This window comes from Sphingomonas immobilis, from assembly GCF_030580995.1.
In the GTDB taxonomy this organism is placed as follows: domain Bacteria; phylum Pseudomonadota; class Alphaproteobacteria; order Sphingomonadales; family Sphingomonadaceae; genus Sphingomonas; species Sphingomonas immobilis.
In genome coordinates, this window is the sequence record NZ_JAUQSZ010000009.1 from 1 (window position 1) to 56,251 (window position 56,251).

Consider the following 56,251-nt stretch of genomic DNA (forward strand, 5'->3'; position numbering starts at 1 on the left):
GAGCACCTCCGCGCACGCCGCCGCCGCGCCGGGGCCGGAAGCGCCGGCCCGCGGGGTTGCGTCCTCCCCGCTGGCGCCCTCCGAGGGCGGCGGCGTCACGTGCCGTCCCCCGGCGCATCCCAGCGCCCGAGCAAGGCGATGGCCGCGGCGTGGGGATCGGATGGCGCGGGGGGCGGACCCGGTTCGGCGGGTTCGGGCGCGTCCGGTTCGTCGCCTTCGGGCTGCACGCCATCATCCCGCCAGGCGGGCCAGACCTCGCCCCGCGCTAGCGCCTCCCGTTTCAGGCGCGCGGCGAGCACGTCGAGCTTGTGCTTGAGCGTTTCGCGCAGCGCATCGAGCGACACGGTCGACTGGCACCGCGGGCATATGCCTGCCGGCTTGCGCGCGCGCTTCACCACACGCTCCGGCGCGCGTGAGGACCGACGCCGAGCGCGCGTTCCCAGGCATGGATGTTGGCGAGATGCTCGGACGCGATTTCAGGGATGGTGCCGATGAGGCGGGCGTCGACGAGCGCCTGCCAATTGTCGCGCGCCTCCTGCTCCGGGCCGGTATAGGCGTTGTCGACGATGCCGGTGCGGCGGGAGAGCGGGTGTGGCCGCTCGGGCGTTGGGATGTGGTCTGGCATGACATGCTCCTTTCGTTTATAAGAACGAAAAGGGTACATATGCCAGATCGGGGGCTGTAGGACAGAGCGCTGTGCGAGAGATTAGCGTTGGCTAATCGCGAGCCCGGCAAAGCCGGAGGCGCGCCCGGCCGGCGGCGCTACAGCGCCGTCCGACGACGCGGCTTTGCCGCGGCGGGCTGATGCGGACGGTGCCCGCCGAGAGCGTCAGGGATATTGCTGCCGCGCGTGCAGCACCGCGACCACCTCGATCGCCGCCTCCCCGACGCGGTAGACGAGGATGTAGTTGGGATGGACGATCGCCTCACGCGTGCCGGGCACGCGGCCGGGGCGGTGGATATAGGGGTGATCGGGCAGGCGTTCGGCGGTGTGCTGGATCAGCGCGTTGATGCGCTCCGAGGCCGATACGTTGCGTTCGGCGATATAGTCGAGGATGCCGAGCAAATCCTCCGTCGCCTCATCCGTCCACTCGACGAAAAGCGTCACTTGTTCTTATGCTTGTCGATCACCGCCTGCGCCATCGCCATTGCCCGATCGTGAGGGATACGCGGCTTGGTGGACGCCAGCGATTTCTCGACCTTGGCGCGGAACCACGCATCATACGCCTCGGCTTCCTCGGTCGAGGCGAATTCGGACTCGATTGGGGTGAGCTTGGTCATTGGCGAAGTTCTAACAGCTTTTCCTGCCGGATATAGAGTCCACATTGCGCTCGACGGTATTGATCGCCGTACTTAGTCTATTCCACCCATTCAGTTTGCTTGCTACTTGGCCAATATGGTCAGTTGGGTGTCACCAAAATTTTCAAAAAACCGCGTCAATCGCGCTGGCCGTGCCATCGGCGAGGGAAACCCAACACCAGAAGACATTGAAGTCATGGAAAACTGGCGCGCGTCGCACGCCTACGTTTTGAATACGTTCCAAGCTACTCTTAGGAATAGATCAAGAGAAACAACAGCTGTAGTCGGTACGAGACTGAAACGACGCGCAACTATCGAGAATAAAGTTCGCAGATTTCCAGACATGCAACTAGCTAGGATGCACGACATTGCGGGATGTCGGATTATTTTCGATACAGTTGAGCAACTTTTGGCGTTCAGAAATGATCTTCATCATGCGAGATTCAACCATAGAAGAAGGGGAGCTGACAACGAAGAGCGCTGGAATTACCTTGTTAACCCGAAACCAGATGGCTGTCGCGGTATACACGAAGTCTATGAATATGATGTGAGGTCTGAAGGCGGAAAAACTTGGAACGGGCTAAATGTTGAAATACAATTTCGAACCTTTGCTCAGCACGCCTGGTCAACAGCCGTAGAAGTTGCGGGCCTTCTTACACTCAACAAACCAAAATTTGGTCAGGGTAGTCCTGAACTCATTGAACAATTTCAGCTTGCCAGCGAATTAATCGCGCGATATTTTGAAGGAAGCACATCCTGCTTCCCAAGTCTTTCTATAGCCGAACTAAAAGATCGCTTTAACAAATGCGAGTTCCAGACTCGGATTATTGAATTATTCCGTCGTGTAAATACTAAAGTGGTCGATATTGATTTCCGGAAAAATAATGTTCTCGTTTTCCCTTATGTAAAGGTAGAGGACGAAAATATGAGCGACCTTGAAGTATATTCGTTTGACAATGTTTTTAGGGCAATTGAGCGATACAACGCATTAGAGGAACGCATGTCCAATACGGCCGACGTCGTACTCGTTCGCGCGGATTCTTTTGACAATATGAGGGTAACATTCCGAAATTACTTTGCGGACACAACAGATTTTGTTGATATGGTCAATAAGGCATTGGAAGCATGATATAATCGATCATATGCTTATTTGGGTGCATTGTTTTCCCCAACATCCTTGCAGATACGCCCCGTAAAGTTCGCCGAGACTCACCACCACGCTGTTATCGTCATTCGGCTGCCTCGGCGGCGCGTGTCAAAAGCGGCTTGAGGTATTTCCCGGTGAACGATCGCGGTTCTTTGGCGACCTTTTCCGGGGTGCCCTCAGCGATGATTTCGCCGCCTTTGACACCCCCCTCCGGGCCTAGGTCGATCACCCAGTCCGCCGTTTTGATCACGTCCAGGTTATGCTCAATGACGACGACCGAATTGCCCTGTTCAACCAGCGCGTGGAGCACTTCGAGCAGTTTGCGGACGTCCTCGAAGTGCAGGCCGGTCGTGGGTTCGTCGAGGATGTAGAGCGTCTGGCCGGTCGCGCGGCGGGAGAGTTCCTTCGCCAGTTTCACGCGCTGCGCCTCGCCGCCCGAGAGCGTCGTCGCCTGCTGGCCGACCTTGACGTAGCCGAGGCCGACTTCCGCCAGCATCGCCATCTTGTCGCGGATGGGCGGGACGGCCTTGAAGAATTCGACCGCATCCTCGACCGTCATGTCGAGCACGTCGGCGATGCTGAGACCCTTGAACTTCACCTCCAGCGTCTCGCGATTGTAGCGCGCGCCGTGGCAGACGTCGCACGTGACGTAGACGTCGGGGAGGAAGTGCATCTCGATCTTGAGCAGGCCGTCGCCCTGGCACGCCTCGCAGCGGCCGCCCTTGACGTTGAACGAGAAGCGCCCGGGCTTGTAGCCGCGCGCCTGCGCCTCCGGCAGGCCGGCGAACCAGTCGCGGATCTGGGTGAAGGCGCCGGTGTAGGTGGCGGGGTTGCTGCGCGGGGTGCGGCCGATCGGCGACTGATCGATGTCGATGACCTTGTCGAGATACTGGAGCCCGGTGACCTTCTCGTGCTTGCCGGCCAGCACGCGCGCGCCGTTGAGCGTGCGCGCGGCGGCGGCGTAGAGCGTGTCGATGGTGAAGCTCGACTTGCCCGAGCCCGACACGCCGGTGATGCAGGTGAAGGTGCCGAGCGGGATGCTGGCCGTCACGTTGCGCAGATTGTTGGCGGTGGCGCCGTGGACGGTGAGCTTCTTGCCGTTGCCCTTGCGGCGTTTGGCGGGGACGGGAACCTCGCGGCGGCCCGAGAGGTAATCGGCGGTGATGCTGTTCGGGTTGGCGAGCACCTCCGCGAACGTGCCCTGCGCCACGACGCTGCCGCCGTGGACGCCGGCGCCCGGCCCCATGTCAATGACGTAGTCGGCGGTGCGGATCGCATCCTCGTCATGCTCGACCACCAGCACGGTGTTGCCGAGATCGCGCAAGCGGCGCAGCGTCGCGAGCAGCATGTCGTTGTCGCGCTGGTGGAGGCCGATGCTCGGCTCATCCAAAACGTACAAAACGCCCGACAGTCCCGAACCTATCTGGCTCGCGAGGCGGATGCGCTGGCTCTCGCCGCCCGAGAGCGTGCCCGAGGTGCGATCGAGGTTGAGATAATCGAGCCCGACGTTGTTGAGGAAGCCGAGCCGTTCGAGGATCTCCTTGAGGATGCGTTCGGCGATGGCGCGCTGCTGGTCGGTGAGTTCCTCCGGGATGGCAGTGAACCAGGCGAGCGCGTCGACCACCGACAGGCGCGTGACCGACGAGATGTCGCGCATGCCGATCTTGACGGCCAGCGCCTCGGGCTTGAGGCGTGCGCCGTGGCAGACCTCGCAGGGCGCGCTGCTCTGGTACTTGGAGAGCTCCTCGCGCATCCACGCGCTTTCGGTGGAGAGCATGCGGCGGTTGAGGTTGCCGATGACGCCCTCGAACGGCTTCTTCACGTCGTAGGACTTGCGGCCGTCGACGAAGGTGAGCGTGACGGGCTTGCCGCCGGTGCCGTGGAGGATGACGAGCTTCACCTCGCCGGGCAGGTCCGCCCAGGGCGTGTCGAGGCTGAAGCCGAATTCGCGCGCGAGGCTGCCCAGCACCTGCATGTAATAGGGCGAAGGCGGGTTGGATTTCGCCCAGGGGACGACGGCGCCCTTCTTGATCGAGAGCGCGTGGTTGGGGACGACGAGTTCCTCGTCGAACAGCAGTTTCTCGCCGAGCCCGTCGCAGGCCGGGCACGCGCCCTGCGGGGCGTTGAAGGAGAAGAGGCGCGGCTCGATCTCGGCGATGGTGAAGCCGCTGACCGGGCAGGCGAATTTTTCGGAAAAGACGATGCGGTTGGCGGGGATGCCGGTGCCCTTCATCTTGCCCCCCTCCCGCTCGCGGGAGGGGCTGGGGGAGGGCATGTTGCCTTCCGCCACGAACTCTTGCGGTGCTTCGCGGACAGCCCCTCCCCCGACCCCTCCCGCAAGCGGGAGGGGAGAAACAGTGGCATCGACCAGATCGACGTACGCCAGCCCTTCCGCCAGCTTCAGCGCGGTCTCGAAACTGTCGGCGAGGCGCGTCGCGGCGTCGGGGCCGACGACCATGCGATCGACCACCACCTCGATGTCGTGCTTGAGCTTCTTGTCGAGCGCGGGGGCTTCCTCGATCTCGTGCAGCTCGCCGTCGATGCGGACGCGCGTGAAGCCGGCCTTCTGCCACTCAGCGAGTTCCTTGCGATACTCGCCCTTGCGGCCGCGCACGACGGGGGCGAGCAGGTAGAGCCGCGTGCCCTCGGGCAGCGCCATCACGCGGTCGACCATCTGCGACACGGTCTGCGCGGCGATCGGCAGGCCGGTGGCGGGCGAATAGGGAATGCCGACGCGCGCCCACAGCAGGCGCATGTAATCGTAGATCTCGGTCACGGTCGCGACCGTCGAGCGCGGGTTGCGCGAGGTCGTCTTCTGCTCGATCGAAATGGCGGGCGAGAGACCCTCGATGTGATCGACATCGGGCTTCTGCATCATCTCCAGGAACTGGCGCGCATAGGCCGAGAGGCTCTCGACATAGCGGCGCTGACCCTCGGCATAGATGGTGTCGAACGCGAGGCTCGACTTGCCCGACCCCGACAGCCCGGTGATGACCGTGAGCGTGTCGCGGGGGATATCCACGCTCACGTCCTTGAGGTTGTGCTCGCGCGCGCCGCGCACGCTTATGTGAGTCAGCATTCGGAACACCGATGCTTCTGAATATGAGTCAGCATAGCCGAAGGTTCTATTTCTGTTCCGGGAGGATTGCCAGAGGAAGAAATAGGAAGCGGGCGGGAAAAGCGCCACCCCGACCGATCATCGAACGGAAAGCGGGCGATCGGGCGAGCAACTTCTATATCGACATAGCGTAAGGCCGCCCCTTGCGGGGCGGCCCATGGATCAGCGGCACGAAACCTTATCGCCCGATGTCAGGCGTCCGCGCCGACATAGCGCGACCATTCCTCCTGATACCGCTGCGTAATCATTGCTTGATCCGCCGCCGGTGCCTTTTCCGACAACTCGATGAACCATGTCCCTTCTTCCTGGTACATATGGTGCGCGACCGCGCCGCGGATGTGCTCGAGCTTGTCGTCAAAATCCTGGCTGATCGGATCGAGCTTTTCGAGCATGGCCATCTGCATCTTCACCATAACCTGCTCGTTATACCCCAGCGTGGCATGACCCTTCTCGCCCGCCTCGCCGAGGCCGGGGTAGACCACAGCTTCCTCGGCGATCGCATGACCCGTCAGGATCACGCCAAGATGCTTGAGCGCGGCGGTACGCGAAGCTGCGTCACGCGCGGCCTTGGTCGCGGCGAATGCATCCTCCAGCAGCAGATGATGATCCAGGATCATGGCGAACCAGCCGCCCGGTACCGCAACGGCTTGTGCATTGGCGCGCGCTTCCAGCCGTGCCTCGTTGCTCTCTGGAGGTGTGACGGCGGCGATCACTTGGTCAAGCACGGACATGGAGGTTCTCCTGTTGGTGAAAAAAGCTGTGTTTTTTCAAACAGTAGAACCATCGCTACGCATGCAATGTTCCCGCCGCCAAGGCGTCGCGACGGATATATTTCGCTAACCCTCAGCAAGACCGAGACCCTCGCGACAATCATTCGCGCCAGTGCTTCACCCGCTCCGTGTTGAGTAGAGGTTCATTCAACGACAAGCCCGCAGGCAACGTCCGAACCCGCCTAACCCTTTGCCGCGACCGGCGTCGGGGCGGGCACCGCGCGCGTCGCGCCGGGCACTTCGGGCGTGACCGGCACCAGCTCGTAGACGTCGAGCAGCGCGCCCTTGCCGGCGCGGGCGAGGGTGAGGCGCCAGCGGAAGGCATCGACACGTTCGATCACGCCGGCGAGATCGGCGGCGGCATCGGTGCCGTAGGCGGGCGGCGTGTCGGCGGCGGCGGCGCGCTGCGCGCCGAGGAAGATCAGGCGGTGATCGCCGTCCGGGTGGAGCCAGCCGCCGGGCAGGTTGCTGCCGGTCTGCTTGGTCAGCGCGATGCCCTTGGCGTCGCCCGTCACCACGCAGAAATCGGGCTTGAAGCCGATAAGGCCGCCGCGCGCGTCGAAGCGCAGCAGGCGGCAGCGGTACGGGCCGGGCGGGAGCGCGGGCAGATCCTTTGCCGCCGCCGGATCGAGCAGCGCGCCTTCGGTGGCGAGCGTGGCGCGCGCGCCCTTCTTCAGACCAGCGATGGCATGGGTCCAGACACCGGGCAGCGCGCCGATCCGTGCCAGATCGACATCGGTCGCGACCGCCTTCCACGCGGGGACCGGCGCGACCTCTACGACCGCGCTCGCGGCCGCCGATTTCGGATGACCGCCCCCCGCCGTGCAGGCGGCGAGCGCGGACAAGAGGATAAGCGCAAGCGCCATGCGACGCATGTGGATTCCTTCCCGGTTCTGCGAAACTCCCGGCCGCAGTTCAGGCCTGCCGCCGTTAACGAATTGCTAAGCTCTCATGGTTAAGAAAGGGTTAACGAGAAAGAAACGGCGCGGGAGTTGCGCCCCCTTTCCCAACCTCCGGTGAACGATGCGCCCAGATGCGGTTCCGCGGCGTTGTGCGAGCTTCGGGGATCGTTTCGGCGACCCAAGGAGCACGACGATGGCCAATATGAGAGGATTTTCGCTGACCGCGAGCGCGCTGGCGCTGGCCGTCATGATCGGCGGCTGCGGGCAGCAGGGCACGCAGGACCAGCAAGCGTTGCTGGCGAATAGCACCAGCGCGGCGGCCCTGCCGCCGTTGCCCGATGTGCAGCCGCTGGCGGCAGGCCCGGCGACGCCGGTGCGCTATGCCCCCGGTGCGGCCGCGCTGCCGCGCGTGCGCCCGCTCGGCTACGCCACCGCGCCAGACGACGAGCGCTATGCGTGGATCGACCGCGCCGACCGGATCAGCGACACGATCGGCGACGCGCCGCCCGATTATTACTTCGACTATGACGAGGGGGTCGAGCCGTGGGGCTGGGAGACGGCGGGCGGATACCGCACCTATGCCGAGCCGATCGACGGCGGATATCGCTATTATTACTATGATCCGGGTGCGGATGCGCCGTACCTGGTGCGCGATCCCTCCTATTCCTACGGCTATCGCGATGGGCGGATCGTGACGGTCTACGATCGCGGCGGGCGCGCGTTGTCGGCCTATGAGGCGTCGCGGCGGGCGGACGAGGCCTCGCGCTATTATGCGCGGGCGCGGGCGCTGCGGCAGGCCTCCGATACGCGCGCGCGGCGCGGCGTGGTGGCGGCGCAATGGGCGGCGCGACGCGCGACGGTTGCGGCCGGACGCGCCGAATGGGACCGCGCGCGGGCGGACGATGCCGCGTGGCGCGCCTATCGCAGCCGCAACGAGGGTGCCGTCGACCAGCGGCGCTTCGCCGAGGAGCGTCAGGCGCGGGCGGGTGCGGCGCAGCGCTTCGCGACGTGGCAGGGCGAAGGCTTCCGCGGGCAAGCGCCGCGGCTCTATGCCGAGCGCGCGGCACAGATGCAGGCGCAGCGCCAGCAGCAGGCGGGCCAGCAACAGGCGCAACGCCAGCAAGCCGAGGCCGCGGCGCGCCAACAGGCCGACCGCCAGCGCTTCCAGCAGCAGCAGGCAGCCGGGCGCGATCCGCGCGAGCAGCAGCGCGCGGCAGCGGAGCAGCAGCGCAACCAGCAGATGCAGGCGCAACAGCGCCAACAGGCCGGGTTCGCGGCGCGGCAACAGCAGCAGGCGGCACAACGCCAGCAGGCCGATGCCGCGCGGGCCCGTCCGCCGATCCAGCAGCGGCCACAACAAGCCCCACCGCAGCAAGCGCCACAACGCTTTGCCGAGCGGCAACAGGCGCGCCAACAGGCGCAGCAGGTGGGGCAGCAGCGCGGCGACCAGCGCCGGGCGATGTTCGCGCAGCGCCAGCAACAGCAGGCGGCGCGGATGCAGGCTCAGGCTCAGCGGCCACAAGCTCCACAGCCGCAAGCGCAGCGCCGCTTCGAGGGACCGCGCCCGCAACCGCGTTTCGACGCACCACGGCCGCAGCCCAGGGTCGAAGCGCCGCGTCCCCAACCGAGGATGGAGGCCCCTCGCCCGCAGCCGCGCATGGAAGCGCCGCGCCCGCAGCCGAGGATGGAGGCACCCCGGCCGCAGCCGCGCATGGAGGCCCCACGCCCCCAGCCACAGATGCAGGCCCCCCGCCCGATGCCGCAGCCGCAGGCCCCGCATATCGGTGGCGGGGATCGCGGCGGCGGCGGGCGGCGCGACCGCTAGGACTGCCCCGACTCCGGCATCTCCCGTATTGCCTCCGTGGCGGCGCGGCATAAGGTGGCGGCGTCACTACCGGGGGGAGTTTCACCGATGCGTTCGCTTTTCATCGCCGCCACCGCGCTTGCGTTGGCCGCCGGCCCTGCACAGGCGCAGGAGATCGTCCGCAAGGGTGCGGCCTCCGCCGCGATCTCGACCAGCGTGGCATTGCCGGCGGGATCGACGCTGGTCTATGTCAGCGGCCTCACGCCCGATCCCATCCCCGGCATGGCGGAGAACGATCCGTCGCGCTTCGGCGACACCGAGACGCAGACGCGCTCCGTGCTCAAGAAGATCAACGATGCGCTGGCCGAACACGGCATGGGTCCGGGCGATGTGGTGATGATGCGCGTGCTGCTGGTCGGCGTGCCGGGACCGGGCGGCGGCAAGATGGATTTCGCAGGGATGATGAAGGCCTATCGCCAGGTCTACGGCACGCCGCAGCAGCCGAAAAAGCCCGCGCGGATCACCTCGCAGGTGGTGGCGCTCGCCAATCCGGCTTTCCTCGTCGAGATCGAGGCGACCGCCGCCAAGGCCCCGGCCAGGCCCGCCAGGAAGTAAGTGTGGCGCGCGCGCAACAGCGCGTGACATTTGCGCGAACATTGCAGGGCCGCAACACGGCGGATAAGTCCCTGCGATAGCCATGCGCCATGCAACCCGCCCTTTCCGTGGATCTTGAGACCCGCCTGCTGATCGTCGACGACGATCCCGGCATCCGCGACCTGACCGCGTCGTTCCTGACCGATCACGGCTATATCGTCGACGTCGCCGCCAACGGGCCCGCGATGCGCGCCGCGCTGACGCGGGCGCAATACGATCTCGTCGTGCTCGACGTGATGATGCCGGGCGAGGACGGGCTGACGATCCTGCGCTCGCTCGACCGCGCGACGATGCCCGCCATCATCATCATGTCGGTGATCGGCGAGGAGATCGACCGGATCATCGGGCTGGAGCTGGGCGCGGACGATTACATCGCCAAGCCCGCCTCCCCGCGCGAGCTGCTGGCGCGGATCCGCTCGGTGCTGCGGCGCGGGCGCGGCGTGGCGGCAGTGGCGCCCGCGCGGCCCTCGCTGCGCTTCGCGGGGTGGCGGCTCGACCCGGTCGCGCGCGAGCTGATCGACCCCGAAGAGACCGTCATCAACCTGTCGGACGGCGAGTTCCGGTTGCTGCTCGCGCTGGTCGAGCGGCCGCGGCGGACGCTGACGCGCGACCAGTTGCTCGATCTGTCGCGCGGCGAGAATACCGAGCATTTCGACCGCGCGATCGACGTGCAGGTGAGCCGGCTGCGACGAAAACTGTCGCGCTCGGGCGGCGAGGAGCTGATCCGCACGATCCGCAACGAAGGCTATCTGTTCACCGCCGACGTGACGCGTGGCTGACATGCCCGCCACGGCCGGGGGCCGCTCGATCGCCGTCGCGATCTTCGCGCTCGTCGCGGGCACGGTGCTGCTCGCGACGATCGGATTCTTCGCGATCACCTTCATCGGGCCACCGCCGCGCACCGCGCCCGCGCTGACGTGGCGGGTGGCGGAAGCGCTCAAGACCGGCACTCAGCCGCGCGGGCCGGCCTTTGGCTTCGGGCCGGGTTTCGATGCGGCGGGGAAGCCGGGGGGCCCCCCGCCGTATGCGCGCGCCCCACAGGGGCCGGGGATGCAGGGGCCGGGCCCTAATCCCTGGCGGCGCGCGACGGTGAATTTCGTCATCCTCAATGCCGCGCAGCCGCCCGCGCAGCCCAAGGGCTGGCACGCCGATCCGGCCCGGACGGCGCAGATCGCGAGCGTGCTGGGCGTGCCCGCCGACCGCGTGCGGCTGTGGACCGCCGAGGAGCGCCAGCCCTTCCCGGACGTGATCCTGGGCGCGTTCACCGCCGCCGCGCCAGTGGGCAGCGGGTGGCGGACGGTGAGCGTCGCTCCGGGACCGTGGCTGACCCAGTGGCATCTGGTGACGCTGGCGGCGATGCTCGGCATCCTCGCGCTGCTGGTGACGCCGGCGTGGCTAATCGCGCGCGCCATCTCGCGCCCCTTGCGCAGGCTGGCGGCGGCGGCGAGCGCGGCGCATGCCGGGGCCCCGCTGCCGGCGCTTCCCGCAAGCGGACCGCGCGAGGTGGTCGAGTTGACCGGCGCGGTCGCCTCGATGCACGCGCGTCTGGAGCGCCACGCGGCGGCGCGGACCGAGATGCTGGCGGCGATCGCGCACGATCTCGGCACGCCGCTGTCGCGCCTCGCCTTCCGCGTCGAGAGCCTGCCCGCCGAAGCGCGCGACCGCGCCGCCGAGGATATCGCCGAGATGCGCGGCATGATCGGCGCGGTGTTAAGCCTCGCGCGTGACGAGGCGAAGGAGAAGGCGAGCGCGCGCGTCGATCTCGAAAGCCTGCTCGACGCGCTGGTCGAGGATGCCGCCGCAACCGGCGCGGAAGCCGCGCTGACGCCCGGCGCGCGCGCGATCGTGCGCGGCGACCCCGGCGCTTTGCGGCGGCTGTTCCAGAACCTGATCGACAATGCGCTGCGCTACGGCGGCGAGGCGCGCATCACCTGGTACGTGTCCGGGCGGCTGGTGACGGTGACGATCGACGATGCCGGGCCGGGCATCGACGCCGCGCTCGCCGAGCGCCTGTTCGAGCCGTTCGTGCGCGGCGACCCCTCGCGCAACCGCGAGACGGGCGGCAGCGGGCTCGGCCTGTCGATCGTGCGCTCGATCGCGGTGGCGCACGGCGGCAGCGTGAGCCTCGGCAATCGCACCGACGGGCCCGGCGCGCGCGCGACCGTCACGCTGCCGACGGTGAAATAATCTGAAATAATCGCGCGACACGGCGAAATCCGCGCGCGCGGTTTCGCGGCCATAGCGGCCCTATCGATTTCGAGGGGACGTATATGACGCAGCACCACGGGCACAGTCTGGCCGAAGACCTTCAGGTGATGGAGGCGATGATCGCGCGGCGGCGCGCGCTGAAATGGCTGGCGGGCGCGGGCACCGCCGGCATCATCGCCGGGTGCAGCGGCGGCGGATCGAGCTCCGGCACGACCGTCGTCAGCACCGGCGCCACCGCCACGCCGACGCCGACTGCATCCGCGACGGCGACGCCAACGCCGACCACGACCGCCACCAGCGGCTCCTGCATCGCCGACCCGACCGAGACCGCCGGGCCCTATCCCGGCGACGGCACCAACACCGCGAGCGGATCGACCTCCAACGTGCTGACCGTATCGGGCATCGTGCGCAGCGATATCCGCGCGAGCTTCATCAGCTCGACCAACACGGCGGCAGGCGTGAAGGTGGTCATCACGCTGACCTTGGTGAACGTGAACTCGGCCTGCGCGCCCCTGTCGGGCTATGCGATCTACCTCTGGCATTGCAACGCGGCGGGCAATTACTCGCTCTATACGGCGGCGGCGGAAAGCTATCTGCGCGGGGTGCAGGTGACCGATGCGAACGGGCAGGTGACGTTCACGACGATCTTCCCCGGCTGCTACGACGGGCGCTATCCGCACATGCATTTCGAGGTGTTCTCGTCGCTGTCGAACGCGACGAGCGGGCGCTATTCGGTGCTGACCTCGCAGCTCGCGATGCCGGCGGCGGCGTGCAATGCGGTCTATGCCGACACCACGACCTATGCGGGCAGCGCGACGCGCTACGCGAGCGTATCGACCGGCAGCGACGGCGTGTTCGGCGACAATACGAGCGCGCAGATCGCGGCGATGACGCCTGCCTTCACCGGTAGCGCGAGCGCGGGCTATACGGCGGCGGCGACCATAGGCATCGCGAGATGACCTAAATCCTCCCACTGGCGGGGGAGGATTTAAGGTTTACCGCTCGCCGCGATACGGCAGCGCGATGCCCCAGCGGATCGCCGCCGCGCGGAGAGCGAAGCCGGTGACCGCCGCGATCCCGGCGGCCACGGTCTGCGGAACGCCGCCGGTGACGAGCGCGACGAACAGCCCGGCGGCGACGCCCGCGACCGTCACGTAGAGCTCGGCGCGCAGCAGGATCGACGGCTGCCCGGCCAGCACATCGCGGATGATGCCGCCGACGCAGGCGGTGATGACGCCCATCAGCGCGGCGGGCACGGCGGGGATCTCGAAATCGAGCGCCTTGGCCGCGCCGAACACCGCGTAGGCCGCCAGCCCGACCGCATCGAGCCACGCCAGCGCGCTCCCCTGCCACCAGCGCCCCGGCGTCACCCACACCAGCACCGCCATCACCAGACAGACGAGCGCCACGTAGGGATCATGCATCCAGAACACCGGCGCACCGATCAGCAGATCGCGCACGGAGCCACCGCCGACACCCGTCACCAGCGCGAAGAAGGCGGCGGTGACGACGTCGCCCCGGCGCGTGGCGGCGAGCGCCCCGGTGATCGCGAAGATCGCGATGCCGAGCAGATCGAGCCACGGCAGGATCGAGCCGAACTGCCAGTGGAGGAGGTGGGGGAGATGCGGGAGGTGCGGCATGGGGCTGGGTTTAGCGGAATGGGGGCGGTGTGTCTGGTGTCGGGTGGGACGCCCCCTAATTCGGCATTTCCGGCAATGCGATCTTTTGAAGCTTCCGTTTCATTTCCCACGCTTCTTCCACGGCAAGTTTTCGTGGGACAGAAAAGAGGAGGCTTGTAGACCGTGGATAAGAGCCATCTATCAAAGAAATGCCCCAAATACCGTCGTTTTCCTCGTCTACCGCGACGCAGAGGCACGGATGATAAAACACATCCTCGTATAAATCGCCCGGAACAAAGCTCGCGGCGGACGGGGATGCGGGCAGTTCGGGAGTATCAGCCATGCCGCTTGAGTAAGCAGAAAGTCGCCCTTTCGCCACTAGGCGACATCCGCCATCCCTATCGCAACCGTCACCCCGGCCTTGTGCCGGGGTCCATCGGGCGGCAGGCGATCCGCCTGAGCCTCTTGCCGTAGCGCTCGCGGAACCTTGGACCCCGGCACGAGGCCGGGGTGACGGGAGGAGTGTTAGTGGCGCGCCGCATAAGCGAGGACGGCGCGCACGTCGTCCTCAGTAACGTAGGGAAAGTCGGCGGCGATCTCGCCCGGGGTCGCACCGCCGGCGAGCATTTCCAGCACATCCGTCACGCGCACGCGCGTACCGACGACGGTCGCGCGTCCGCCGCAGATGCCGGGATCGATGGCGATGCGAGGGAAGCCTGTGAGTTGCATCGTGGAAGAATGTCGCAACTCGGAGATTTTCGCAATGTGTAGCCGCCAGCCGCGGGCAAAGCCCGCCCCGTCGGACAGCGCTCCCGCGCCGCCGGCCGGGCAAGCCTGCGCGGCTCGCCGCGCATACACATTTAGCCGCAGGCTAAATGTGTATCGGCTTGCCTCTTACGCCCATAGCCGCCTCTTTAATCGCCTCGCTGTGCGTCGGGTGGGCGTGGCAGGTGTAGGCGATGTCCTCGCTCGTCGCGCCGAATTCCATTGCCTGCGCGGCCTGGGCGATCATCGTACCGGCGACGCTGGCGATCACCCACACGCCGAGCACGCGGTCGCTCTTGGCGTCGGCGATCACCTTCACGAAGCCGTCAGGCTCGTGATTGGTCTTGGCGCGCGAATTGGCGAGCATCGGGAACTTGCCGACCTTGATCTCGCCCTTCTCCTTCGCCGCCTCTTCGGTGAGGCCGACACCGGCGATCTCGGGCCAAGTGTAGACGACCGACGGGATGACGTCGTGGTTCACGATGCCCGTCTGCCCGGCGATGTTCTCGGCGACCGCGATGCCCTCGTCCTCGGCCTTGTGCGCGAGCATCGGGCCGGGGACGACGTCGCCGATCGCCCAGATGTTCGGCACGCTGGTCTTGAAGTCGTGATCGATCTCGATCTGGCCGCGCGCGTTCGGCGCGATGCCGACCTTGTCGAGGCCGAGGCCATCGGTGTTGGGACGGCGGCCGATCGACACGAGCACGGCATCCGCCTCGATCGTCTCGGCCGAACCACCGGCGGCGGGCTCGACGGTGAGCGTCGCCTTGTCGCCCTTGACGATGACGCCCGTCACCTTGGTCGAGAGCTTGAACTCGATGCCCTGCTTCTTGAAGATCTTGTTGGCTTCCTTGCGGACGTCGCCGTCGAAGCCCGGCAGGATCTGGTCGAGGAATTCGACGCACGTCACCTTCGCGCCGAGGCGGCGCCAGACCGAGCCGAGCTCGAGCCCGATCACGCCGCCGCCGATCACGACGAGATGCGCGGGCACCTTCGCCAGTTCGAGCGCGCCAGTCGAATCGACGACGACCTTCTGGTCGATCGTCACGCCCGGCAGCGGCGTGACCGACGAGCCGGTGGCGATGACGATATCCTTGGCGGTGTAGCTCTTGTCGCCGACCGCGACGGTGTTCTTGTCGACGAAGGAGCCGGTGCCCTTGAGCCACTCGATCTTGTTCTTCTTGAACAGGAAGGCGATGCCGCCGGTGAGCTGCTTGACCGCGTCGAGCCGCTGGCCGTGCATCGTCGGCAGATCGAGCTCGGGCGTGACCTTGATGCCCATCTTCGCCATCGCGCCATTGGCGGCGGCGTCGAAATATTCCGACGCGTGCAGCATCGCTTTCGACGGTATGCAGCCGACGTTGAGGCAGGTGCCGCCGAGCGTCTCGCGGCTTTCGACGCAGGCGGTGCGAAGCCCGAGCTGCGCGGCGCGGATCGCGGCCACGTACCCGCCGGGGCCGGAGCCGATCACGATAACGTCGAAGTCGTAGTCTGCCATTTTCTAGCGCCTCGTTAGCTCCCGCGAAGGCGGGAACCCAGTCTGGGTCCCCGCCTTCGTGGGGACACAAGGGATATGTGGTTAGAGGTCGATCAGGATACGAGTCGGATCCTCGATCGCGTTCTTGAGCGCGACCAGGAACGTCACCGCCTCACGGCCGTCGATCAGGCGGTGGTCGTAGCTGAGCGCGAGGTACATCATCGGGCGGATCACGATCTGACCGTCCACCACCACCGCACGGTCCTCGATGCGGTGCAGGCCCAGCACCGCCGACTGCGGCGGGTTGATGATCGGGGTCGACATCAGCGAGCCGAACACGCCGCCGTTGGAGATGGTGAAGGTGCCGCCCTTCATCTCCTCCATCTTCAGCGTGCCGTCCTTGGCGCGCTTGCCGAAATCGCCGATCGTCTTTTCGATCTGCGCGACGGTCATCTTGTCGGCGTCGCGGATGACGGGGACGACGAGGCCGCCCGGGCCCGACACCGCGACCGAGATGTCGGCGTAATCGTGATAGACGATCTCGTCGCCGTCGATGCTGGCGTTGACGCTGGGGATGTCCTTCAGCGCCATGCACGCGGCCTTGGCGAAGAAGCCCATGAAGCCGAGACGGACGCCGTGCTTCTTCTCGAACAGATCCTTGTACTTGGCGCGGGCCTCGATCACCGCCGTCATGTCGACGTCGTTGAAGGTGGTGAGCATCGCCGCGGTGTTCTGCGCATCCTTGAGGCGCTTGGCGATGGTCTGGCGCAGGCGCGTCATGCGGACGCGCTCCTCGGTGCGGCTGGTGGCGGCGGCGACCGACGGGGCGACGGCGGGCGTCTCGCTCGGTGCAGGCGCAGCGGCCGGGGCCGAGGCGGCGGAGAGCACGTCGTCCTTGGTGAGGCGGCCGTCCTTGCCGGTGCCCTTGAGCGTGGAAGGATCGACGCCGGTTTCGAGTACGGCGCGGCGTACCGAGGGCGAGAGGGCTGCGGGCGTGTCGGACGATGCAGCCGGGGCCTGCTGGCCGGCGGTAGCGGCTGGCGCGGACGCGGCGGCGGGTGCGGCCTTGCCGTCGCCCGCATCGATCGTCGCGATCATCGCGCCGACCAGCACGGTGTCGCCGACCTTGACCGCCTGCTGACCCATCACGCCCGCGACCGGCGAGGGCACCTCGACCGAGACCTTGTCGGTCTCGAGGCTGGCGATCGGCTCATCCTGCTTCACGGGATCGCCGGGCTGCTTGAGCCATTCGCCCAGCGTCGCCTCGGTGATCGATTCGCCCAGCACGGGGACTTTGACTTCGGTTGCCATGATCTCGCTTTCTTAAAGTCAGGCGTTGGCCCGGCCGGGCTTCGGGGCCTTGGTGTCGCGGGTGCGGCGGATTTCCTCACGGACGCTGTGGCCGAGCGCGTCGGCGATCAGCGCGCCCTGTTCCGCCTGGTGGCGCTTCATCAGGCCGGTGGCGGGCGATGCGGCGGCGGCACGGCCGGCGTATTTGGCGCGCGCCACCTTGCTGCCGGCGGCGGTCAGGCTTTCCTCGATGAAGGGCTCGACGAACGACCAGTAACCGTTGTTCTTCGGCTCTTCCTGCGCCCACACGACCGTTTCCAGGTTCGTCAGCTTCTCCAGCCGCGCGGTGAGCGGCTCGCCGGGGAAGGGATAGAGCTGCTCGATGCGGACGATCGCGGTGTTCTTGTCGCCGTGCGCGTCGCGCGCCTCGATCAGATCGTACGCAACCTTGCCGGTGCAGAGCACGAGGCGCTTCACGTCTTTGTCGGCCGGAGCCGACGGATCGGAGAGGATGCGCATGAAGTGGCTGTCGCCCTGGAAATCCTTGGCGCTCGACACCGCGAGCTTGTGGCGCAGCAGCGACTTGGGCGTGAAGATGATCAGCGGCTTGCGGAAGCTGCGGTGCATCTGACGGCGCAGCAGGTGGAAGAAGTTCGCCGGAGTCGTGCAATTGGCGACCTGCATATTGTCCTGCGCGCAGAGCTGCAGGAAGCGCTCGGGACGCGCCGAGCTATGCTCCGGCCCCTGCCCTTCGTAGCCGTGCGGCAGCATCATCACGAGACCGTTGGCGCGCAGCCACTTGGCCTCTCCGCTTGCGATGAACTGGTCGATCATGATCTGCGCGCCGTTCATGAAGTCGCCGAACTGCGCCTCCCACAGCACGAGCGTCTTGGGATCGGCGAGCGCATAGCCGTATTCGAAGCCGAGCACGCCGTATTCGCTGAGCGGCGAGTCGAGCACTTCGAAATTGCCATGCTCGATCGTAGAGAGCGGGCGGTATTTGTGTTCGTCGGTCTGGTCGATCCATACCGCATGACGCTGCGAGAAAGTGCCGCGGCCCGAGTCCTGACCGGACAGGCGCACGCCATAGCCTTCCGACAGCAGCGAGCCGAACGCCAGCGCCTCGCCGGTCGCCCAGTCGAAATTGGCGCCCGACTTGAACATCTCGCGCTTGGCATCGAGCACACGGCCGAGCGTCTTGTGGATCGTCAGCCCTTCCGGGATCGTCGTCAGCGTGCGGCCGAGCGAATCGAACAGCTTCTTGTCGATGCCGGTCTCGACGCTGCGGCGCGCGGTCTCGGCGTCGGCGGGGGCATGGAGGCCCGACCAGCGGCCGGCGAACCAGTCGGCGCGGTTGGGCTTGTAGCTCGCGCCCGCTTCGAACTCGCCTTCGAGCAGCGTGGTGAACTGCGTGACATTGTCGTCGATCCAGGCCTGATCGACCACCTTCTGCTCGATCAGGCGCGCCCCGTAGACCTCGCTGACCGGCGGATGCTGGCGGATCCGCTGGTACATCAGCGGCTGGGTGAAGCCCGGCTCGTCGCCCTCGTTATGGCCGAAGCGGCGATAGCACCACATATCGATCACGACGTCGCGGTGGAAGCGCTGGCGGAACTCGATCGCCATCTTGCAGGCGAAGGTGACGGCCTCGGGATCGTCGCCGTTGACGTGGAAGATCGGCGCCTGAACGCCCTTGGCGACATCCGACGGATAGGGCGAGGAGCGCGCGAATTGCGGGCTCGTCGTGAAGCCGATCTGGTTGTTGATGATGAAGTGCAGGCAGCCGCCGGTATTGTAGCCGCGGATGCCCGAGAAGCCGAGGCATTCCCACACGATGCCCTGCCCCGCGAACGCGGCGTCGCCGTGGATCAGCACGGGCAGCGAGGCGGCATGTTCGGTAAGATCGCCCGCGATCGTCTGGATCGCGCGGACCTTGCCGAGCACGACCGGATCCTCCGCCTCGAGATGCGAAGGATTGGCGACCAGCGACATATGGACGTTGATCCCGTCGAACTCGCGGTCGGTCGAGGTGCCGAGATGGTATTTGACGTCGCCCGAACCCGCGACGTCATCGGGATTGTCCGAACCGCCACCGAATTCGTGGAAGATGATGCGGTAGGGCTTCGCCATCACGTTGGTGAGGACGTTGAGGCGGCCGCGATGCGCCATGCCGAACACGATCTCGCGCACGCCCAGCGCACCGCCGTATTTGATGACGCTTTCGAGCGCGGGGATCATCGATTCGCCGCCGTCGAGACCGAAGCGCTTGGTGCCGACGAACTTCTTGCCGCAGAATTTCTCCCACTGCTCGGCCTCGATCACCTTGTTGAGGATCGCCTTCTTGCCGAGCGGGCTGAAGTCGATCGCCTTGTCCTTGCCCTCCATGCGGTCCTGCAGGAAGCGGCGCTCCTCGACATCGGCGATGTGCATATATTCGAGGCCGACATTGCCGCAGTAGTTCGCGCGCAGGATCGCCACGACCTCTTGCACGCTCGCCCATTGCAGGCCGAGCGTACCGCCGAGATAGACCGGACGGTCGAGATCCGCGCCGGAGAAACCGTGATATTCGGGCGTGAGATCCGCCGGCAGATCGCGCTTCATCAGACCGAGCGGATCGATCGACGCGGCGAGGTGGCCGCGCACCCGGTAGGTGCGAATCAAGAGCTGCATGCGGATCGCGTCGGCGGCGGCGCGCGTGACGTCGACCTGCGGCGCGGCCTCGGCGGGGACGGGCGCAGGCTTCGCGCCGCCCTTTGCGGGCTTGGGCGCGGGCTCCATCTGCGTGGGATCAAGCGCGGCGGTCAGATCATCGGTCGAGGTCAGCGGCCAGCTGGCCTGTTCCCAGCTGGGGCCCTGCGGCGCACTGTCGAGGCCTTCGAACAGGCCGCGCCACGCCGGCTCGACGCTGTCGGGCGAGGTCTTGTAGCGCGCGTAGAGCGACTCGATGAAAGCGGGGCTGACCCCACTGGCGATATCGCCGAAATCCTGGCCTTCGAAGCCCATCGGACTGTCCTTCGTCGCCCCGGCGGAGGCCGGGGCCGTTGCGTGTGGCTCGAAACGCCTGCCACGCTCCCCAACGCAGCGGCCCCGGCCTCCGCCGGGGCGACGTCAATTAGCCCTTCAGCACCTCGAGCAGGGTCTCGCCGAGCAGCGAGGGGCTGGCCGAAACCTTGATGCCCGCCGCTTCCATCGCCGCGATCTTGCTCTCGGCGTCGCCCTTGCCGCCCGACACGATCGCGCCGGCATGGCCCATGCGGCGGCCCGGAGGCGCCGTGCGGCCCGCGATGAAGCCGGCCATCGGCTTCTTGCGGCCCTTCTTCGCCTCGTCGATCAGGAACTGCGCGGCCTGCTCCTCGGCGTCGCCGCCGATCTCGCCGATCATGATGATCGACTTGGTAGCGTCGTCGGCCAGGAACAGTTCGAGCACGTCGATGAAGTTCGTGCCGTTGACGGGATCGCCGCCGATGCCGACCGCGGTGGTCTGACCGAGCCCGGCGTTGGTCGTCTGGAACACGGCTTCATAGGTAAGCGTGCCCGAGCGGCTTACAACGCCGACCGACCCTTCCGAGAAGATGTTGCCGGGCATGATGCCGATCTTGCACTGATTCGGCGTCAGCACGCCGGGGCAGTTCGGACCGATGAGGCGCGACTTGGAGCCCGACAGCGCGCGCTTGACCTTGACCATGTCGAGCACTGGAATACCCTCGGTGATGGCGACGATCAGCTCGATCTCGGCATCGATCGCCTCGAGGATCGAATCGGCCGCGAAGGGGGGCGGCACGTACACGACCGACGCGGTCGCGCCGGTGGCGTGCTTGGCTTCCTCCACGGTGTTGAACACCGGCAGGTCGAGGTGCGTGGTGCCGCCCTTGCCCGGCGTCACGCCGCCGACCATCTGCGTGCCGTAGGCGAGCGCGGTCTGCGTATGGAAGCTGCCGGTTTCCCCGGTCATGCCCTGGGTGATGACCTTGGTGTTCTTGTCGACGAGGATGCTCATGCGTCGCTTTCCTTGTGAGAGAGAATGAGCGACGCGGGCCCCGCGCCGCCGACAGTCAGATCAGGCCAGCGAGCCGTCGATCGCCTTGCACGCCACCAGCAGTTCCTTGACCGCATCGACCGAGACGTCGAGGTTCTTCTTGGCCTCGTCGCTGAGCGCGATTTCGACGATCTGCTCGACGCCGCCGGCACCGATCACGACGGGAACACCCACGTAGAGGTTATCGACGCCATACTGGCCGGTGAGGTGAACCGCCGCCGGCAGGACGCGCTTCTCGTCACCGAGATAGGCCTGCGCCATCGCGATCGCGGACGTTGCGGGCGCATAATAGGCCGAGCCGGTCTTGAGCAGCGCGACGATCTCGCCGCCGCCGCCGCGCGTGCGCTGGATGATCGCGTCGATCTTCTCCTGCGTCGAGCGGCCCTGCTTGATGAGATCGGGAACCGGGATGCCCGACACGGTCGAATATTCGATCACCGGCACCATCGTGTCGCCGTGGCCACCGAGCACGAAGCTGGTGACGTCCTTGATCGAGACCTGGAACTCCTCGGCGAGGAAGGCCGAAAAGCGCGACGAATCGAGCACGCCCGCCATGCCGACGACCTTCTGGTGCGGAAGGCCGGAGAATTCGCGCAGCGCCCAGACCATCGCGTCGAGCGGGTTGGTGATGCAGATCACGAAGGCGTCGGGCGCGTTGGCGGCGATGCCCTCGCCAACGGCCTTCATCACCTTGAGGTTGATGCCGAGCAGATCGTCGCGGCTCATGCCCGGCTTGCGGGCGACGCCGGCGGTGACGATGATGACGTCCGCGCCCGCGATGTCGGCGTAATCGTTGGTGCCCTTGACGTCGACGTCGAAGCCCTCGACCGGGGCGCACTGGCGAAGATCGAGCGCCTTGCCCTGCGGCACGCCCTCGACCACGTCGAACAGAACGACGTCGCCGAGCGACTTCAATGCTGCAAGATGGGCGAGCGTGCCGCCAATATTGCCGGCGCCAATGAGCGCGATCTTCTTGCGGGCCATTCTCGTCCTTCCCCGATCGATGGCCGTCCGTGCGCGGCCTGATGCCTAGTAACGCGGCGCGGCTTAGGCGGGTTTTGGCGGCAGGGCAACCACTAAAGGACTACAAATCCACGATCTTATTGCAACTCATTCGCACATGCATTAATCAGGCAGCGAGCGCCTTCGGAGCGCGTCGCGGAAACGCCCATTTTACAGTCCGCAAGCGCAAGGCGGGGCGCTCCACCGCGGCGTACATCGCCGCCGCCACGGCGATGACCGCGGCGTATTTAAGCGCCAGCACGAGCAGCGGCGATCCGATCGCGGGCGCGAGTCCCTCCACCACGCGCGCGACGCTCGCGTGCCAGATGTAGAGCGAATAGGCGATAACGCCGAGCCTGGCGAGGCCGCATGCCGGCCATTCCAGCAACCTCGGGATGCGCGCAGAATAGAGCGCGAGGATCAGCGCCGCCGCGGCCGGATAGGCGATCACGAAGCCGAGACCGGGACGCCAGCCGTCGTCGCCGATCGTCACCAGCACTGCGAAGCCCGCCGCCGCCACGCCGCCGAACAGCCACCGCCGTTCTGTCAGCGCCGCGAACAGTGCTGGCCGGTACAGCCGCACCGCCGCGAGCAGCACGCCCATCGTCAGCGCGTCGATCCGGTACTGCGTCTGCCATTGCAGATGGAGGTGCGTCTCACCCGCGATCAACGCCCCCGTGCGCAGCGCGAGGCAGGCGATCATCACCGCCATCAGCGCGGCGATCACGCGCGTGCCGCCCCGTCGCGCCAGCCAGGGAAGCGCGAACGCTGCGGCGAGGTAGAAATGCTCCTCGACCGCGAGCGACCAGAGGTGACTCGGCGCTGTCGTGCCGTAGTTCTGCAGGTGGAACAGCACCGGCATCACCATCGGCCATGCCTGCGCTCCGCCGATCAGCAGCAAGGCGGCGAGATAGGCGTAAAGCGGCGGCAACAGCCGGAGCGCGCGCCGCGAGAAGAACCGACCGAGCCGCAGCCCCTCCGGCCGCGCGGCCTCCTCCAGCACCATGCCGCCGACGAGGAAGCCGCTGAGCACGAAGAACAGATCGACCCCGCACCAGCCCGCCCGCGCCACCGGGCGCAGCGCGTCGATCGCGGCGACGCCGGTCGCGGCATCGAGGTGGAAGGCGATGACGAGCAGGATCGCGATGCCCCGCACGACATCGAGCGTCTGCCGCCTGTTTCCCTGCCCGCCGGTCATTCCGGCCTCATGCACCGGTGCGGGTTAAGGAGGGTTTTAGGCAGGCGTGAAGCCGAGCGCCGCCGCCCGGCCATGCGTGCGATGGACAGCATCTTTGCTTTATCCTGCGATTTCGCGTATCACCCCGCCTGCTTACGTCGCCTGCGACGGATATCGGGCCGATCTTGGTCCCCCTTTGTCCCTTTCTAGCCTCTCCGAGCCGGTTCGCGCGAATGTTCGTGCGGGCTCGTCTTCTCTATCCGACAAGGGATATCGATATGATCACCGGAACCGTGAAATTCTTCAATGCCGACAAGGGTTATGGCTTCATCGCGCCGGAAAGCGGCGGCGACGACGCCTTCGTCCACATCTCCGCCGTCGAGCGCGCGGGCATGAGCACGCTCGATAAGGATCAGCGCGTCTCCTACGAGCTCGAGAAGGACCAGCGCGGGAAGACCTCCGCGGTCAACCTCCAGAGCGCCTGACCAGATTACGGGCACCCGCGGACTGCGCGGGTGCCCGTTTTCATGCCTGCCAAAGATCGAAGGGAAATATCATGGGCCAGCTTCGCACTGCCAACAATCGCCGTAACCGGGCACTCGTCCGCGCTCTCGCCGCCGCCAAGCCGGTCGCCCCCAAGCCGCCGGTGGCCAAGCCCGCCCAGGCCTGAGGCTCACGCCCCCGCCGAACCGTGCCCCTGCGCAAGGTATTCGTCGGACTGCATTTCCTCCAGCCGGCTGACGGTACGGTCGAATTCGAAACGGCCGTCGCCTTTTTCGTAGAGCTGATCGGGCTCGGCATCGGCCGAGGCGAGCAGCTTGACCTTGTGTTCGTAGAGCGCGTCGATCAGCGACACGAAGCGCGCCGCCTCGTTGCGGTTCTCCGGGCCGAGCCTGGGGATGCCGACGACAAACACCGTGTGGAAATGCCGCGCGATGGCCAGATAGTCGGGCGTGCCGCGCGCCTCCGCGCACAGCCGCTTGAACGAGAACACGCCGACCCCCTTCACGCTCTTGGGCACGTGCAGCGTGCGACCGCCCTCGACCGGCAGTTCCTCGGACGGCACGCGCGCGCGGTCCTCGACCGGGAAGTCGGTGAGGCGGAAGAAATCGCCCGACAGCAATTCGGTCGCCTTGGGGCCGTTGGGCACCAGCCAGGTGTCGATCTTGCCGAGCCGGTCGCGGCGGTAATCCACCGGGCCATCGAGCGTCAGAACGTCGAGTTTCGCTTCGATCAGGTCGATGAAGGGCAGGAAATGCTCGCGGTTGAGCCCGTCCTTGTAGAGATCGCGCGGGCGCCGGTTGGAGGTGGTGACGACCGTCACGCCTTCGCTGAGCAATTGCGTGAACAGCCGCGAGAGGATCATCGCATCCGGGCTGTTGGTCACCATGATCTCGTCGAAGGCGAGCAGCCGCGTCTCCTCGGCGATGGCGCGCGCAGCGGGGACGATCGGGTCGCCGACCTCCTTTTTCCGTTCGGCGGCGATGCGGCGATGCACCTCCAGCATGAATTCGCCGAAGTGGACACGGCGTTTGCGCTCGATCTGCACCGAGGCGAAGAACAGGTCCATCAGCATCGATTTGCCGCGCCCCACCCCGCCCCAGATGTAGAGCCCGCGCGGTAGCTCGGGCTTGCGGCCGAGCAGCTTCCACAGCGTCGATCCGCGCGACGGCACCGCCTCCAGCGCCTTGGCAAGCGCGTTCAAGCGGGCGGCGACATTCGCCTGTTCCGGATCGGGCTTGAGCTCGCCCGCGGCGATGAGCGCGTCGTAGCGAGCGAGAACGCCGGTCATTTGGGCGGCGACGGTTTGCGCAGCGTCGCGATGAAGCTGGCGACCGGCGGCACGCCTTCCTGCACGATCAGCCCGCGCACGAACAGCAGGCGGCCCGTTTCCCGCACCAGTTCGACGCGCGCATCGATCGGGCGATCAAGCGTCGCGCCGCCGGAAAACTGCGTGGTCAGATCGACCGTGACACCGCCGGCCGCACCATTGGCACCCAGCGCGTGCGCGCCGGCAAATACCGCCATGTCGATAAAGGCGAGGATCGTGCCGCCGTGCAGATTGCCGAGGCCGTTGGCCTGCCCGGCGCGCGGCTCCATCCGCACGATCGCCGTTCCACCCTCCACGCACACGAAGAACGGATCGTACTGGGCGTTCAACAGCGTCCGGTCGACGACCGCCCACTGTTTCCAACCGGGCCGGTCGGGATCGTCGGTGTAAGTGACGAGGGAATTGTCCACGCGGGCGATGCCTTACAGGACGCGCTCGGCTTCCATCTTCTTGATCTCGGCGATCGCCTTGGCGGGGTTGAGACCCTTGGGGCAGACGTTCGCGCAGTTCATGATCGTATGGCAGCGATAGAGGCGGAACGGATCCTCGAGCTCGTCGAGCCGCTCGCCGGTCATCTCGTCGCGGCTGTCGGCAAGCCAGCGATAGGCCTGCAACAGGATCGCGGGGCCGAGGAACTTGTCGCTGTTCCACCAATAGCTCGGGCACGAGGTCGAGCAGCAGGCGCACAGGATGCACTCGTACAGGCCGTCGAGCTTCTCGCGGTCCTCGGGCGACTGCAGACGCTCCTTGCCGGGGTTGGGCGTGACGGTCTGCAACCACGGCTTGATCGACGAATATTGCGCGTAGAAGTGCGTGAAATCGGGGACGAGATCCTTGATCACTTCCATGTGCGGCAGCGGCGTGATGCGGATGTCGCCGCGAATGTCCTCGATCGCCGTCGTGCAGGCGAGGCCGTTCTTGCCGTCCATGTTCATCGCGCACGATCCGCAGATGCCCTCGCGGCAGGAGCGACGGAAGGTGAGCGTCGAATCCTGCTCCGACTTCATCTTGATCAGCGCATCGAGCACCATCGGGCCGCACGTGTCGAGATCGATCTCGAACGTGTCGTAATGCGGGTTCTGCCCCGCGTCGGGATCGTAGCGGTAGATCTTGAACTTCTTGACGCGCTTCGCCTCGGCAGCCGCCTTGTGAACTTTGCCGGTGTTCTTGGGCTTGCTGTTCGCGGGGAGGAAGAATTCGGCCATTTCGCGTCGGTATCCCGTGGCTGGCGAGCGGCGAGGCGCTCAGGTCTTGTCCCAGCCGTTACACAAGCCGGGGCCGAGCCGCAAACCTTTGATGTGCATCTGCGAACGAAGCGTTTCGGCGAAGCGCCTTGATCGCCCCGGCTGCGGCCCCATCTGCCCCAGACCAAACAGGAGGCACATTTCCATGACCGGCAGACTCGAAGGCAAGAAGGCGATCGTCACCGGCGGATCGCGCGGCATCGGCGCCGCCATCGCCAAGCGGCTGGCGGCGGAAGGCGCGGATGTCGCCATCACCTATGCCGGCAACGAGGAAGCGTCGAAGCAGACCGTCGCCGCGATCGGCGCGGCCGGGCGCACCGGGTATGCCGTTCAGGCCGATGCCGGCGACGCCGCCGAACAGGCAACCGCGATCGGCGCGGCGATCGACAAGCTCGGCGGCCTCGACATCCTTGTCCACAATGCCGGCGTGTTCGCGATCAACCGCGTCGATCAGGACGATGGCAGTTTCGACCGTTTGTTCGCAGTCAACGTCGCGGGCGTGCAGGCCGGCACCGCGGCCGCCGCGCCGCGCATTGCGGATGGCGGGCGGATCATCATCATCGGCAGCGTCAATGCGCACCATTCGATCGGCCCGGGCCTCGCGCCCTATGGCGCTTCGAAAGCGGCCGTTGCCGGTCTCGCACGCGGCTGGGCGCGCGATCTCGCCGCGCGGGGCATCCTCGTCAACGTCGTCCAGCCCGGCCCGATCGATACCGACATGAACCCGGCGGACGGCGCGATGGCGGTCGGCTTCCAGAAGATGATCCCGCTGGGCCGTTATGGAAAGCCGGATGAGATCGCCGCCCTCGCGGCATTCCTGGCGAGCGACGAATCGTCGTTCATCACCGGCACCACGATCGACATCGACGGCGGCCTGTCGAGCTGACGCGAAAACACCCCGGCGCGAGCCGGGGTGTTTCTCGTCGGACGAATCGCGGTCAGGCGATCTTGCGCCCGCCCCAGTCGAGGCTGCGCGTGAGGTACATCACCGCCGCCAACGCCGCGAATAGCAGCAGCGACCCGATCAGCAGCGAGTATGCTTCGAGGCTGAGCAGCACGTACAACACCCCGTAGAGCGCAGTCAGCAAAGCGGCGATGAAGCCCGCGCGCAGCCGGCTGCCCAGCACCGCCGACGAATAAGCGGTCAGCAGCCCGATGGTCGCCCCCGCCGCGATGACATAGGCGAGCATGAAGCCGACCACTTCGGCGAACGCCAGCAGCATCACGAAGAACAGCACCAGCCCCGCGCCGACCAGCCCGAGCTCGATCGGCGAGACGCGCGCGCCGCCGATCAGATCGAACATCAGGAAGGCCATGAAGGTGAAGCCGATGAACAGGAAACCATATTTCACCGAACGGTTGACCTGATCGTAGACGTCGACCGGCGTGACGAGGTTGACGCGCGCCTGGAATACGCCGGGCATCTCCCCGCCGGTGATCTGCGCGGGCTCGGTATCCCCGGTCGAGACGAGCGCACGGCCGAGCGCGAGGTTGCCGACGCGCCACTCGGCATTGAACCCGTCCTTCCCCTCGGCATGCTTCGCGGGCAGCAGATCACCCTGATAGCTCGGGTTCGGCCAGGCCGAACGCACCTTCCAGGTCGTGTCCCCGCCCTGCGGCGCGAGCGCGAGGCTGCCGTTGCCGCGCACCTGATAATCGTAGGCGACGGTGAACGGCTGCGCCGCGAGCATGCTTGCGTCGAGCGTCGTGTAGAAGCCCGATCCCCCGGTTTCGCGCGGGCCCTTGCCGGGCTGGAGATCGAGCGGCTTGCCGTCGAGCTTCACCGCGGGCGGCGCGCCGAACAGCCCGCGCGCGTCGCTGACGCCGAAGCGCAACTCCGCGCGGTCGAGCGCCAGCGCCTCGCGCGTCACGCCGTAGCGCGACAGGTCGGCGGGCAGGCTGAAGCGTGCGGTGCCGGTGTTGCGCGCCTCGTACACCACGACCTCGTAGATCGAGCGGTGGCGCGTGTCGGGCTTCACCTCCGAGGTGATCTCGGCGGTATCGGGCGTCAGCGACAGCGCGCGCCAGACGGTGCCTGTCTTAGTCACCTGCTTGCCGCCCTCGCTCACCGTCTCGGTCGTCTGCGCGAGATAGGGGATCACGAGCAGCGGCCCCGCCACCACCTGCGGGCCGCCCCAGCCCTCCGCGATCGAACTCTGCGCGGTCTTGGACTGGTTCTGCCGATCGTAGACGAGCAGATAGACGGTGAAGAGCGGCACCGCGAGCATCGCCGCTATGAGCATCGCGAACAGCATCTTGGTGGCGGGGGTACGATCCGCGCGGGGCCCAGGGACGGGCGGCGCGGGATCGTGCGGAATGTCGGACATGACCTTGGCTCCTGTTGCGGAGCCTTTCCCTTATGCAGGCGCGGGGCCATGCGCCAAAGTCGTTATGGTCGGGAAGCCGTGCAGAGGATGTGCAGGCCGCCCGCGCCGCCGCTCAGTGCTGGACGACCTGATCGAGCAGGCTGATCGACGGGCGACCGACAGGCGCGGTCGCCGCCTTGGGCATCCGCGCCTCTAGCGGGGTCAGCCACGCGGCCGCGCGCGACCCGATCACGATCTGCGGGTTGGACGGATCGAGCTTGCCCTTGGCTTCCCAGCCCGCGATCAGCCCCTTCGCCTCGCGCGCGGCGGCCTCCAGCGGCTGGGATTTGCGCAGCGCGGTGTTGATCAGCGCATCGCCGAAGAAGGTCCAGTCGCCGTCGGAGAAGCAGCCGAAGCTCGGCCGCTCCGAAGAGGCGGCGGTCAGCAGCACGCTGTCGTCGCTGCCGATCATCGGCACGAACACGCCCGAGAAACAGGCGCTGATCATGACGATGCGCCGCTTTAGCCCGAGCGCGTCGAGCATCGCCCACAGCCGTCCGGGGGAGATCGTGCCGGTGCCCTCGTTGCCGTCGTTATAGGCGATGCCGTAGGGTGCGCCGTGGCTGGTCGTGTAGAGGACGAGCACGTCCTCATTCTTGTCCATCGTTTCCGCAATGCGCGCGAGGGCGGCTGCGATATTGTCGGGCGATCCGCGTGGCAGGTCGCTCTCGGCAGTGCCGTCGCTGCCGGCGAGGACGATGGTACGCCCGGCCGCGTCGTAACGGCGCGACAGCACCTTGCCCGCCTCGCGCGCCTCGCGACCGAACACCGGATCGCTGTCGAGCCCGACCGCAAGGACGTAGGCGTCGACCACACCCTTGCGCTGCGGCGTCACGCCGGCAAGCGCGTGCTCGAGGCGGCGGTGCTCCGCGAGTACCCAGGCGGGGCCGCGGTCGCGTTCGAACTGGAAGCCCTGCGCCGCGTAATAGGTATATTCGGTCTCGTCGCGGCCGATCGCCGGGGCGGGGGCATCGTGGCGCGGGGCGCGGTATTGCGCCTGAAGGCCGGCGGCGGCGAGCACCAGCGCGGGGACGGCCCACGCGAAACGCAACATCTTCATTCGCCCGGCGCGCCCTTCGATCCTGTCGAACGATCCTCACGCCGGAGCGCGGGCGAAGTCAATATCGGCAGGGGGCTCCGCGTCAAACGCGCGCTTGCGCGGCCGCCATCATCCCGTTTTCGATCGCCGCCAGCATCCGCTCGAACGTGTCGTCGTCGGCGATCATCGACTTGGGGATCGAGAGCTTCCCGTCCTGGTGATGGATGTGGAAGAAGTGATATTTGCCCTGCTGTACCATCGCGACATGCGTGATCGACGTGTAGCGCACCGTCACCGTCTTCGACGACATCGCCCCTGCCGGCGCGGTGATTCCGGCCTTGCCGACCACCACTTCGCGCGGGTCCGAAAAGGCGAGTTGCACGCCGTAGGCGCCGTAGCACGCGGCCAGCGCGAAGAATCCGACGAGGCACCAGTAGAAGACCGTCGCGCCGTCGCGATCGAAACGGATGAGGTGATAGAGGACCAGCCCGCGATCGTTGGTCTGCGCGATCCACACCATGCCCACCGCCATCAGCGTGAAGAACCCGGCCGCGAGCAACGATGCGCCGATCTTCGGGCGATAGTCGAAACGCTGCCCGCCGCTCTCCGCGCGGGCGGGTGCCGGCTGCACGGGCGCGAGGCCTCGCTGCGCCGCTGGCGCTTCCCCGACGATGCCGCGCTTTCCGAATGTCCCTGCCATGCGATGCTCCCATTCTCGCAGGGGAACCTTTTAGGACGCAGCGGTTAAGGGAGGGTTGCGGCCGCGATCATCGCGCCGCGGGCAAAGCCCGCGTCGTCGGCCACTGCTGGAGCAGCGCCGGTCGGTCGCGCCTTGAGGCTTGGCCGAACTGCGTTCGGCCTTGCCCGGCGCGACTAGTACACCCGCTTCTTCGGCTTGATGTACTCGGCGTCGTCGGTGAGCGTGTAATCGTGGACCGGGCGATAATCGAGCGTCACCTTGCCGCCCGAACCGCCCCAGCCGTCGAACCACGATACGGTGTGCTTCATCCAGTTGGCGTCGTCGCGATCGGGGAAATCCTCGTGCGCGTGGGCACCGCGCGATTCCTTGCGCGCTTCGGCGCCGGTGATCGTGCAGATCGCCTGGCTCATTAGATTGTCGAGCTCAAGCGTCTCGACCAGATCGGTGTTCCAGATCAGCGAGCGGTCGGTGACGTGGACGTCCTGCAGGCGCTTGTTGACCTCCTGCATCTTGGCGACGCCCTCGGTCAGCAGCGCGCTGTCGCGGAACACCGCGGCGTGCTTCTGCATCGTGCGCTGCATTTCGAGGCGGATTTCCGACGTCGGCGAGCCGCCGCTCGCGTTGCGGAACTTGTCGAGGCGGGCGAGCGCGAGATCGGCCGAATCCTTGGGCAGCGGCTGGTGCGCGCCGTTGGGGGTCAGCGTTTCCTTGAGGTGCAGGCCCGTAGCGCGGCCGAACACGACGAGATCGATCAGCGAGTTCGAGCCGAGCCGGTTGGCGCCGTGGACCGAGACGCACGCCGCCTCGCCGACGGCGAACAGGCCGGGGACGGGAACCTCGGGATCGTCGCCGACCTTGGTGACGACCTGGCCGTGGTAGTTACACGGCACGCCGCCCATGTTGTAGTGGACGGTCGGCGTGACCGGCAGCGGCTGGCGCGTGAGATCGACGCCGGCGAAGATCTTGCCGCTCTCGGTAATGCCTGGGAGCCGCTCGGCCAGCACCTTGGGATCGATGTGATCGAGGTGCAGGAAGATATGGTCCTTGTGCTCGCCGACGCCGCGTCCCTCGCGCATTTCCAGCGCCATCGAGCGCGAGACGACGTCGCGCGAGGCAAGGTCTTTCGCGGACGGGGCATAACGCTCCATGAAGCGCTCGCCCTCGGAATTGGTGAGATAGCCGCCCTCACCGCGCGCGCCCTCTGTGATGAGCACGCCTGCGCCGTAGATGCCGGTCGGGTGGAACTGCACGAACTCGAGATCCTGCAGCGGGAGCCCCGCGCGCAGCACCATGCCGCCGCCGTCGCCGGTGCAGGTATGCGCCGAGGTCGCCGAGAAATAGCAGCGGCCGTAGCCGCCCGTCGCCAGCACGACGGCATGGCTGCGGAAGCGGTGGATCGATCCGTCGGCCATGCACAGGGCGATCACGCCGCGGCACACCTTGCCGCTCGGCGTGTCTTCCATGATAAGGTCGAGCGCGAAATATTCGATATAGAAGTCGGCGTCGTACTTCAGGCTCTGCTGATAGAGTGCGTGAAGCATCGCGTGGCCGGTGCGGTCGGCGGCGGCGCAGGTGCGCTGCACGGGAGGCCCCTCGCCCATGTTCTGCATGTGGCCGCCGAACGGGCGCTGGTAGATCGTGCCGTTCTCGTTGCGGCTGAACGGCACACCCGCGTGTTCGAGCTCGTAGACGGCGGCGGGCGCCTCGCGCACCATATATTCGATCGCGTCCTGGTCGCCGAGCCAGTCCGATCCCTTGACGGTATCGTACATATGCCACGTCCAGTGATCGGGCGTGTTGTTGCCGAGACTGGCGGCGATGCCGCCCTGCGCGGCGACGGTGTGGCTGCGCGTCGGGAACACCTTGGTGATGCACGCGGTCTTGAGGCCGGCTTCGGCCGAACCCATCGTCGCACGCAGGCCCGATCCGCCCGCGCCGACCACGACGGTATCATAGCTGTGGTCGATGATCTTGTAGGCGTCAGACATCAGACGTGCGCTCCGGCGGTGAAGGCGACCTTGAGGATCGAGAAGACCGCGATCGCGGCGGTCGCGATCACGAAGAAATTGAGCGCGAAGATCGCGGCGACCTTGCTCTCGTGATGCAGATAGTCCTCGATCACAACCTGCAGGCCGAGGCGGAAGTGCCAGAAGACCGAAAGGATCAGCAGCAGCATCGGGATCGCGACCCAGGCCGAGGACAGCCAGACCTTTACCGTGTCGTAATCATAGGCCGACAGCCGCGCGATCGCGATGACGAACCACACCATCAGGAACAGGTTGGCGGCCGCCGTTACGCGCTGCTGCCACCAGTGATGCGCGCCTTCCTTGGCGCTGCCGAGACCACGGACGCGGCCGAGTTCGGTGCCCTGACCCATGTTACTTAACCCCCAGCAGATAGGCCCAGAAGGCGGCGGTTGCGATGATCGAGAAGGCGAAGGTCGCCATCGATCCGCGCCGGTTGCCCTTCAGTTCGTAGCCCGCGCCCGTATCGAGCACGAAATGGCGGATGCCGGAGGCGAGATGCTGGAAGAAGCTGAGCGTCAGCCCGACGCCGAACAGATAGCCAAGCGCCCCGCCAAGCCATTCGCCGAACACGAAGTGGAAGGTCGCGTAGCTCCTCTCGCCGCCCGCGATCGCCGCCAGCCACCAGACCAGCACCACGGTGCCGACCGTCGCCATGCCGTCGCCCGTCACGCGGTGGAGGATCGAGACCGTCATGTGCGGTCCCCATTTCCAGATGCTCAGGTGCGGGCTGAGCGGGCGTGCGATCGGGCGTTGGGTTGCCAAGACGAGTGTCCTCTTGCGGGCTGTGGCGCCGTATTAGTCACCGCACCCGCCGATGCAAGCGTGCCGCGCATGAAGATGCTGCATTAGCGAGGTTCCTAACCCGGCCTTAACCATCAGCGATTAGGACTGGCCATCGGACCGCGGGCATCAATCCCGTTCGCGTACATGATGGAGTTGTCAGTTTGAACCCCAACGATCTGCCCGCACCCGGCGCGACCGCCGCTGCCTTCGATCTCCAGTCGCGGCTGCGCGCTTTTGATCTGAACGGTACGTTGCTGGCCACCAGCCGGGAGATCTGGCCGCTGATCGAGCCGGAAATCCGCTCCGTTTCCGAGGGGTATTGGCGCCAGTGGCAGGCCTGTTTTGATGACGGACGGACCTGGGGCGGATCTGCCGAGACCGAACGCATGATCGAAATCGGTTGCGCCTTCCTGCGCGACCGCTTCCTCGACACCGCCGGTCGCGCCTGGATCGAATCGATCGAACGCTCGGTCGCGGCGGCGTATGCCGCAAACGTCCAGCCGATGGCGCTGCGCTCGATGATCTGCGCCAGCGACCAGGTCGCACTCGAAGTTTTGATCCGCCGCGTGCCGCCGACCGATCCGCGGTTGCCAGCGATGGTCGATGCGCTGATGCGCCTTTCGGCGCTGGAAAGCGACATCACCGGATCGATCTACCGCTCCTATGAGGCGCATGCTGTCCAGGTATCGCGTGATCGCCTCGCCTCGCAATTCCGCGAGAGCATCGCCCACGTCGTCGAAGGCGCGACCGAGGACAGCTCCGCGCTGCGCAACCAGTCGGTCCGCACCTCCGCTTCTGCGCGCGGGATGCTGGGCAAGACGAGCGAAGTCGCCGCCGCCGCAGAGCAATCGGCGATGGCGATGCGCGAAGCTGCGCAGACCGCAGCCGGCCTTATCCGCGCGATCGAGGACGCCCGCACCGAAGTCGAGGCCGCAGCCGAGATCGCCACGCGTGCCTCGACCCAGGCCGGGCAGGCCGTCGGCATGTCGGAAATGCTCTCCGATCACGCCAAGTCGATCGAATCGATCCTCGGCCTCATTCGCGACATCGCCGGGCAGACCAATCTGCTCGCCCTCAACGCCACGATCGAGGCGGCCCGCGCGGGCGACGCCGGTCGCGGCTTCGCAGTCGTCGCGCAGGAAGTGAAGAGCCTCGCCAACCAGACCGCACGCGCCACCGACGACATCGCCGCCAAGATCGCCGCGATCCAGTCCGCCACGCGCTCCACCGTCGACACCAATGCCGGCATCAAGGCGACCGTCACCGAGGTTCAGGAAAGCGCCAACCGCATCCGCTACGCCATGGAAGCCCAGGCCCAGACCGTCACCGCCATCACCGCCGCCGTCGATGAAACCGCGCTCGCCGCCGACTCGATGTCGCACACCATCGCGACCATCCGCGAGGACACCGAAAACGTCGCCTCCGAAATCGACCGCGTCGGTCTCGGCTTCGACTCGCTCGATGGCAAATTGGGAACTCTGAAGAACAGCACGAGCGACTTCGTCAGCAAGGTCGCCGCGTAAAATAAGATCCTGAGAGGATGAATGATGGATTCGGCAGAATCGAAAGTGTGGAGCGGTGCGTCCCGGCCTATGGCCGATCGCATTCGCGAATATGATTGGGATGGCGCGATCCGATCCTCGTCGGCCGCAATCGGTATGTTGCTCGATTCGGAATACACGAATATCAGCGTCGCCTTCTGGCGGCATTATCTGGCGTTGCCTGAAAACGAGCGCTTCCGCGCATATTATTCCGGTCAGCGCTATGACGAGCAAATCGTCGAGACCGCGCACTTCATGCGGCAAAAGTTCGCGACACCGTTCGACGACGCGTGGATGCGGACGAGCATGCACTATGCCGAACTGACATACCGCGCCGGCCTCCCGTTGCGCACGATCCTGGCCAGCCAGGCCTATGCGCAAAGCACGATCCTGCAGATTATCGAAAAGAACCATCGCGGCGACGCCGGGGAGAAATTTCGGATTTTCGACGTCATCAACAGGCTTGCGATGATCGAGGCCGACATACTGGCGTCGCACCTCGGCGTGATCGACGGGCAGCGCGAGCGCAAGATCCGCCGCGAACAGTCGGAACGGTTCAACGATCAGATCGGCCGCTCGATCGAACAGGCCGCGTCGCTCGGCGCGCGCATTCGTCATCAGGCAAACGGCGCCTCCGCTTCTGCACGCGGGATGCTGGGCAAGACGAGCGAAGTCGCCGCCGCCGCCGAGCAATCGGCGATGGCGATGCGCGAAGCCGCGCAGACCGCAGCCGGCCTTATCCGCGCGATCGAGGACGCCCGCACCGAAGTCGAGGCCGCAGCCGAGATCGCCACGCGTGCCTCGACCCAGGCCGGGCAGGCCGTCGGCATGTCGGAAATGCTCTCCGATCACGCCAAGTCGATCGAATCGATCCTCGGCCTCATTCGCGACATCGCCGGGCAGACCAATCTGCTCGCCCTCAACGCCACGATCGAGGCGGCCCGCGCGGGCGACGCCGGTCGCGGCTTCGCAGTCGTCGCGCAGGAAGTGAAGAGCCTCGCCAACCAGACCGCACGCGCCACCGACGACATCGCCGCCAAGATCGCCGCGATCCAGTCCGCCACGCGCTCCACCGTCGACACCAATGCCGGCATCAAGGCGACCGTCACCGAAGTGCAGGAATCGGCCAACCGCATCCGCTACGCCATGGAAGCCCAGGCCCAGACCGTCACCGCCATCACCGCCGCCGTCGATGAAACCGCGCTCGCCGCCGACTCGATGTCGCACACCATCGCAACCATCCGCGAAGGCACGGAAAACATCGCTCTGGAAATCGATCAGCTCGAAAACGAGTTCGGCGAGATCGACCAGCAGCTCGGCGGGCTGAAGGGTGCCGCGACCAGCTTCTCGACCAGCGTCGCGGCGTAAACCTCCGACCGTACGTGCCGGCACGCCTGCCGGTGAGTCGACTTGGGTCGAAACCGCGTTAGACAGCGCGCATGACCAATATCCTCCTCACAGGATCGTCGCGCGGCATCGGCGCGGCCATCGCCGCCGCGCTCGACCTGCCGGGCGTCGCACTGGCGCGGCAGGCAACCGCCAGCTTCATCGCCGCCGATTTCGCCGATCCGGCCGCCCCCAAGACCATGTGGGAGCAGGCGGTCGCGCAGCTCGGCAGCGTCGACGTCCTCATCAACAATGCCGGGGTGTTCGAGGCGAATCCGCTCGACGCCGCCCATGACGACTGGGTCGCGGGCTGGGAACGGACGATGCGGATCAACCTCACTGCTTCCGCCGAGCTCTGTCGCTTCGCCGTGCGCCACTGGCAGGAGGCGGGCAAACCGGGCCGCATCGTCAACGTCGCCAGCCGCGCCGCCTATCGCGGCGACAGCCCGGCGCACTGGCATTATGCCGCCTCCAAGGCCGGCATGGTGGCGATGACCAAGACGATCGCGAGAGGCTATGCGGCGCAGAACATCCTCGCCTTCGCGGTCTGCCCCGGCTTCACCATGACGGGCATGGCCGAGGACTACCTCGCCAGCCGCGGCGGCGACAAGCTGCTCGCCGACATCCCGCTCGGCAAGGTCGCCGACCCGGAGGAAATCGCGACGACCGTCAAGTTCCTCGCGCTCGACGCCCCGCCCTCGATGACCGGCGCAGTGATCGACGTGAACGGGGCGAGCTATGTCCGCTGACGCTACGGAAAGCTGGAAGCTCACCCTTCCCTGCACGCGCGATGAGGCGGAGGCGATCGACGTTTCGGAAGGGCTGGAGGGGATCGCCGGGTCGCCCGTCATCATCACCTCGGAGGAGATAGAGGACGATCCCGATAGCTGGCGGCTCGACGCCTTCTTCAGCGGCAAGCCGGGCAAGGCCGCCGTCGCAGCCGTACGCGCGCTCGCGCCGAGTTCGGCGGGGGTGAAGGCCACGCCCGAGCGCGTGCCAGACGAGGACTGGATCACGCTGTCGCAGGCCGGGATCGAGCCGGTCCACGCCGCGCGCTTCTACGTCCACACCAGCGGCAACAAGGGCGACGTGCCGCCCGGCGCCAAGGCCTTCCAGATCGAGGCGAGCCGCGCGTTCGGCACCGGGCACCACCAGACCACGACCGGCTGCCTGATCGCGCTCGATGCGCTGAAGGTGAACGGCAAGCGTTTCCGCAACATCGTCGATATCGGCACCGGCACCGGGCTGCTCGCCTTCGCGGCGCTGCATCTGTGGCCGCGCGCGCACGCTACCGCGTCAGACATCGATGCCGCCGCCGTCGACGTGACGCGCGAGAATGCGGCCGTAAACGGCGTGCCGCTCGGTGCGGGCCCGGGCACGCTCGCGCTGGCCGCCGCGCCGGGGCTGGAGCATCCGCTGTTGATCGGCCGCGCGCCCTATGATTTGATCGTCGCCAATATCCTCGCCGGGCCGCTGATCGGGCTTGCCCCGACGATCGCGATGGCGCTGGCCGAGGGCGGGACGCTGGTGGTGGCGGGCCTGCTCGACTGGCAGGCCGACGCCGTCACCGCCGCGTACAGGCGGCAGGGGCTGGTGCCGTCGGGCCGGACGCAGATCGGCGACTGGCCGACACTCACTTTCCGCAAGCGCGCCCGCTACGGCGCGGCGCGCACGACGCGGCTCGGGCCGGGCGGCGCGAACGACGCGCCCGGCTTCGGGAGCTGGTGAGCCGCTCGCCCGCGAATGCCAGCGCGCCGCCCGCGAGATACGCGGCGAAATCCTGCGGATCGAAGCCGGTGCCGAGCACGCAGCGCGCCACCGCGCTCCACTCCAGCCCGAGCAGACGGACGAGGTGGAAATACTGGCTGACCTCGACCGCGAAGGCGATCGCCACCGCCGCCAGCACCGCGGGCGTCACGCCGAGCCGGATACACGCACGGATCGCAAGATAGACCAGCACCACCGCGAGGCTGTCGCCGAGATAGGGGCGCACGAAGCCGTCATCGACGAACAGGGCGATCGCAACCTCGATCGCGAACACCAGCAGCGCAGCCGCCGCATAGAAGGGCCGGAAGATCATGCACCCATGTCGCACGATCCTGTCCAGCGATGATGCAGACGCCGCGCGGTTGCGGTGCAGTCAGGCCGGTGCCTTTTCTCGCGCATAGGCCTGCGTGCCGCGCGTGACGACGTCGTCGCCGTCCACGATTTCGCCGACCGGAATATCGGGCCCGCGCCGGATCGCACGGTAGAGCGGAGCGAAATCGGTCTGCGTCGTCGCGCGGAGCAGTTCCTCGAAGCTCGGGATGACGAAGTAATTCTGCTGGAAATCGTCGATCCGGTATTCGGTGCGCATCACGCGCTCCAGGTCGAAGGCGATGCGGTTGGGGCTGTCGCTGTCGAGCGCGAACTGGCTCTCGGCATAGCTCGACACGATGCCCGAGCCGTAGATGCGCAATTCCCCGCCCTCGCGCACCAGCCCGAATTCGACCGTGTACCAATAGAGCCGCGCGAGATACTTCAGCGCATCGAGCCCGCCCGCGCGCTGCCCACCGATGCCGTATGCCATCAGATAATCCGCGAACACGGGGTCGGCGAGCATCGGCACATGGCCGAACACGTCGTGAAAGACGTCGGGCTCCTGCAGGTAATCGAGCTGGTCGGCGCGGCGGATGAAATTGCCCGCGACGAAGCGGCGGTTCGCCATGTGATCGAAGAACACCGCGTCGGGCACCAGCCCGGGCACCGCGACCACACGCCAGCCGGTCAGCGCCTCCAGCCGGTCGGACAATTCCTCGAAATCGGGGATGCCGGGCTTGGAGAGCTTGAGCACGTCGAGCCCACGCAGATACGCCTCGGACGCGCGGCCCGGCAACAGCGCCGCCTGCCGCGCGAACAACGTATCCCACACGGCATGGTCCCCGGCGGAAAAATGCTGCCAGTTCTGCGGCACCGTCCAGTCGGCGGCAGCGCCCTCGGGCGGGGAAAAGTCGGGCGTGGCGTTCATCGTCATCAAGGCATAACATAGGGCCTGGTCTCAGGAAAACGAGCTTGGCACGACGCGGACTGCGGGGAATCGGCTGGCTGGCGGCGGCGTTGTTTCTGCTCGTCCTGGCCTACGCTGCGGCAGGCATGGTCGGCGGGGCGATCCCCGCGAACGCCGGCTGGCGCGCACCGCCTGAAGGCGTGCGCATCGCCGTCTCCAGCAACGGCGTGCATACGGGGCTGATCGTGCCGGTCGCGGCGGCGGGGGTCGACTGGCGCGATCTCGTTCGGCCGGAGGATATCGCCGATCCGCGTTATGCGGCGCTCGATTCGCTCGAGATCGGCTGGGGTGAGCGCACCTTCTATCTCGAGACCGCGACCTGGGCCGATGCGAAGCCGCTCACCATCCTGTCCGCCGCGATCGGCAGCAGGCGGACGGTGATGCATGTCGATCACCTCCGCTTCCCCGCCGCAAGTGACGACGTGCGCCATATCACGCTGCGGCCCGAGGAATATCGCCGCCTCGCCGCCTTCGTCCGCGCAAGTTTCGGCCAGTCCGCGCCGGGCACGCGGGGGTGGCACCGCACCGGCTATTTCAAGAACGACGCTTTCTATGAGGCCAATGGCACCTATAGTGCATTATATACATGCAACACCTGGACAGGTGATGCGTTGAAACATGCAGGCGTGCGCGTCGGTGCGTGGACGCCCTTTCCGGCGACGGTGCTAGGATGGTTCAGATGACGGCCCTTTCCCCTCCCTCGAAATGGCTTTGGGCCGCGGAGTTTCCGCGCGGATTGTTCGGCCTCGCGGAGTTCGCCGCCTCCCAGACGCGGCTGCGCGCCGCCCCGCGCGGCGACGGGCGGCCGGTGATGATCCTACCCGGCCTGATGACGACCGACCGCTCCAACACGTTCCTGCGCCAGTATCTGACGCGGCTAGGCTATCGCGTCGAGGGCTGGGGCCTCGGCCGCAATATCGGCGCGCGCGTGGTGGGCGGCGATGCGGAGCGGCTGATGGCCCGCATCCGCGAGGTCCACGAGCGTACTGGCGAGCCGGTCACTTTGATCGGCGTCAGCCTCGGCGGGATCATGGCGCGCATCGCCGCGCACCGCCTGCCCGGCGTGGTGCGCGAGGTCATCACGGTAAGCGCGCCCTACGCCGGATCGCCGCGCGCGACCAATGTGTGGCGCAGCTTCGAATTCTTCACCGGCGAGAAGATCGACGACGCCAAGGTGCAAGGTCAGGCCGCACTCGCCGCGATGCCACTGCCCGTCCCCGAAACGGCGATCTGGAGCCGCAGCGACGGTCTGGTCAATGGCACGATCTGCCGCGCGTCCGGGGCGCGAGCGATCGAGGTGAGGAGCAGCCATGTCGGCGTACAATGGCGGCGCGACGTGATGCTGGCGATCGCCGGCGTGCTCGGCGAGCGCTAGGCTCCCTCGCGGCCGTCGAACGCCGTCCGCGACCGCTCCATCGTGTCGCGGTTCTCCGTCACCCAACGGCCCAGCGCCATCACCGGCACCCGCAGCGATTGCCCGAGCGGGGTCAGCGCATAGTCGACGCGCGGCGGGATCGTTGGGAAGACGGTGCGCGTGACCAGCCCGTCGCGCTCGAGGTTGCGCAACGTCAGCGTCAACATACGTTGAGAAATGCCATCGACCAGACGCTTGATCTCGTTGAAGCGGCGCGGCCCCGCCGACAACAACATCACGATCAGGATCGTCCACTTGTCGCCGATCCGGGCCAGCAACGGCGTGACCGAGCGGCAGCCGGCGGTGATCTCATGCGGCGACATCTGGGTCACATCGATGTGACTGGGTGACAAAAGTGTGCCTCCTTGTGGGCGCTAGCGAAGGTATCATATCCCGCCCCGGTTACTCTTTTATACCGGAAGGCGAGCAAATGAAACTCCTCCACATCGATTCGAGCATCACCGGCGAGACTTCGGTCAGCCGCTCGCTGACCGCCGCCATCGTCGCGAAGCTGGCGGCCGCGCATTCCGGCACCGAGATCACCCGCCGCGACGTGACGGCGACGCCCCTGCCGCATCTCGATCTCGCCGCCATGCCCGGCGGCGGCGGCGATGCCGCGAGCGCCAGCACTGCGATCCTCGAGGAGTTTCTCGCCGCCGACGTCGTGGTGATCGGCGCGCCGATGTACAATTTCACCATTCCGAGCCAGCTCAAGGCGTGGATCGACCGCATCATCGTCGCGGGCCGCACCTTCCGCCACAATGCCGACGGCAGCGTCGAGGGTCTCATCCCCGGCAAGCGCGTGATCGTCGCCATCTCGCGCGGCAATTTCTACGGCGTGGGCGCGCCCGGCGAGCGGCTGGAGCATCTCGAAACCTATCTCGCGGCGCTGTTCGGCTTCATCGGCGTGACGCCGGAGTTCGTGATCGCGGAAGGCGTGGGCGCCGGGCCCGATCACCGCGCCGCAGCGCTCGACCATGCAGATCAGACGATCACGGCGCTCGCCGCCTGACGAGGGGGCCTAGCGCCCGGCGTAGCGGTCGCAATCCTCGCGGCCATCGCGGCGGCAGTCCTTGTAGGCTTGCCGCCGCGCCTTCGCGTCGCGTTCTTCCTGCTTGCGAACTTTCCGCCCGTAATTGCGGTCTGCCTCGGACTGGCTCGTCGTCGTCCAATCGACCGTCTTGCTGGCAACCTTGACCGGGGCGGTGGCGACCGTCGCGACGGTACGCAGACAGCCGCCCGCCAGCAGCGGCAGGAGGGCGGCGATCAGGATCTTACGCATGCCGGATACTCTTGTTACTGCGCGGCGGCGGCCTTGCGCGCCGCGACCCCGATATCGGGGAAGTCGGTGAAGAAGCCGTCGAGCCCAAGCTGCAGATATAGCACGATTTCGTCCTGGAGACGACCGTGATCGCTTGGCTTGGGCATCACCACGAAACCCGGTGTGACCTGCTGCACCTTGGTGTGGAAGCTCGGGATCAGGAAGTAATTTTCGGCGCGGAAGGTCCAGGGGTGAACGCGCAGGCCCGCCGCATGGGCATCCTGCACCAGCGTCGAGGGCGGTGCATCGCCCTTCTTGATCATGTCGAGGCCCGGCCCGATCCCATAGGCATAAGCCGCAATCTGCTTGAGGCCCGCAGGCGTCGCCATTTCGGCATAGCTCGGCGCCGCGTTGTCGGCGGGGCCGCCCTCTGGCGCCATCAACTGGATCAGGCGCAGGCCGGTCAGCTTGCGCAGCGCCTTCAAATTGTTGACCTCGAACGACTGGATGAACACCGGGTCGCCCGGCTTGCTCCACCCCGCCGCCTTCAACTGCGCGGCGAGCTTCTTCTCCATCGGCAGGCCGATCGACGCGAAATAGCTCGGGTGCTTGGTCTCGGGATAGATGCCGATCGTGCGCCCCATTTCCTCGGTGGCGCGCTTGGCGAGCGCGATCACCTCGGCGAGCGTCGGCACCTCGAACTTGCCGTCATATTTCGCATTGTCGGGCCGCAACTGCGGCAGGCGCTCCTTCGCGCGCAGCGTCTTCAACTCGGCAAGCGTGAAATCCTCGGTGAACCAGCCCTCGTGCCGCTCGCCGTCGATCGTCTTTACCGCCTTGCGCACGGCGAACTCCGGGTGCGCGGCAACGTCGGTCGTGCCGGTGATGTCGTTCTCGTGGCGGGCGACGAACACATTGTCCTTGGTCAGCACCAGATCGGGCTCGATGAAATCAGCGCCCTGCGCGATCGCCAGCTCATAGGACGCAAGCGTATGTTCGGGGCGATAGCCGCTCGCGCCGCGATGGCCGATCACGATCGGCGGCGTCTTGGGATCGAAGCGAGGCACTGGAGATTCCTGCCCCAAAGCCGCGACCGGCACCAGCAGCAGCATGGCCGCCATCAACATGCGTCTCATCATCGCTATCCTCACTACGGAAAAATCGCGATGCAGCAGGAACATGACAGATTGACGATCATCGCTCGCCGATTTGCCACCAGTAGGAGCCATGCTACCTCTCTTCCGGCACAAGAAAGAGGCGAGAACCGTGGCAGACAATGATTCGGTGCTCGCCGCCGCGAAAGCATGGGCGGGCGCGCCGATGGCGATCGCCACCGTCGTTTCGACCTGGGGATCTGCACCGCGCCCGCGCGGCAGTCACATGCTTGTCCACGCCGACGGCCGCTTCGAAGGATCGGTATCGGGCGGCTGCGTCGAGAGCGACATCCTCGCCACCGCCGCCGATGTGATCGCGGGCGCACCCTTCCAGCTCAAAAATTACGGCGTCGCCGATGCCGCAGCGTGGGAAGTCGGCCTGCCGTGCGGGGGGCAGATCGACGTGCTCGTCCAGCCGGTCGGCGCAGCGGGCTTCGACCCCGAACTGTTCGACCGCATCGCCGAGGCGCGCGCGGAAGGCCGGGCCGTCACGGTCAGCACCGATCTCGAGACCGGCCATTCCACCTTGCGCCAGTTGGAGGGTGCGGCTTTCGTCAACCGCTACGATCCACCGCGCCGCTTGTTGATCGTCGGCGCAGTGCAGATCGCGCAGACGCTGGCGGAGCTGGCACGCGCGATGGGCATCGACACGGTGGTGATCGACCCGCGCGCACGCTTTCTGACGGAGGAGCGTTTCCCCGGCGTTACGCTCGACGATCGCTGGCCCGACGAGGCGGTGGCAGCCTATGCGCCCGGCCCGGCGACGGCGGTGGTGACGCTCAGCCACGACACCAAGATCGACGATCCCGCATTGATCGCCGCGCTCGCTGCGCCGACCCGCTACGTCGGCGCGCTCGGCTCGCGAAAAAGCCATGCCGCGCGGCGGGAGCGTCTGGCGGCGGCGGGCGTTCCTGCTTCCGACTTGGATCGCATCGACGCGCCCGTCGGGCTCGATATCGGCGCGATCGGCCCGGCGGAGATCGCGCTTTCGATCGCCGCCGCCTTGGTGGGAGCCTTCAATGATCACGCCTGACGAACTGAAACCCGAACGGACCGCGCTCGTACTGCTGGCGGCGGGCAAATCCGAGCGCTTCGGGCTGTCCGACAAGCTAAACGCCTCCTTCCTCGGCCATCCGCTCGGCTATCACGTCGTCACCGCGCTCACCGCGGTGCCGTTCCAGGCGCGCATCGCGGTGTGCGACGGCGGCGAGCTCGATTACGGCGCACGCGGCTACACCGTCGTCATCAATGAAAAACCGGACGAGGGCATGGCCAGTTCAGTCCGCCTCGGCGTGAAGGCTGCGCGTGAGGCCGGGTGCGATGCGGTGCTGATCGCCCTCGCCGACATGCCGCGCGTCACGGCGACGCAGATCTACCGCCTGTTCGACGTCAGCCACGGCGACGAAACCGTGGCCGCATCCAGCGACGGCCTCTCGCCCAAGCCCCCGGTGCTGTTCGGCAAGGCGCAGTTCGACCTGCTCGAAGCGCTCGAAGGCGACGAGGGCGCACGCAAGCTCGTCAGCGGCGGGCGCCATGTGGTGACGATGGCCGACGAGCTGGTCGATGTCGATACCGAGGAAGAGCTCGAATACCTCCAGAGAAAGTTCGGTCATGGGAGACACTAGGATGGCGCGCGCGGCTGTGATCGAGCGGACGGGCGGCCCCGAAGTGATCGAGTGGCGCGACGTGACGTTGCCCGATCCCAAGCCGGGCGAGGTGCGGATGCGCAACGAGGCTGTGGGCCTCAACTTCATCGACATCTACCACCGCACGGGACTCTACCCGGTTTCGCTGCCCGGCGGGCTTGGCGGAGAGGCGGCGGGGGTGATCGAAGCGGTTGGCGAAGGCGTCGAAGGGTTCGCGCCCGGAGACCGGGTCGCGACGCTGGGGCCGACGCTGGGCGCGTACGCGACCGCGCGCAATGTGCCCGCGCGCGAGCTGTTTCGGCTGCCCGACGCGGTCGATGCGCAAACCGCCGCCGCGCTGCTGCTCAAGGGCTGCACCACCGAGTATCTGGTCGAGCGGCTGGCGAAGGTCGAGGCCGGGCAGACCGCGCTCGTCCATGCTGGTGCTGGCGGTGTCGGACAGCTTCTCGTCGGCTGGCTCAAGGCGATCGGCGCGACGGTGATCGCAACCGTCGGCAGCGCCGACAAGGCCGAAACGGCGAAGCGCGCCGGCGCGGATCACGTCATCCTCTACAAGCAGAACGATGTGGCGAAGGCGGTGCGCGCGATCGTGCCGGAAGGCGTCGCCGTCAGCTTCGACGGGGTCGGCAAGGATAGCTGGGAGGCATCGCTCGGCTCCGTCAAGCGACGCGGGCTGATCGCCAGCTACGGCAACGCCAGCGGCGCGGTCGATGCCGTCAATCTCGGCGTCCTGTCGAAGAACGGGTCGCTGTTCGTCACGCGGCCGACGCTGTTCGATTACTATGTGACGCCTGAGGAGCGCGCCGCGGGCCTGGCGCGCGTGTTCGCCATGCTCGAACAGGGCGCGATCGCCGCCAATATCGGCCAGACCTTCGCACTGGAAGACGTGGCGGATGCGCACCGTGCTCTGGCAGCGGGCGAGACCCAGGGCGCGACGGTGTTGCTGCCCTAATGCGTTTCATAACGTGGGGCGGTGCCCCGCTGACGCCACCCGCGCAAGAAAAAGGGGCCCGGCATGCCGGACCCCAGTTTCTTGTTTCTTCCAGGGAGCTACCCGGAAAAACCACGTGCGCCGCACTCCAAAAGGAGGCGGGATAATCCTGCGGCACCCGGCGCGGCCAGAGGCACGCGCAAGCGCCGCAAGTGGATTACATCGCGTTCGCGGTCTCGTTGGTCACCGTGATGTTCGACTCATCAACCGTGGTCAGGTTGCCCTCGTCGACCGTCGTTTCGTTGGTCACGATCGTGGTTTCGTTGGTGGTTTCGGTCTTGGGCGTGCAAGCAGCCGCACCCAGAGCAGCAGCGGCGATCAGCGACATCGTGACGATCTTCTTCATGGACGTATCTCCCATCGGTTGGTCAGGCCTTTGCCCGGGTCACCCAATTGCAACCCCTCCCCGGCCCTGAATGTCCGAAGGCCTTATTAGAGAATGCAGAGGCAAATGGTAGGGGAATTGTTCATTTCGCATGTCGATTCCGAAATGAATGCGATTTTGCGATCGGGGCCGGGTTAACGCGGCTGCCGCTCGGGAGCGGGCGCATCTTGCCAACCGCCACCTAACGCTTTGAAAAGACTGATCTGTGCATCCGAAACGGCGGCATCGGACGCCGCCAGCGCGGCGCGGGCCGAGGCGCGATCACGTTCCGCATCGATCAGCAAAAGAAAGCTGTCCGCGCCGTAATCGAAGCGCAAACGCGACAATTTTGCCGCCGCATCGCTCGACGCCACGCCGCGGCGCAGCGCAGCGTTGCGGTCGAGTTCGCCAGCGTACCGCGCCAGCGCCTGCTCGACTTCCTTGAGCGCGGTCAGCACCGCGCCGTCGAACGTGGCGAGGCTGGCGTCGGCACCGGCGCGCGCCTGCCGCAGCTGCGCCCGCGCAACCGTCTGATTGGGGAAGCTCCAGGAGATGAGCGGCCCGAGTGAGAAGGAAAGTGCATTGGCGCTGGTCGCCTGCGACAGGCTCGTCCCCGCGACCGACACATTCCCGGCGAGCGTGATCTTGGGATAGAGCGCCGCGATCGCCACGCCGACGCGCGCGGTATCGGCGGCGAGCTTGCGCTCGGCCGCGCGCACGTCGGGGCGGCGCGACAACAGCGCGGCACCGTCGCCGACCGGCAGCACGGCATCGACGCGCGGCGGCGTCGCGCAGCGATCGGCGTCGGCGTCAATCTGTTCCGGCGGCAGGCCGGTGAGCGTCGCCAGCGCATAGAGCGAGGCGCGACGCTCGGCCTCGAAGGTCGGGATCGTCGCCTGCGTCTGCGCAAGCAGCACGTCGGCACGCTCGACATCGCGGCGCGTGCCCCGCCCGGCGGTGAACAATGTGTTGGTCAGATTCAGCGTCTGTTGCTGGAGCTTGACCGTATCCGCCGCGACGGCGCGCTGCGCGGCGTTGCCGCAAGCGGCGGCATAAGCTCGCGCGGTTTCCGCAGCGACCGAAACGCGCGCCGCATCGAGCTGCGCTGCTGCCGCCTCGGTATCACCGCGCGCCGCCTCGATCGCGCGGGTGACCCCGCCGAACAGATCGACTTCATAGGAGGCATCGAACCCGCCCGAGAAGAGATCGGTCTCGAAAGGCTGCGTCGATGCGCCGCCCGCCCCGATACCGCCAGCGCCGAGCGCCGCGCCCGTGCCGAAGCGGCGGCGGGCGTAAGAGGCGCTGATGTCCGTGCTCGGCAGGCGCGCGCCCTTTTGTTCCGAAAGGACCGCGCGCGCGCGCACCAGATTGGCGGCGGCAACCCGGATATCGGTATTGTGCTTCAGCGCGGCGCCGACGAGCCGGTCTACGACGGGATCGTCGTAGAGCCGCCACCAGCGATCGGGCAGCGCCGTCGTGCTGGCGGCGGCGGGCGCCTTGGGCACTTCCGAGAACGATCCGGTCGAAACCGGCGGATCGGCCGGCCGCGTGTAGTTGGGGCCGACGACGCACGCCGACAGCGCCAGCGCGGGCAGGAGGGTCAATGCCCGCTTCATGCCGGGTCTCCCTCGGGTGCAGGCAGGGCCTTGGGCTCCGCCTCGTCCTTCTTGCGGCGCGGCACCTTCGACGACACCCAGTCGCCCAGCTTGCGGCTGATGATGTAGAAGCTCGGCGTGAACAACAGGCCGAAGGTCGTCACGCCGATCATGCCGAAGAACACCGCGACGCCCAGTGCGCGCCGCATCTCGGCACCCGGCCCCGATCCGATCACCAGCGGCAGCACGCCGAGGATGAACGCGATCGAGGTCATCACGATCGGCCGCAGCCGCTGTTCGGCGGCGTGGATCGCGGCATCATGCATGTTCATGCCGGCGTCTTCGTTCTGCTTGGCGAATTCCACGATCAGGATGGCGTTTTTGGCGGCGAGGCCGATCAGCACGACGAGGCCGATCTGCGTCAGGATGTTGTTGTCCATCCCCATCAGATTGACGCCGAGGATCGCCGCGAGCAGGCACATCGGCACGATAAGGATCACGGCGAAGGGCAATACCAGGCTCTCGTAATTCGCAGCGAGCAGCAGGAAGACGAACAGCACGGCAAGCCCGAAGACCAGTGCGCCGGTGTTGCCAGCCTGCTGCTGCTGGAAGGCCAGCTCAGTCCATTCGTAGGACATTCCCTTGGGCAACGTCTGCTCGGCGAGCGCCGCCATCGTCGTCAGCGACTGGCCGCTGGAGAAACCGCGCACCGTATCGCCCTGCAGTTCCGCAGACGGATAGAGGTTGTAGCGCACGACACGGTAGGGGCCGCTGTCGTTCTTGAGCGTCATCACCGCGTCCATCGGCACCATCTGCCCCCCGGCAGAGCGGGTTCGCAGGTGGCCGACGTCAGAAATCTGATCGCGATACGGCGCGTCGGCCTGCGCCGTGACGCGGTAGGTCCGGCCGAGGAAGTTGAAGTCGTTGATGTAGGTCGAGCCCAGATACGTACCGAGCGTCGAGAAGACATTCTCGACCGGGACGCCGAGCTGCTCCGCGCGTTCGCGATCGATGTCGGCGGTCAACCGCGGCGTGCGCGTGTTGAAGGTCGTGAAGGCGGATGTGATGCCTTCCGCCTTGTTGGCCTTCATCATCATCGCGAAAGCCGCGCCTTCGAGTGCCTTGTAGCCGAGGTTGTTGCGATCCTCGATCAGCATCTTCCAGCCGCCGCCGGTGCCGATCCCGCGCACGGGCGGCGGCGGCACGACGAGCAGGTTGCCGGCACCGATCGGCCCGAAGGCCTTGCGCAATTCGACGGCGATCTCGTCGGCGCTCTTGCGATCCTCGAACGGCTTGAGCGTGACGAACATCGCCGCGGCATTGGGTGCGGTCGAGAAGGTGGCGCCGTCGAGACCTGCGAACGCGACGGTCTCGAGCGTGCCGGCGTTATGCAGCGCGACGTCGGACGCGCGCTTCAACACCTCTGTCGTGCGCTGGAGCGAGGCGCCCGGCGGCAACTGGATCACCGCGATCAGATAGCCCTGGTCCTGCGCGGGAATGAAGCCGGTCGGCGTCGCGGTGAAGCGCCAGCCCGCCAGCCCGATCAGGCAGGCATAGACGACACCGATCAGCACCAGCGCGCGTACGGCACGCGCCGTGTAGCGGCCGAAGGTCTTGCCGAGCTTTTCAAAGCCGTGATTGAACCAGCGGGCGAAACGCGCCGGCCAGCCGAGCGGGCCCCGGCGCGGTTCGGTTTCTCCCTTCGGCCTCAGGATCAGCGCCGCGATCGCCGGCGACAGGGTCAGCGACACGAAGGCCGAGATGATCGTCGCGGACACGATCGTCAGCGCGAACTGCTTGTAGAATTCGCCCGAAATGCCGGGGATGAAAGATGTCGGGATGAACACGCCCGCCAGCACCAGCGCGATCGCGATCAGCGCGCCCGACACCTCGTCCATCGTCTCGTGCGCCGCCTCGCGCGGGGCAAGGCCCTTCTCCTCCATCAGCCGCTCGATATTCTCGACCACGACGATCGCGTCGTCGACGACGATGCCGATCGCCAGCACCAGCCCGAACAGCGACAGGTTGTTAAGGCTGAAACCGAATGCGGCGAGCATCGCCAGCGAGCCGATCAACGCGATCGGGATGGCGATGATCGGGATCAGCGCCGCGCGCCAGCTCTGCAGGAACAGCAGGACGACGAGCGCGACCAGCACCACGGCTTCGAACAGCGTGTGATACACGGCGTCGATCGAGGCGGAGATATATTCGGTCGGATTGTAGGGGATCGTATAGCGCATCCCCTGCGGGAAGCTCTTGCCCGCCGCCGCGATCTCCTTCTGCACCGCCTCGGCGGTGGTCAGCGCGTTGGACCCCGGAAGCTGGGTGACGCCCAGACCCGTCATCGGCTTGCCGCCGAGCATGCCGTTGATCGTGTAATCCTGCGAGCCGAGCTCGATCCGTGCGATATCACGCAGTCGCGTCAGTCGGCCCGACGTGTCGCGCTTGACGATGATCTCGCCGAACTGGTCGGTGGTGGTCAGCCGTCCCTCGGTCTGGATGCCGAGCTGGAACGCGGTGCCGCCCTGGTTGAACGGCGGCTGCCCGACCGATCCGACGGCGACCTGCGCATTCTGCGCGCGGATGGCGGCGACGATCTCGTCGACGGTCAGATCGCGCGAGGCGGCGCGATCGGGATCGATCCAAACGCGCATGTTGTAGTCGCGCGTGCCGAACGCGCGCACGCCGCCCACGCCGGGAATGCGCAGCAGGCGATCGATCACCTGCGTCTTGGCGTAATTGGAGACATATTGCTCCGACAGCGAACCGTCGGGCGAGGTGAGCGCGATCACCATCAGGATGTCGGGGGAGTTCTTCAATACCGTCACGCCGATCTGGCGGACCTGATCGGGCAGGCGCGGCTCGGCCGTCGCCACGCGGTTCTGCACCAGCACCTGCGCCTGATCGACATTGACGCCCGGCTTGAAGGTGACGGTGATGGTGATGCTGCCGTCGCCGGTGTTCGACGAGGACATGTAGATCATGTTCTCGACGCCGTTGATCGATTCTTCGAGCGGCGCGGCCACGGTTTCCGCCAGGGTCTCGGCGGTGGCGCCCGGATAGGTCGCGCTGACGACGACGGTCGGCGGCGCGATCTCGGGATATTGGGCGACCGGCAGGCCGGGATAGGCGACGATGCCGAACACCACGATCAGGACGGACAGCACCGCCGCGAAGATCGGCCGATCGATGAAAAAATGCGGAAAGCGCACGGGATCAGTTCGCCGATGCGTCGGATGGCGGCGGTGCCGTCTCCGGCGTGGATTGCGGTGCCGTGTCGGCCGCTCGCGGTTTCAACTTGATGAGGTTGGCCTTCACTTGCGCACCCGGCTGAAGATTTGTGATCCCGTCGATGGCGACGTGATCGGTCGGCGCGAGTCCGGTCTTTACGACGCGCAAGCCCTCGACCTGCGGGCCGGTCTCAACCGGGCGGGGCACGATCTTGCCGTCCTTGCCGACGATATAGATGAGTTTGCGCGCCTGATCGGTGATCACCGCCTCATCCGGGACCAGCATCGCCTTGTAATGGCCGGAGCCGAGCAGCCGCGCCCGACCGAACAGACCCGGCGTCAGGAAGCCATCGGGATTGTCGATCACGGCGTGCGCACGGATCGTGCCCGAATTGGTATCGATCGTATTGTCGAGGAACTGCATCCGCCCGTGCCAGCGGAAGCCCTTTTCGTCGGCAAGCTGGACCTCGACCGGATTGGGCGTGTTGCGCGACGATCCGCGCTCGCCGGCTTTCGCCTGCCGCAGATATTTGAGGTAGAAACTCTCGGCGCCTTCGAACGAGAACCAGATCGGATTGGTCGACACGACGCGCGTCAGCGACGTCTGCGCCTCGGTCGCGAAATTGCCGATGCTCACCCGGCGGTCGGAGACGAGGCCGGTGATCGGCGAGCGCACCGTCGTGAATTCGATATTCAACCGCGCGTTGCGCGCGTTCGCCTGCGCCGCCGCGAGATCGGCGGCGGCGGTGCGCACGGCCGCCTGCTTGGTCTCATATTCTTCCTTGCTGATCGCCTGCGCCGCGAGCAGCTTGTCGGCGCGCACCAGTTCGGAGCGGGCGTTGATCAGCGTCGCATTCGCCTTCGCCGCCTGTGCGACGGCCTGACCCAGCGCGGCCTGGTACGGCCGGGGATCGATGATGAAGAGCGGTTGGCCCGTCTTCACCCGCTGCCCGTTGGCAAACAGGATCTTCGTGATCGTGCCGGAGACGCGCGGCTTCAGGTCAACGTCCTGGATAGCCTCGAAACGGCCGACATATTCGTCCCAGTCGATGACATCGCGCTGCAATGGCATCGCCACCGTCACCTGCGGCAGCGGCGGTGGAGGAGGCGCACCCTTGCCACAGCTTGCCAGCGCCAGCACGCCAATCATTGCCAGTCCGCCTGCCAGCCTGGCCGGAGCTGCGCTCATAGATATTTTCCTTAGCGGATGATGCGCCCCGATTGCGACGGTTCATGCCGCAATGCAAGGTAGGATGCGGCCCTTTGTCATCAACCAATTGTAATTGCATGGTATTTTTTAGGACGTTACCCCTGATACAAACCATTTAGACGATCACCATAGACGTCGCGCAGAACGTGACGCCGGATTTTAAGCGAGGGCGTCATCTGGCTGTTCTCGATCGTGAATGGTTCGTCGGCGAGGATGAAGCGCCGAACGCGCTCGATCACCGAGAGTTCCCTGTTCACGCGCTCGACCGCGTGACCGATTGCCGTACGATATTCGCTGTTGCCGTTGAGTCGCGCGAGATCGCACGAATCGCCGTTCATCGCACACCAATGCTGCGTCCAGTCGGGATCGGGCACGATCAGCGCCACCATGTACGGCCGCCGGTCGCCGAAGATCATCGCCTGCGCGATCTCGGGTTGGAGCGTCAGCATCCCCTCGACCCGCTGCGGCGCGACATTGTCGCCCTTGTCGTTGACGATGATGTCCTTCTTGCGGTCGGTGATGCGGATGCGGCCCTTCGCATCAAACTCGCCGATGTCGCCGGTGTGGAGCCAGCCGTCGACCAGCACGCGCGCCGTCTCCGCCTCGTTGCGCCAGTATCCGTGCATGACAAGCTCGCCGCGCACCAGGATCTCGCCGTCGGCGGCGATCTTCACCTCGGTATCGGGCAGCGGCGGCCCGACGCTGTCCATGCGGATGCCCGCCTTCGGCCGATTGCACGATATGACCGGCGCGGCCTCGGTCTGGCCGTAGCCCTGCAGGAAGGTGAGGCCCAGCGCCTCGAAGAACACGCCGACCTCGGGCGTCAGCGGCGCGCCGCCCGAGACCATCGCCTTGATCCGCCCGCCGAACCGCTTGGCGATCTTGGGTTTCAGGAGCGTGTTGACGACAAGCTGCATCGGCGCATCGACCACGGTCGATTTGCCCTGGTATCGCTTCATGCCGATCGCCTGCGCGCGGTCGAGCAGGTAATTGGGGATGTTGCCCTGCTTCTCGATCGCTTTAGTGATGCGCGTGCGCAGCACTTCGAACAGGCGCGGCACCACCACCATGAAGGTCGGCCGCACCTCCTCGATATTGGCGGCGAGCTTCTCCAGCCCTTCCGCATAATAGATCTGCGCGCCGAGCCCGACCGGCAGATGCTGCCCGGCGCTATGCTCATAAGCGTGGCTCAGCGGCAGGAAGGACAGGAACACCTCGTCCTCCCAGCCGAAATCCTCCGAGATGATGAGCGATGCGCCCGCGACATTGTGCAGGATCGCGCCGTGATGCTGCATCACCCCGCGCGGCGCACCGCCGGTGCCGCTGGTGTAGATGATGCAGGCGGTGTCCTCGCGCTTCGCCGGGCAGGCGGCGAGCGCCGCCGGCTCGCCGGCGTGCGTATCGATCAAGGTTTGCCAGTGATGGACCGAGAGCAGATCGGTCTGCACCGCGCGCAATTCCTCGATACCGATCACCGCCTTGACCGAATTGGCACGTATCGCGGCGGGCATCAGCGTCGCGGCGAGCTTCCTGGTCGAGACGATGATCGCACGCGCGCCCGAATTCTCGATCACGTGCGTATGGTCGCGCTCGGTATTGGTGACATAGGCCGGCACGGTGATGCCGCCCGCCGCCATGATCGCAAGATCGGCGATGCACCATTCAGGCCGGTTCTCCGACACCAGCATCACGCGGTCGCCCGGTTCGACGCCGATATCCTTCAACGCCGCCGCCAGGTTCGCGACCCGCCGCGCCGCTTCACGCCAGCTTGTCGGCGTCCAGATGCCGTCCTGCTTGTGCCACAGGAACGGGGCGTCGCCTTTCTCGGCAACGCGCGTCGCGAACATGGCGACCAGATTGGCGAAATGCTCCAGCCTACGCATCGTCTCTCCCGGCCGCCCCATTCATGCAGGGCGGTTTCCTGATCCTACTCCGATGGCCGGTCCGGCACCACCGCCGCCGGTACGGGCTTCACGATCCGGCCGTCCGCGCCGATCGACACGCCTTCGCTGCGCGGATCGGCCGCACCCACCCATTTGCCGCCAACCCGCTCGATCGCATTGGCCTTCACGCCGAGTGGGACGACCGCAACCTTGTCGCCGAGCGCCTTCATCGCCGGTGCCAGCGCCTCGATCGACGTGCCCTTCTCGACCGCGACCACCTGCCCCGGCGCGAAGACGAGCCCCATTCCGATTGCATCCTGCGCGCTCATCTTGAAATCGATCACGCCCATGATCGCCTTCGCCACCTGCGCGATGATCGTGGAGCCCCCCGCCGCGCCGACGGCGAGCCGCACCTTGCCGCTCGCGTCGTAGACGATGGTCGGCGACATGGAACTGCGTGGGCGCTTGCCGCCCTCGACCCGGTTGGCGACGAAATTGCCGTCCTTGACCGGCTGGAGATCGAAATCGGTCAGTTCGTTGTTGAGGAAGATGCCGTTGACGGTCGACCCCGAGCCGAACACGCTTTCGACCGTCACCGTCGCCTGCGCGACATTGCCCCAGCGGTCGACCACCGCCATGTCGGTGGTGCCATGCTCGGGCCCCGGCTCGGCGCGCACAGGCGCGGGGGCACCGGCGGGCTGTCCGGGCAAGGCGACGTCGAGCGCCGTCGTCTCGGAAATCAGGGCGGAGCGGCTCGCGATATAGGCGGGGTCGGTCAGGCCTTGTACCGGCACCTGCACGAAGCCCGGATCGCCGAGCCACGCATCGCGGTCGGCATAGGCCAGGCGCGAGCTTTCCGCGAAGAGGTGCCAGGCGACGGGCGAATCCTTGCCGAGCTTGCCCATGTCGAAGCGTTCAAGCTGCTTAAGGATCATCAGCACGATGATCCCCCCCGACGCGGGCGGGCCCATGCCGCAGATCTTGTACGTCCGGTACGTGCCGCACACCGGCCCGGCATCGCGCACCTTGTAATCGGCGAGGTCGGCCGCGGTCATCTTCGACGGGTTGCGCGTGGCGGTGTTGACGGTGTCGACCAGCGCCTGCGCGTTCGGGCCGCTGTAAAAGGCTGTCGCGCCTTTCGCGGCGATCGCGCCGAGCAAAGCGGCCTGTTGCGGGTTCTTGAGCAGCGTACCGACCGGCTTCGCACTACCATCGGCATTGTAGAGGTACGCGGCCGGCCAGCCCTGCAGGAACCCCTGCGGCATTTTCGAGGTGAAATTGTAGAAGCGCGGGGAAATCTTCCACCCATCGCGCGCCAGCCGGATCGCGGGCTGGAAAAGCTGTGCCCAGGCGAGCTTGCCGTGCCGTGCGTGCGCGCGCTCCATCAGCCGCACCTCGCCCGGCACGCCCACGCTGCGCCCGCCCGGTACGGCGGCGGAGTGCGAGAGCGGCTGGCCGTCGGGCCCGAAGAACCAGCGCATGTCGGCCGCCTTCGGCGCAGCCTCGCGCGCGTCATAGGTCGAGACCTTGCCAGTCTTCGCGTCGTGATAGACCATGAAGCCGCCGCCGCCGAGGCCGGAATGGCCGGGCTCGACCACGCCGAGCGCCGCCATCATCGCCACCGCCGCATCGGCCGCGGTGCCGCCTTTCCTCAGCGTCTCCATTCCCGCTTGCGCGGCACGCGGATCGGCGGCGGAGACCATCTGCGCCGGAAGGGCTGCGGGGGAGAGGAGGAGGGCGAGCGCGGGGAGGAGCTTCTTCATGTCCACGCGAGGGTAACGGTCTTTACCGAAGGGGCAAGCGCGGAGCGCCTCAGCACCCCGTCCCCACCGCCTCACCCACACTCGCAAAGCCGTCGCGTGCGAGCAGCGCGGCAAGCTCGCGGTTGAGCCGCGCGGCCAGACCCGGCCCCTGATAGACGAGCGCGGTGTAGAGCTGGACGAGGCTCGCCCCGCTGAGGATGCGGCGATACGCCTCCGCCGCGCCGCCTATGCCGCCCGCCGAGATCAGCGGCAGCGCCCCGCCGGTGGCCTTGCGGAAATCCCCCAGCCGCGTGCGTGCAAGCTGCGCCAGCGGCAGGCCCGACAGCCCGCCGGTTTCGCCCGCGTTCTTGGACAGCAGGCCGAACGGTCGCTCCACCGTCGTGTTGTTGACGATCAACGCATCGATGCGATTGTCGATCGCGGCCCTGGCGATATCGTCGATGGCGGCGAGATCGAGATCGGGCGCGACCTTCAGGAACAGCGGCTTGTCGCCCGCCGCGCGCGCCGCC

55 protein-coding genes (1 of these 55 cut by a window edge) are annotated in these 56,251 nt (G+C 66.7%); 18 read left to right on the plus strand and 37 right to left on the minus strand.

Translation table 11 applies throughout. The annotated features are described in order from the left end of the window. Window positions 1-95 precede the first annotated feature (95 nt). The 4 genes from Q5H94_RS13090 to relB all read right to left on the minus strand — a co-directional run bounded on the left by Q5H94_RS13090 (window position 96) and on the right by relB (window position 1,281). Window positions 96-395 carry a hypothetical protein gene (locus Q5H94_RS13090; RefSeq protein WP_304561727.1) on the minus strand — a complete coding sequence of 100 codons (300 nt, stop codon included), beginning with the start codon at window positions 393-395 and terminating at the stop codon, window positions 96-98. Then, on the minus strand, window positions 392-625 hold the full coding sequence (locus Q5H94_RS13095; RefSeq protein WP_304561728.1) for a hypothetical protein: 234 nt from the start codon (window positions 623-625) through the stop codon (window positions 392-394). The genes Q5H94_RS13090 and Q5H94_RS13095 overlap by 4 nt, the downstream gene beginning before the upstream one ends. A 204-nt stretch (window positions 626-829) precedes the next feature. Further along, a complete protein-coding gene (locus tag Q5H94_RS13100; RefSeq protein ID WP_304561729.1) occupies window positions 830-1,108 on the minus strand; it encodes a type II toxin-antitoxin system RelE/ParE family toxin in 279 nt (92 codons plus the stop codon). Further along, window positions 1,105-1,281 (minus strand): type II toxin-antitoxin system RelB family antitoxin, encoded by a 177-nt coding sequence (gene relB / locus Q5H94_RS13105; protein ID WP_304561730.1) that lies wholly within the window; start codon window positions 1,279-1,281, stop codon window positions 1,105-1,107. The genes Q5H94_RS13100 and relB overlap by 4 nt, the downstream gene beginning before the upstream one ends. 115 nt (window positions 1,282-1,396) lie before the next feature. Here relB and Q5H94_RS13110 point away from each other — a divergent pair, with 115 nt between their 5' ends. After that, a complete protein-coding gene (locus tag Q5H94_RS13110; RefSeq protein WP_304561944.1) occupies window positions 1,397-2,428 on the plus strand; it encodes a RelA/SpoT domain-containing protein in 1,032 nt (343 codons plus the stop codon). Window positions 2,429-2,528: 100 nt separating this feature from the next. On the opposite strand, the gene uvrA is transcribed toward Q5H94_RS13110, so the two are convergent. From uvrA to Q5H94_RS13125, 3 genes are all read right to left on the minus strand, one after another. Next, window positions 2,529-5,525, minus strand: a complete 2,997-nt coding sequence (uvrA, locus tag Q5H94_RS13115; RefSeq protein WP_304561731.1) for an excinuclease ABC subunit UvrA — start codon at window positions 5,523-5,525, stop codon at window positions 2,529-2,531. A gap of 230 nt (window positions 5,526-5,755) precedes the next feature. Then, window positions 5,756-6,295, minus strand: a complete 540-nt coding sequence (locus Q5H94_RS13120; RefSeq protein ID WP_304561732.1) for a hemerythrin domain-containing protein — start codon at window positions 6,293-6,295, stop codon at window positions 5,756-5,758. Window positions 6,296-6,516: 221 nt separating this feature from the next. Beyond that, entirely contained in the window at window positions 6,517-7,200 is a 684-nt protein-coding gene (locus Q5H94_RS13125; RefSeq protein WP_304561733.1) for a DUF4893 domain-containing protein, read from the minus strand. Window positions 7,201-7,429: 229 nt separating this feature from the next. Between Q5H94_RS13125 and Q5H94_RS13130 the strand changes: the two genes are divergently transcribed. The 5 genes from Q5H94_RS13130 to Q5H94_RS13150 all read left to right on the plus strand — a co-directional run bounded on the left by Q5H94_RS13130 (window position 7,430) and on the right by Q5H94_RS13150 (window position 12,861). Next, window positions 7,430-9,061 carry a hypothetical protein gene (locus Q5H94_RS13130; RefSeq protein WP_304561734.1) on the plus strand — a complete coding sequence of 544 codons (1,632 nt, stop codon included), beginning with the start codon at window positions 7,430-7,432 and terminating at the stop codon, window positions 9,059-9,061. Window positions 9,062-9,148: 87 nt separating this feature from the next. After that, window positions 9,149-9,655 carry a Rid family hydrolase gene (locus Q5H94_RS13135; protein WP_304561735.1) on the plus strand — a complete coding sequence of 169 codons (507 nt, stop codon included), beginning with the start codon at window positions 9,149-9,151 and terminating at the stop codon, window positions 9,653-9,655. An 89-nt stretch (window positions 9,656-9,744) separates the two neighbouring features. Next, window positions 9,745-10,473: a response regulator gene (locus Q5H94_RS13140; protein ID WP_304561736.1), complete on the plus strand. Its 729-nt coding sequence runs from the start codon at window positions 9,745-9,747 to the stop codon at window positions 10,471-10,473. 1 nt (window position 10,474) lies between these two features. Next, window positions 10,475-11,881: a sensor histidine kinase gene (locus tag Q5H94_RS13145; RefSeq protein ID WP_304561737.1), complete on the plus strand. Its 1,407-nt coding sequence runs from the start codon at window positions 10,475-10,477 to the stop codon at window positions 11,879-11,881. Between the two features lie 83 nt (window positions 11,882-11,964). Continuing rightward, a complete protein-coding gene (locus Q5H94_RS13150) occupies window positions 11,965-12,861 on the plus strand; it encodes a dioxygenase family protein (RefSeq protein ID WP_304561738.1) in 897 nt (298 codons plus the stop codon). Window positions 12,862-12,897: 36 nt separating this feature from the next. Here Q5H94_RS13150 and Q5H94_RS13155 read toward each other — a convergent pair whose 3' ends face one another. The 9 genes from Q5H94_RS13155 to Q5H94_RS13195 all read right to left on the minus strand — a co-directional run bounded on the left by Q5H94_RS13155 (window position 12,898) and on the right by Q5H94_RS13195 (window position 23,289). After that, on the minus strand, window positions 12,898-13,542 hold the full coding sequence (locus Q5H94_RS13155) for a trimeric intracellular cation channel family protein (protein ID WP_304561739.1): 645 nt from the start codon (window positions 13,540-13,542) through the stop codon (window positions 12,898-12,900). 55 nt (window positions 13,543-13,597) lie between these two features. Beyond that, window positions 13,598-13,864 carry a hypothetical protein gene (locus tag Q5H94_RS13160; protein WP_304561740.1) on the minus strand — a complete coding sequence of 89 codons (267 nt, stop codon included), beginning with the start codon at window positions 13,862-13,864 and terminating at the stop codon, window positions 13,598-13,600. 182 nt (window positions 13,865-14,046) lie between these two features. Further along, complete coding sequence (locus Q5H94_RS13165; protein WP_304561741.1) at window positions 14,047-14,250, minus strand: DUF433 domain-containing protein; 204 nt, start codon at window positions 14,248-14,250, stop codon at window positions 14,047-14,049. A 142-nt stretch (window positions 14,251-14,392) separates the two neighbouring features. Further along, entirely contained in the window at window positions 14,393-15,784 is a 1,392-nt protein-coding gene (gene lpdA / locus Q5H94_RS13170; protein ID WP_304561742.1) for a dihydrolipoyl dehydrogenase, read from the minus strand. An 81-nt stretch (window positions 15,785-15,865) separates the two neighbouring features. Further along, entirely contained in the window at window positions 15,866-17,074 is a 1,209-nt protein-coding gene (odhB, locus tag Q5H94_RS13175; RefSeq protein WP_304561743.1) for a 2-oxoglutarate dehydrogenase complex dihydrolipoyllysine-residue succinyltransferase, read from the minus strand. 18 nt (window positions 17,075-17,092) lie between these two features. Next, window positions 17,093-20,056 (minus strand): 2-oxoglutarate dehydrogenase E1 component, encoded by a 2,964-nt coding sequence (locus Q5H94_RS13180; RefSeq protein WP_304561744.1) that lies wholly within the window; start codon window positions 20,054-20,056, stop codon window positions 17,093-17,095. A 109-nt stretch (window positions 20,057-20,165) separates the two neighbouring features. After that, window positions 20,166-21,050, minus strand: a complete 885-nt coding sequence (gene sucD / locus Q5H94_RS13185) for a succinate--CoA ligase subunit alpha (RefSeq protein WP_304561745.1) — start codon at window positions 21,048-21,050, stop codon at window positions 20,166-20,168. 60 nt (window positions 21,051-21,110) lie between these two features. Then, complete coding sequence (mdh, locus tag Q5H94_RS13190; RefSeq protein WP_304561746.1) at window positions 21,111-22,073, minus strand: malate dehydrogenase; 963 nt, start codon at window positions 22,071-22,073, stop codon at window positions 21,111-21,113. 145 nt (window positions 22,074-22,218) lie between these two features. After that, window positions 22,219-23,289 carry an acyltransferase family protein gene (locus Q5H94_RS13195; protein WP_304561747.1) on the minus strand — a complete coding sequence of 357 codons (1,071 nt, stop codon included), beginning with the start codon at window positions 23,287-23,289 and terminating at the stop codon, window positions 22,219-22,221. Window positions 23,290-23,546: 257 nt separating this feature from the next. On the opposite strand from Q5H94_RS13195, the gene Q5H94_RS13200 reads away from it, so the two are divergent. Then, complete coding sequence (locus Q5H94_RS13200; protein WP_304561748.1) at window positions 23,547-23,753, plus strand: cold-shock protein; 207 nt, start codon at window positions 23,547-23,549, stop codon at window positions 23,751-23,753. 188 nt (window positions 23,754-23,941) lie between these two features. Here Q5H94_RS13200 and zapE read toward each other — a convergent pair whose 3' ends face one another. The 3 genes from zapE to Q5H94_RS13215 are packed head-to-tail and all read right to left on the minus strand — an operon-like array spanning window position 23,942 to window position 26,304. Then, window positions 23,942-25,060 (minus strand): cell division protein ZapE, encoded by a 1,119-nt coding sequence (zapE, locus tag Q5H94_RS13205; protein ID WP_304561749.1) that lies wholly within the window; start codon window positions 25,058-25,060, stop codon window positions 23,942-23,944. Then, on the minus strand, window positions 25,057-25,509 hold the full coding sequence (locus Q5H94_RS13210; protein ID WP_304561750.1) for a PaaI family thioesterase: 453 nt from the start codon (window positions 25,507-25,509) through the stop codon (window positions 25,057-25,059). Before Q5H94_RS13210 ends, zapE begins: the two co-directional genes overlap by 4 nt. Window positions 25,510-25,521: 12 nt before the next feature. Beyond that, window positions 25,522-26,304, minus strand: a complete 783-nt coding sequence (locus tag Q5H94_RS13215) for a succinate dehydrogenase iron-sulfur subunit (protein WP_304561751.1) — start codon at window positions 26,302-26,304, stop codon at window positions 25,522-25,524. Window positions 26,305-26,488: 184 nt separating this feature from the next. On the opposite strand from Q5H94_RS13215, the gene Q5H94_RS13220 reads away from it, so the two are divergent. Further along, complete coding sequence (locus Q5H94_RS13220) at window positions 26,489-27,229, plus strand: SDR family NAD(P)-dependent oxidoreductase (RefSeq protein WP_304561752.1); 741 nt, start codon at window positions 26,489-26,491, stop codon at window positions 27,227-27,229. 52 nt (window positions 27,230-27,281) lie between these two features. On the opposite strand, the gene creD is transcribed toward Q5H94_RS13220, so the two are convergent. The 6 genes from creD to sdhC all read right to left on the minus strand — a co-directional run bounded on the left by creD (window position 27,282) and on the right by sdhC (window position 33,237). Beyond that, a complete protein-coding gene (creD, locus tag Q5H94_RS13225; protein WP_304561753.1) occupies window positions 27,282-28,670 on the minus strand; it encodes a cell envelope integrity protein CreD in 1,389 nt (462 codons plus the stop codon). 112 nt (window positions 28,671-28,782) lie between these two features. Continuing rightward, entirely contained in the window at window positions 28,783-29,763 is a 981-nt protein-coding gene (locus tag Q5H94_RS13230; protein ID WP_304561754.1) for a C13 family peptidase, read from the minus strand. Between the two features lie 88 nt (window positions 29,764-29,851). After that, a complete protein-coding gene (locus Q5H94_RS13235) occupies window positions 29,852-30,448 on the minus strand; it encodes a hypothetical protein (RefSeq protein WP_304561755.1) in 597 nt (198 codons plus the stop codon). A 173-nt stretch (window positions 30,449-30,621) separates the two neighbouring features. Then, on the minus strand, window positions 30,622-32,436 hold the full coding sequence (gene sdhA, locus Q5H94_RS13240; RefSeq protein WP_304561756.1) for a succinate dehydrogenase flavoprotein subunit: 1,815 nt from the start codon (window positions 32,434-32,436) through the stop codon (window positions 30,622-30,624). Further along, entirely contained in the window at window positions 32,436-32,825 is a 390-nt protein-coding gene (gene sdhD, locus Q5H94_RS13245; protein WP_304561757.1) for a succinate dehydrogenase, hydrophobic membrane anchor protein, read from the minus strand. Before sdhD ends, sdhA begins: the two co-directional genes overlap by 1 nt. A 1-nt stretch (window position 32,826) precedes the next feature. After that, window positions 32,827-33,237 carry a succinate dehydrogenase, cytochrome b556 subunit gene (sdhC, locus tag Q5H94_RS13250; protein WP_304561758.1) on the minus strand — a complete coding sequence of 137 codons (411 nt, stop codon included), beginning with the start codon at window positions 33,235-33,237 and terminating at the stop codon, window positions 32,827-32,829. A 182-nt stretch (window positions 33,238-33,419) separates the two neighbouring features. On the opposite strand from sdhC, the gene Q5H94_RS13255 reads away from it, so the two are divergent. From Q5H94_RS13255 to Q5H94_RS13270, 4 genes are all read left to right on the plus strand, one after another. Beyond that, a complete protein-coding gene (locus tag Q5H94_RS13255) occupies window positions 33,420-34,781 on the plus strand; it encodes a methyl-accepting chemotaxis protein (protein WP_431312169.1) in 1,362 nt (453 codons plus the stop codon). Between the two features lie 21 nt (window positions 34,782-34,802). Then, window positions 34,803-36,167, plus strand: a complete 1,365-nt coding sequence (locus Q5H94_RS13260) for a methyl-accepting chemotaxis protein (RefSeq protein ID WP_431312170.1) — start codon at window positions 34,803-34,805, stop codon at window positions 36,165-36,167. Window positions 36,168-36,238: 71 nt separating this feature from the next. Further along, the gene (locus Q5H94_RS13265) at window positions 36,239-36,934 is read left to right on the plus strand and encodes an SDR family NAD(P)-dependent oxidoreductase (protein ID WP_304561760.1); all 696 of its coding nucleotides are present in this window, start codon (window positions 36,239-36,241) and stop codon (window positions 36,932-36,934) included. After that, a complete protein-coding gene (locus tag Q5H94_RS13270) occupies window positions 36,924-37,913 on the plus strand; it encodes a 50S ribosomal protein L11 methyltransferase (protein WP_304561761.1) in 990 nt (329 codons plus the stop codon). Before Q5H94_RS13265 ends, Q5H94_RS13270 begins: the two co-directional genes overlap by 11 nt. On the opposite strand, the gene Q5H94_RS13275 is transcribed toward Q5H94_RS13270, so the two are convergent. Together Q5H94_RS13275 and phhA are read right to left on the minus strand one after the other, a co-directional pair. Then, window positions 37,819-38,265 carry a ribosomal maturation YjgA family protein gene (locus Q5H94_RS13275; protein ID WP_304561762.1) on the minus strand — a complete coding sequence of 149 codons (447 nt, stop codon included), beginning with the start codon at window positions 38,263-38,265 and terminating at the stop codon, window positions 37,819-37,821. The two genes, Q5H94_RS13270 and Q5H94_RS13275, sit on opposite strands and share 95 nt — an antisense overlap. Before the next feature lie 60 nt (window positions 38,266-38,325). Continuing rightward, window positions 38,326-39,198: a phenylalanine 4-monooxygenase gene (gene phhA / locus Q5H94_RS13280; RefSeq protein WP_304561763.1), complete on the minus strand. Its 873-nt coding sequence runs from the start codon at window positions 39,196-39,198 to the stop codon at window positions 38,326-38,328. Between the two features lie 38 nt (window positions 39,199-39,236). Here phhA and Q5H94_RS13285 point away from each other — a divergent pair, with 38 nt between their 5' ends. Together Q5H94_RS13285 and Q5H94_RS13290 are read left to right on the plus strand one after the other, a co-directional pair. Then, the gene (locus Q5H94_RS13285; protein WP_304561764.1) at window positions 39,237-39,914 is read left to right on the plus strand and encodes a TIGR02117 family protein; all 678 of its coding nucleotides are present in this window, start codon (window positions 39,237-39,239) and stop codon (window positions 39,912-39,914) included. Then, on the plus strand, window positions 39,911-40,606 hold the full coding sequence (locus Q5H94_RS13290) for an esterase/lipase family protein (protein WP_304561765.1): 696 nt from the start codon (window positions 39,911-39,913) through the stop codon (window positions 40,604-40,606). Before Q5H94_RS13285 ends, Q5H94_RS13290 begins: the two co-directional genes overlap by 4 nt. Here the strand turns inward: Q5H94_RS13290 and Q5H94_RS13295 are convergent. Further along, window positions 40,603-40,998: a winged helix-turn-helix transcriptional regulator gene (locus Q5H94_RS13295; protein ID WP_341850110.1), complete on the minus strand. Its 396-nt coding sequence runs from the start codon at window positions 40,996-40,998 to the stop codon at window positions 40,603-40,605. The genes Q5H94_RS13290 and Q5H94_RS13295 overlap by 4 nt on opposite strands. Before the next feature lie 77 nt (window positions 40,999-41,075). On the opposite strand from Q5H94_RS13295, the gene Q5H94_RS13300 reads away from it, so the two are divergent. After that, complete coding sequence (locus tag Q5H94_RS13300) at window positions 41,076-41,657, plus strand: FMN-dependent NADH-azoreductase (protein ID WP_304561766.1); 582 nt, start codon at window positions 41,076-41,078, stop codon at window positions 41,655-41,657. 9 nt (window positions 41,658-41,666) lie between these two features. Here Q5H94_RS13300 and Q5H94_RS13305 read toward each other — a convergent pair whose 3' ends face one another. Together Q5H94_RS13305 and Q5H94_RS13310 are read right to left on the minus strand one after the other, a co-directional pair. After that, on the minus strand, window positions 41,667-41,927 hold the full coding sequence (locus Q5H94_RS13305) for a hypothetical protein (RefSeq protein ID WP_304561767.1): 261 nt from the start codon (window positions 41,925-41,927) through the stop codon (window positions 41,667-41,669). Between the two features lie 14 nt (window positions 41,928-41,941). Then, complete coding sequence (locus tag Q5H94_RS13310) at window positions 41,942-43,042, minus strand: glycerophosphodiester phosphodiesterase (RefSeq protein WP_304561768.1); 1,101 nt, start codon at window positions 43,040-43,042, stop codon at window positions 41,942-41,944. Between the two features lie 130 nt (window positions 43,043-43,172). Between Q5H94_RS13310 and Q5H94_RS13315 the strand changes: the two genes are divergently transcribed. From Q5H94_RS13315 to Q5H94_RS13325, 3 genes are read left to right on the plus strand one after another with little or no spacing between them, the layout of a single operon-like run. Further along, entirely contained in the window at window positions 43,173-44,093 is a 921-nt protein-coding gene (locus Q5H94_RS13315; RefSeq protein WP_304561769.1) for an XdhC family protein, read from the plus strand. Beyond that, window positions 44,080-44,685 carry a nucleotidyltransferase family protein gene (locus tag Q5H94_RS13320; protein WP_304561770.1) on the plus strand — a complete coding sequence of 202 codons (606 nt, stop codon included), beginning with the start codon at window positions 44,080-44,082 and terminating at the stop codon, window positions 44,683-44,685. Before Q5H94_RS13315 ends, Q5H94_RS13320 begins: the two co-directional genes overlap by 14 nt. Window position 44,686: 1 nt before the next feature. Continuing rightward, window positions 44,687-45,658, plus strand: a complete 972-nt coding sequence (locus Q5H94_RS13325) for a quinone oxidoreductase family protein (RefSeq protein ID WP_304561771.1) — start codon at window positions 44,687-44,689, stop codon at window positions 45,656-45,658. Window positions 45,659-45,854: 196 nt separating this feature from the next. Here the strand turns inward: Q5H94_RS13325 and Q5H94_RS13330 are convergent, their stop codons facing one another. From Q5H94_RS13330 to Q5H94_RS13360, 7 genes are all read right to left on the minus strand, one after another. After that, entirely contained in the window at window positions 45,855-46,043 is a 189-nt protein-coding gene (locus Q5H94_RS13330) for a hypothetical protein (RefSeq protein WP_304561772.1), read from the minus strand. Window positions 46,044-46,216: 173 nt separating this feature from the next. Continuing rightward, window positions 46,217-47,677, minus strand: coding sequence for an efflux transporter outer membrane subunit (locus Q5H94_RS13335; protein ID WP_304561773.1), 1,461 nt, complete (start codon window positions 47,675-47,677; stop codon window positions 46,217-46,219). Continuing rightward, window positions 47,674-50,868: an efflux RND transporter permease subunit gene (locus Q5H94_RS13340; protein WP_304561774.1), complete on the minus strand. Its 3,195-nt coding sequence runs from the start codon at window positions 50,866-50,868 to the stop codon at window positions 47,674-47,676. Before Q5H94_RS13340 ends, Q5H94_RS13335 begins: the two co-directional genes overlap by 4 nt. A gap of 4 nt (window positions 50,869-50,872) precedes the next feature. Further along, window positions 50,873-52,075 carry an efflux RND transporter periplasmic adaptor subunit gene (locus tag Q5H94_RS13345; protein WP_304561775.1) on the minus strand — a complete coding sequence of 401 codons (1,203 nt, stop codon included), beginning with the start codon at window positions 52,073-52,075 and terminating at the stop codon, window positions 50,873-50,875. A gap of 116 nt (window positions 52,076-52,191) precedes the next feature. Continuing rightward, window positions 52,192-53,979, minus strand: coding sequence for an AMP-dependent synthetase/ligase (locus Q5H94_RS13350; protein ID WP_304561776.1), 1,788 nt, complete (start codon window positions 53,977-53,979; stop codon window positions 52,192-52,194). A 44-nt stretch (window positions 53,980-54,023) separates the two neighbouring features. Then, window positions 54,024-55,742, minus strand: a complete 1,719-nt coding sequence (ggt, locus tag Q5H94_RS13355; RefSeq protein ID WP_304561777.1) for a gamma-glutamyltransferase — start codon at window positions 55,740-55,742, stop codon at window positions 54,024-54,026. A 49-nt stretch (window positions 55,743-55,791) separates the two neighbouring features. Continuing rightward, window positions 55,792-56,251, minus strand: the end of a protein-coding gene (locus Q5H94_RS13360) for a quinone-dependent dihydroorotate dehydrogenase (RefSeq protein ID WP_304561778.1). Its footprint extends 575 nt past the window's final position; the window shows 460 of its 1,035 coding nt (coding positions 576-1,035); the start codon falls outside the window, past its right edge — the gene reads right to left on this strand; its stop codon occupies window positions 55,792-55,794.

Coding starts and splice junctions, on each gene's coding strand:
- lpdA (WP_304561742.1), bottom strand. CDS start 15,784: ATGGCAGACTACGACTTCGACGTTATCGTGATCGGCTCCGGCCCCGGC.
- Q5H94_RS13120 (WP_304561732.1), bottom strand. CDS start 6,295: ATGTCCGTGCTTGACCAAGTGATCGCCGCCGTCACACCTCCAGAGAGC.
- Q5H94_RS13200 (WP_304561748.1), top strand. CDS start 23,547: ATGATCACCGGAACCGTGAAATTCTTCAATGCCGACAAGGGTTATGGC.
- Q5H94_RS13270 (WP_304561761.1), top strand. CDS start 36,924: ATGTCCGCTGACGCTACGGAAAGCTGGAAGCTCACCCTTCCCTGCACG.
- Q5H94_RS13330 (WP_304561772.1), bottom strand. CDS start 46,043: ATGAAGAAGATCGTCACGATGTCGCTGATCGCCGCTGCTGCTCTGGGT.
- Q5H94_RS13135 (WP_304561735.1), top strand. CDS start 9,149: ATGCGTTCGCTTTTCATCGCCGCCACCGCGCTTGCGTTGGCCGCCGGC.
- sdhD (WP_304561757.1), bottom strand. CDS start 32,825: ATGGGTCAGGGCACCGAACTCGGCCGCGTCCGTGGTCTCGGCAGCGCC.
- Q5H94_RS13310 (WP_304561768.1), bottom strand. CDS start 43,042: ATGAGACGCATGTTGATGGCGGCCATGCTGCTGCTGGTGCCGGTCGCG.
- Q5H94_RS13265 (WP_304561760.1), top strand. CDS start 36,239: ATGACCAATATCCTCCTCACAGGATCGTCGCGCGGCATCGGCGCGGCC.
- Q5H94_RS13195 (WP_304561747.1), bottom strand. CDS start 23,289: ATGACCGGCGGGCAGGGAAACAGGCGGCAGACGCTCGATGTCGTGCGG.
- Q5H94_RS13220 (WP_304561752.1), top strand. CDS start 26,489: ATGACCGGCAGACTCGAAGGCAAGAAGGCGATCGTCACCGGCGGATCG.
- mdh (WP_304561746.1), bottom strand. CDS start 22,073: ATGGCCCGCAAGAAGATCGCGCTCATTGGCGCCGGCAATATTGGCGGC.
- zapE (WP_304561749.1), bottom strand. CDS start 25,060: ATGACCGGCGTTCTCGCTCGCTACGACGCGCTCATCGCCGCGGGCGAG.
- Q5H94_RS13145 (WP_304561737.1), top strand. CDS start 10,475: ATGCCCGCCACGGCCGGGGGCCGCTCGATCGCCGTCGCGATCTTCGCG.
- Q5H94_RS13160 (WP_304561740.1), bottom strand. CDS start 13,864: ATGGCTGATACTCCCGAACTGCCCGCATCCCCGTCCGCCGCGAGCTTT.
- relB (WP_304561730.1), bottom strand. CDS start 1,281: ATGACCAAGCTCACCCCAATCGAGTCCGAATTCGCCTCGACCGAGGAA.
- sucD (WP_304561745.1), bottom strand. CDS start 21,050: ATGAGCATCCTCGTCGACAAGAACACCAAGGTCATCACCCAGGGCATG.
- Q5H94_RS13235 (WP_304561755.1), bottom strand. CDS start 30,448: ATGGCAGGGACATTCGGAAAGCGCGGCATCGTCGGGGAAGCGCCAGCG.
- Q5H94_RS13130 (WP_304561734.1), top strand. CDS start 7,430: ATGGCCAATATGAGAGGATTTTCGCTGACCGCGAGCGCGCTGGCGCTG.
- Q5H94_RS13350 (WP_304561776.1), bottom strand. CDS start 53,979: ATGCGTAGGCTGGAGCATTTCGCCAATCTGGTCGCCATGTTCGCGACG.
- Q5H94_RS13275 (WP_304561762.1), bottom strand. CDS start 38,265: ATGATCTTCCGGCCCTTCTATGCGGCGGCTGCGCTGCTGGTGTTCGCG.
- Q5H94_RS13150 (WP_304561738.1), top strand. CDS start 11,965: ATGACGCAGCACCACGGGCACAGTCTGGCCGAAGACCTTCAGGTGATG.
- Q5H94_RS13325 (WP_304561771.1), top strand. CDS start 44,687: ATGGCGCGCGCGGCTGTGATCGAGCGGACGGGCGGCCCCGAAGTGATC.
- Q5H94_RS13165 (WP_304561741.1), bottom strand. CDS start 14,250: ATGCAACTCACAGGCTTCCCTCGCATCGCCATCGATCCCGGCATCTGC.
- ggt (WP_304561777.1), bottom strand. CDS start 55,742: ATGAAGAAGCTCCTCCCCGCGCTCGCCCTCCTCCTCTCCCCCGCAGCC.
- sdhA (WP_304561756.1), bottom strand. CDS start 32,436: ATGTCTGACGCCTACAAGATCATCGACCACAGCTATGATACCGTCGTG.
- Q5H94_RS13260 (WP_431312170.1), top strand. CDS start 34,803: ATGATGGATTCGGCAGAATCGAAAGTGTGGAGCGGTGCGTCCCGGCCT.
- Q5H94_RS13230 (WP_304561754.1), bottom strand. CDS start 29,763: ATGTTGCGTTTCGCGTGGGCCGTCCCCGCGCTGGTGCTCGCCGCCGCC.
- Q5H94_RS13300 (WP_304561766.1), top strand. CDS start 41,076: ATGAAACTCCTCCACATCGATTCGAGCATCACCGGCGAGACTTCGGTC.
- odhB (WP_304561743.1), bottom strand. CDS start 17,074: ATGGCAACCGAAGTCAAAGTCCCCGTGCTGGGCGAATCGATCACCGAG.
- Q5H94_RS13155 (WP_304561739.1), bottom strand. CDS start 13,542: ATGCCGCACCTCCCGCATCTCCCCCACCTCCTCCACTGGCAGTTCGGC.
- Q5H94_RS13095 (WP_304561728.1), bottom strand. CDS start 625: ATGCCAGACCACATCCCAACGCCCGAGCGGCCACACCCGCTCTCCCGC.
- Q5H94_RS13335 (WP_304561773.1), bottom strand. CDS start 47,677: ATGAAGCGGGCATTGACCCTCCTGCCCGCGCTGGCGCTGTCGGCGTGC.
- Q5H94_RS13345 (WP_304561775.1), bottom strand. CDS start 52,075: ATGAGCGCAGCTCCGGCCAGGCTGGCAGGCGGACTGGCAATGATTGGC.
- Q5H94_RS13320 (WP_304561770.1), top strand. CDS start 44,080: ATGATCACGCCTGACGAACTGAAACCCGAACGGACCGCGCTCGTACTG.
- phhA (WP_304561763.1), bottom strand. CDS start 39,198: ATGACGATGAACGCCACGCCCGACTTTTCCCCGCCCGAGGGCGCTGCC.
- Q5H94_RS13305 (WP_304561767.1), bottom strand. CDS start 41,927: ATGCGTAAGATCCTGATCGCCGCCCTCCTGCCGCTGCTGGCGGGCGGC.
- Q5H94_RS13125 (WP_304561733.1), bottom strand. CDS start 7,200: ATGGCGCTTGCGCTTATCCTCTTGTCCGCGCTCGCCGCCTGCACGGCG.
- uvrA (WP_304561731.1), bottom strand. CDS start 5,525: ATGCTGACTCACATAAGCGTGCGCGGCGCGCGCGAGCACAACCTCAAG.
- Q5H94_RS13180 (WP_304561744.1), bottom strand. CDS start 20,056: ATGGGCTTCGAAGGCCAGGATTTCGGCGATATCGCCAGTGGGGTCAGC.
- Q5H94_RS13215 (WP_304561751.1), bottom strand. CDS start 26,304: ATGGCCGAATTCTTCCTCCCCGCGAACAGCAAGCCCAAGAACACCGGC.
- Q5H94_RS13290 (WP_304561765.1), top strand. CDS start 39,911: ATGACGGCCCTTTCCCCTCCCTCGAAATGGCTTTGGGCCGCGGAGTTT.
- Q5H94_RS13140 (WP_304561736.1), top strand. CDS start 9,745: ATGCAACCCGCCCTTTCCGTGGATCTTGAGACCCGCCTGCTGATCGTC.
- creD (WP_304561753.1), bottom strand. CDS start 28,670: ATGTCCGACATTCCGCACGATCCCGCGCCGCCCGTCCCTGGGCCCCGC.
- Q5H94_RS13110 (WP_304561944.1), top strand. CDS start 1,397: ATGGTCAGTTGGGTGTCACCAAAATTTTCAAAAAACCGCGTCAATCGC.